This window comes from Mesorhizobium sp. M1078, assembly GCF_040318615.1.
Lineage (GTDB): Bacteria > Pseudomonadota > Alphaproteobacteria > Rhizobiales > Rhizobiaceae > Mesorhizobium.
The window spans coordinates 1-56228 of record NZ_JAMYMP010000036.1 but is presented as its reverse complement, the minus strand read 5'-3'; the positions used below and the strand labels follow the sequence as shown (position 1 = coordinate 56228).

The window sequence follows — 56228 nt, the reverse complement described above, 5'->3', positions numbered from 1 at the left end:
TGGGTGCGCCCGCGCACTTCGCGCCGGATCAGCCCGGCATGCTCCAGCGCCTTGATGTGCTTGGAGGCTGCGGCCAGCGACATGGCAAAGGGCTGCGCCAACTCGCTCACCGTACGCTCGCCGCCGGCGAGGTGGTTAAGCATGTTCCGGCGCGTGGCGTCGCCGAGGGCGTGAAAAACCTGGTCCATCTGGGGCGTCTCTAATTCAACCATGTAGTTGAATATAGAGGCGAGATTTTAGATAGTCAACTAGTTGGTTGAATGTTTTGGAAAGAGGCGCTGGCCCCCTACCTCCCCCTTGTGGGGAGGTCGGACCGCAGGTCCGGGTGGGGGTGCTTGGCGCAGGCGAGCGCGAGGAGCGCAATCTCCCCCCTCGTGGGGGAGATGTCCGGCAGGACAGAGGGGGGCGCGAAGGATCGCTACGTCTCAGCGAATCCAGATCTTCGGCAAAGCCGTTGCTACATGTAATCGACAGGCCAGCGGGACAGCGCCCCCCTCTGGCTTGCCGGCCATCTCCCCCACAAGGGGGGAGATCAGCAGCTTCAATCTCACCCCGCCATGGCCAGCGGCACTGCGCTCTTGTTGGGGATCTGGATGTCGATCTCCAGCGTCGACATGGTCTCGCCGCGGTCCATCGAAACTTGCAGATAGTCCTGGTCGATCTGCACGTGCTTGGCGATCACCGCCATGATCTCCTCGCGCAGGATGGAGACGAGATCGGGCTGGCTGCGGTTGCGGCGCTCATAGGCGAGAAGCACTTGCAGCCGTTCGCGCGCCACCGGCGCGCTGGTGCGCCGCTTGAAGATGTCGAGCAGGTTCATGCCGCCCTCCTTCCCAAAAGACGATCGAGGAAGCCCTTGCGTTCGAAGGGCACGATGACCGGCAGCTGTTCGCCCTCGAGCCGCTTGGCCGCGTCGATGTAAGCCTTGGCAGCGGCGTTCAGCGGCTCCGACAGCGTCACCGGCGAACCGAGGTTGGAGGCGCGCAGCACATCCTGGCTCTCGGGGATAATGCCGAGCAGCGGCACCGACAGGATCTCCAGCACATCGTCGATCGACAGCATTTCGCCCCGCGCGGCGCGTCCCGCGTCGTAGCGCGTGACCAGCACGTGCTTGGCGATCTGCTCGCCCTCCTCGGCCCGCAAGGTGCGGGAATCGAGCAGGCCGATGATGCGGTCGGAATCGCGCACCGACGACACTTCCGGATTGGTGACGATGACCGCCTCGTCGGCAAAGCGCATGGCGAGTTGCGCGCCGCGCTCGATGCCGGCCGGGCTGTCGCAGAAGACATAGTCGAACACCGAGCGCAGCTTGCCGATGACCTCGGCCACGCCCTCCTCGGTCAGCGCATCCTTGTCGCGCGTCTGCGAGGCCGGCAGCAGGAACAAAGTCTCGACCCGCTTGTCGCGGATCAGCGCCTGCGACAGCTTTGCCGAGCCCTGGATGACGTTGACGAGGTCGAACACCACGCGCCGCTCGGCGCCCATGATCAAATCGAGGTTGCGCAGGCCGACATCGAAATCCACCAGCGCCACCTTCTTGCCGGTCTTGGCGACCGCCGCCCCCAGAGCCGCGGTAGAGGTCGTCTTGCCGACGCCCCCCTTGCCCGAGGTGACCACCACTACCTTGCCCATCAATAAAGCCTCCGTTGTTGTTCGTTATGTCGTTGTCGGGCGAGACGCATTAGCTGAAAGGGGCGATGCGCAGCATGCCGTTGTCGAGAAATGCCTGCACAGGCTTGCCCCGGACTGACGGGTCCATCTCCTCGGCCGTGCAATACCAGCCATCGACCGAGAGAAGCTCGGCCTCGTTCCTGCGGCAGAAGACACGCGCGGCGGTATTGCCCTGCGCCCCTGCCGACGCGCGGCCGCGCAGCGTGCCATAGACGTGGATCGAGCCGGTGGCGACGATCTCGGAGCCGGACGCGACGGAGCCCAGCACGATGACATCGCCATGCGGGTGGAAGATCAGCTGCCCTGAACGGATCGGCGAGCGGATCATCAGCGTGCTGGCGTCGGGTGCGGCGATTTTGGCGTCTTTCGGCTGTGCCTTGGCATCGCTCGCCGGTTTCAAATCGCCCGCCTTGATGTCACCGGCCGCCTTTATGTCGCTTCCTGCAGTGGCGTCCTCCGCCCTGCCCGCCTTGCGGCTGGGCTGCAGCAGACCGTCGGTGGTCGCCTCCTTGGCGCCGACCAGCACCGGCGGCAGATGCGCGCCAAGCTCGGCGCCGCCGTCGAGCTCGATGGCATAGATGCGGATGCCGCGCTGGCCGAGCAAATCGACCAGCGCTTCGATGGCGACGACATCAGGCTTCAGCACGTTCAGATCGAGCACCACCGGGCGCCCGGCAAAATAGCCCGGCGAATTGCCGACCCAGCGATCGAGGCTCTCCAGCCAAACATCCAAAGGCGCCTCCGGCGTCAGCGTGAAAGCGACGAAGGAGCGGGCGCGAAAGCGAATGGATTTGGCCTCGAGGGGAGCGGCAAAGGTCACGGCGGGCGATTCCTTACTGAGAGGTAAACGCTAGGCCGGACATGGTTAATGAAAGGTTAACGGAGGGTGGGGTGGCGCTGCCGCGTCAGTGCCTTTGCGGTGGCAAACTGTAAAGTAGGAAAGGCAAGCTCAGCCCTGTGTGCCCTTCTGAACTTCCGCCTTGTAGGTCAAGAGGGGCTGCCCATTGCGATAATTGCGATCTGCAGCGCTCGCCCAGAGCCTCCACGCATCAAATACAATGCCGCTCTCAAGTCGAGCGGATTGCGTGAAGGCCTTCATGTCGCGCCATTCCCAATTGAAACGTCCGAACTGGTCGACGTAGGAACTCGCAAAATTCATGAACCAGCCGTTCTTAGTTAGAACTAGGAGTCCCGCACGCCGGTTCGTTTCGAAATGCGAAGGCGTGGCTACTTGGGAATCTATCGGCTCAAGCGCCCAATCCTGACCGTAATTCATGCAATTAATATCTCCGGTCACGCGCAACATGCGAGGAAGCTCAAAGAGGCTGGAGAGGACAGCCAGCAATCCGCCACGCTCTTCGTTGAATTCAAGAATCAACCCAAGCGCACGCGCATTTTCGTAAGAAAAGACGACGAGATCACCGACTTGCGCCGCGTCCATTCTGATAAGACAATCCGGACCTATTATCTGCCCCATGGCCGTGATTCCCACAACGACTCGCTATAGCGTCGTAGTAGAGCATAGCCATGTTTGGTGTTTGGAGCTGCCTTTGGCCAAAATCTTCTTCTCCTATTCGCATGCCGACGAGGCTCTTCGTGATCAGCTTGAGCGTCAGCTTTCGGTCCTACGGCGTCAGGGCGCGGTCGAGGTCTGGCATGATCGTAGGATTGGTGCAGGCCAGGAACTGAATTCCGAGATCGACCGCAATCTAGAGGATGCGGAAATCATCCTCCTACTGGTAAGTGCGGACTTCCTCGCCTCTGACTACTGCTACGAGCGCGAAATGATGCGTGCGCTGCAAAGGCATCGCGAGGGGAGTGCCATTGTGATTCCTGTCATCTTGCGCGCATGTCCGTGGCACGACGCACCATTCGGAAAACTCATGGCCACCCCGACCGACGGGCGACCTATAACGCAGTGGCCGGACAGGGATCAGGCGTTTCTGGAAGTGGCGAACGCCATTAGGGACGCAGCGAAGCGGATCAAACCCGCCGAGGCACCGACAACTGCCCGGATCCCGACATCGGAGTCTTCACCATCGGCAATCGACGTGGGCCCGAGAACGAGCAATCTGCGCCTTGCTAAGCAATTTTCCGATCGCGACAAGGACCGCTTCAAGCATGAGGTGTTCGACTTCATGGCAAAATTCTTCGAGAATTCGCTGACCGAACTTGAGGCGCGGAACTCCGGAATCGAAACGAACTTCCGCCGCATCGACGCCAACCGGTTCACCGCAGGGATTTACAAGAACGGAAAGGCCACGGCACGGTGCACGGTATTCATGGGAGGTGGGTCTTTCGTGGGTGGTATCTCTTATGTCGCGACTGAGACTACCGAGAGCAACACGTACAATGAAAATCTGAGAGTCGAAGCGGATGATCAGACGCTCTACCTTTGCTCGATGGGCATGGCACAATTCGGTGGCAACCGCGATGTAAAGCACTCAGCGGAAGGAGCTGCCGAACTCTATTGGTCACTTCTTATCTCGCATCTACGGTAGCGTCGCGCGATGGAAGGACCTTCCAAAATGGCCATCGCTCGATTCTCAGAAAATGGCTTTGGGGTGCAGCAACGACTGCACCCCTCTGACAACTTGTTGCGCGGTGGCGCGAGAGACATCACCGCCTGTATGCACTGCTGCATTCCTGACTTGGGACCAGTCGGAAATCTGCTGCAGAGCATTGTGGGGAATAACACTTGCGTTGGCAGCCAATTCAGCGAGTTGCCTCATCGACATGGGCCGGCGAACTCGTTCCCATCCGGGCTTCTCAAGTCGGGTTCGTAGCTCTGCTTCGAGCAAGCTCATGGCGGAAATTACGGCCGCGCGATATTCCTTCGCGTTGAACAGGCGTTGCGGCTCGTTCATACGCTCCATTTCACCCAGAGGGACTTGATTGACTAGTGACTCGACTAGCCTCGTTACGAATTGTTCGGTATCGCCATCCCATTGACCACGTTCAAGAGCGACATGAGTGCCCACCTCAGGCGGAAGTTGCTGGAACGAAGGTACAACCGAAATTACCACCAACGGCTTCCGGCGGCTACTTTCGTCCCGATGCGGTCGGCGGCTTAGCGCGAGCCGAAGTTCTGCCAAAGTCCAAGCCGATGTTGGTTCCACGATAACTGCTGCCGCTCGGTCAATTAACCCATCAATCTTGGCAGCGATGCTGTCGCCAGGCGAGATCACATCGTCGGCTGTCACTGGAACAAAACCAGCGGCCTCAACAGCAGGGAATACCCGCTCACGGTAAATTGGTAGCTGGTCTACGGGCACTGCAAAGAAGCAGAGGCGACTTAGGGCATCACGTGGGAGGCGTAGTTCGCGCAGTGGCCGCTCTTCCGTTACTGTGCTGACAGAAAAGACCTTGGAGAGATAATGCTCGCGCAATTCCGCAAACACTGCCGCGAGGATCGTCCCATAGTCACTTTTTGAACCTGGGATACTAATTACCGTCACGCCTCGCCTAGCAAACCGTGCTACATCCGCCACCTTAGAATCTATTGCGATAGCATAAGCATTTCGACGGTTACGTCCCAGACGCTGCGCTACGACGTGCCATATCTGCCTAAAATCTGGATCGTCGAGACTGTAACCTATCAAGACAGCAGTCTTTGTAATGAGTTGGTTCGCTAAATAGGTTGCAATGAGAGGGTATTTCGTCAGGAAAGCGTCATAGTCGGACTCAGTGACGACAAGTCTGTTAGGATGCCGCAGATCGCCATGCAGCTTTAGCAAGAGTGTGCCCGGAGTCGAGATATTCAGGGATAATTGATCTTCATCTACTACCGGGTATACGAAACGTGATGATACTTCGTATTGACGCTCAAGTAAGAAATCGAAATTTGTCGTGCATACGATATCGAATGGAATCGAACAAAACTCCTTGTGCGCCTCACCCGGGCTAGCATCATGAAGCATTAGGATTTCTGATAGGCGCTCTATAAGGCGGGGCCGTCCAAAAGCATGCTCATGAGCAGATATCGCATCCAGCGTACCTTGCGCTTCAAAGTCATCAAGATCGGTCTCTAACCTTCTAGCAAGGTCGGACCACAACGGCATCTTGCTACCTGCGGGCACGCGAGCATTCAGCGACATACCCGCGCCAACCACCGGCAGCCAGCGTCCATTTACAAGATCATCCAACAACGGCTTGGGGAACAATTTCAAATATTTCTTGGACATGAGGACTTGGCTCTTACTGGCTGGTTGCCGCGCAGCAAGAGGATACGGCCCTTTTTCAGCTGTCAATGCCAAACATTAGCTCAAATGGACCTTTTGGACAGCCGGTAGAAAAAGGCGCGCTATGTGTCTTGGCAGGCCCAAGCGGAAGAGCTTAGTCTGGATTCGCTCCGCATTCATCCTGCGCGACAGCCCTGCCGGCAACGCCACAACACCCTCAATGCCGCTTGAAATACTGCACCTCGCGCTCATGCTTCTCCGCCGCCTCGCGCTTCTCGAACGTGCCCAGGTTCCGCCGTTTCCCGGTCTTCTCATCCTTCTTGCGCGAATAAAGCCGGTATTTTCCGTCCTTCAGTTTGCGGATCATCTCACTCTCCCCAGTTAGCATCTGGCCCCGATCAGGATTTCCGCTTGGTCTTAAGGCTGCGGGCGGCTTGTCCGATGGCGGCGCGGTCGGTGCCCAGGCGGTAGACCAGAGCCCGCGCCTCGTCGCCGGATATGCCGGTGCGCAGGGCCAGTTCCTCGACGGTCAGCACAGCGGTGCTTGCCATCTCGCTGGTTTGCGGCAGGGCGTCGTCGGCCGCCAGCGGCAAGGCCGCTTCCCGGTCGATTTCCATCGCGGCCTGGTGCCAGTGGCGCTCGTGGTCACCATGGGCGCCTCCCTCACCTTGCCTGCCCGGCGAACGCGACCCACCATGCCGCAACATGCTTAACGCCGGAGCAGCTTGTCGTGTTACGATTGCCGGTCGGCAGCCCTCAAGCCAACGCGGCTGCAAGTGCCGGCTCGTGAACCAAACATGCGGGCGAGCTGACGGCAGAAGATTTTCCTGCCGCGGAGTTTTGCAAAGCGAGGAGACGTTGATGAGCGCAAGGGGCCGATTTTTCCGTAGTCTGGTGGCTGTCCTGTTTGCCGGTGCCTTCTGGGTGGATGCCGCCCATGCGCAGGATGCAGGGTGTACGTTCGAGCCGGTGGCCGGTACGTCCCGACAGATTCTGAGATGTCGGGAAGGCCTTGCCGTCATTGTGGAAGGTGGCGCTCGTTTTACGCTGGAGGATCGCGATCGAAACGGCAGTCCCGACGCGATCAGGTTGCGGAGCAAAGCGCTGCTGCTCGATGCTCCGGCCGGCGCGGTCCCGGTTGGCTTCGCGGTTATCACCCCGCAGGCGATCGCCGCAGTGCGAGGCACAGAATGGGCAGTCGACGCTGGCAACGGCAAGACGTCTGTTTTCGTCCTTAGAGGTCGCGTCGCCGTGCAAAGACCGGCATCCACCGCCGTCGTGATCCTCGCACCGGGGGATGGCGTGGACGTCGAGGCCGGGACAGGCAAACTCATCGTCAAGCGATGGCCCGCCAAGCGCGTGTCCGCCTTGCTGGCCCGTTTCGGCCAGTGAGCTTGCCCAGTGAGGTTGCCCAATGAGCTTGCAATGAGCCGACGAGGGCTTCCGACGCTGATCGCGCTCATTCTGGCGGGTCTTTGGGGCGCCGGCCTGGGCTTCGCGCACTGGCGCGGCAATTTGTGGTTTCTCGATCGCGTCGAGGCAACGATGACCGATCTTCGAACGCTTGTTCGAGGAACGGCAAAGCCGCCGGAGCTGATCACCATTGTCGTAATAGACGATGAAACGGTGCGGCGCGAGGGCAGCTATCCCCTCAACCGCGCCACGCTTGCCCGCATCATCGATACGATAGAGCCGCTTGGGCCGAAGGCCATTGCGCTGGACCTGCTGCTGGTCGACCCCGGGGCAAAAGACACTGACGAGGCGCTCGCGCGTTCGTTGAGCAGGAGTAGAAGCGTAATCGCCGCAGCGGCGATCTACCCCGGAAGCAAACAATGGACGCTGGGCGAAGGACCCCTCGCCCGCGTGCCGAATGCCGAGCGGTTTCTGTGGCCCCTGAAAGTGTTTTCGGACGCCGCCGCTGTCGGCGTCGTGAACGTGGTCACCGACAGGACGGGAACGCCCCGGTTCGTGCCGTTGCTGTTTCGGGCCGGAGATCAGTTGCAAGCGTCCTTCTCATTGCGTGTTGCCGCCATGGCGGCGGGAGAGGACCCTGGAATTGCGCCCGATGATCTATCGCTGGACGGACGGTCGATCCGTACCGACATTGGTCACATCCTGCCTCTGACATTTTATGGCCCGCGCGGCACGATCCGCACGATCAGCGCCGCGACGGTGCTGGAGGGCCGATTCGATCCCGGCACTATCCGGGGTCGAATTGTCTTGATAGGAGCGACCGCAACCGGCACCGGCGATGTCTTCCCGACACCGTTCGATCCCATACTGCCGGGCGTCGAGGTCATGTCGACGGCGATTGCCCATCTGACGACCGGCGACGGCATAGTGCGCGACCAGAACGTTCGCCTTGCGGACGCGGGTTTTGCAGTGGTGCTGCCCATGCTTATTGTCGGCCTGTTGGCGTGGCGCCGAAACGCCATCGGCCTGGCGGCGGTCGCCGGCGTGGTCCTGATCTGGTTCGTGGTCAACATGACCGCTTTCCTGCACCATATCTGGCTGAGCGCCGCGCTGCCGATGACCGCTGCCGTTCCGCCGGCAATCCTGTTTGGGGCCGCGCAGCTCTGGCTGGGCAGGAGCCGGGCGCAATATTTCGCCACGCAGAGCCAATTGCTTCAACGCGTTGAAGCCCCAGGACTGGGGGCATGGCTCGCCAAGCATGGCGACTTCCTCTCGGAACCCGTCCGGACGGACGCCGCCATCCTGTTCATCGACCTGTCCGGCTTCACCGGACTGAGTGAAACATTGGGACCGAGCGCCACACGCGAACTCCTGAACAATTTTCACGCGTTGGTGGACGAAGAAGTGACAAGCTGCGGTGGCGTTGTCACGAGTTTCATGGGTGACGGCGCCATGATCCTGTTCGGCCTGCCGGAACCGGCGGCAGACGACGCCTTCAATGCCGCCCGCTGTTGTGTCGGGCTCTCCAGCCGCACCAACGATTGGCTCGCCTCGTTGCCTGCGTCGACCGCATCCCGAATCGGCTTCAAGATTGGAGCGCATCATGGAACAATCGTGGCCTCTCGACTTGGCGGCGAAGGGCGTCAGCACATCGCGGCCATCGGCGACACCGTCAACGTGTCAAGTCGCTTGATGGAGATCGCTGCCGACCAGAAAGCCGAAGTGGCGGTGAGTGACGAAATGCTTGCTGTCGCCGGTCGCGACTGCGCGTTGTTCAAATCCGGTGCTTTGAGAGGACCTGTGGAGACACAGATCCGTGGACGATCCGGCTCGCTCGCAATCTGGTTTTGGCAGAGTGCCCGGGCGCCGCAGTAGATCCGGCCTTGTGATCGACAGCGCGCCATCCATGCCTTCGCCCGGCGCGCATGCCGAAATGGTGCACCAAAGCCTCGACGCTCGACACCGCTTTCGGCCTGCACATAGCTCGCAATCAGGACTTCCGCCTCCCCTCAATCCCCCTCGCCGCCTGCTCAACCGCCGCGCGGTCCGTGCCCAGTCTGTCGATCAGCTCCTGCGCTTCCTCGCCCGATATGCCGGTGCGCATGGCCAGTTCCTCGACCGCCAGGATGTCGGTGCTGGCGATCTCGCGCGGCAGGGCGTCGTCGGCGGTCAGCGGCAGCGCCGCCTCGCGGTCGATTTCGGCCTCGGCCCGGTGCCAGTGGTGTTCGGGGTCACCAGTGCCTTCGCGCTCCCAGATCTGGTAGGCGCGCTGCTGTATCTTGTGATGCCGGTCGTCTTCCATGGTGGTTCCTCCCCTGGGCTTTGAGGGCGATCCGAACGATCCCAGAAATCGCGCGGTCGCAATCGTTCGCGGCGCCCTTCGCGCTGGCTACTCGCATTGCCGTCTCGGCCCGCCGGAATATGGCTGGTAGCTGTTGTCTTCCGGACGGTAGGAGCGATAGCGGCTGAAGCAGGAGGCGACATGGTCCGGTTCGCCGCCGGCGGCCGCGTAGGCGCCCGCGCCCTCGACATAGCTTGCCTCTCGCGGCGCGGCGCGGTCGGCGCCGAGATAGGGCGATACGCAGGTGCGCTGCTGTCCGCTATAGGACATGTAGCTGTTGTCCTCGGGATCGTAAGAGCGGTAGCGGCTGGCGCACCAGGCGAGATGCGGCGGCGGCAGTTCGGTCCGCGCGATGGCGCCGGTGACGGTGGGATCGGGCTGCTGCCTGGCCGGGTCCTGGGCTGGCTCCCTGGCGGCGATGTCGGCAGGCGCGGACTGCTCGGGCGGCACACGTTCGAAGTCCTGCGCCGTCCTGTCCACCGGCCGCGCTTTCCGGGTCCACAGTTCCGCCACGCTGACGGTGGGCCTTGCCTCCCGCACAGGCTTGGCGGCAAGCAGCCAGGCTGCGAAAACCAGCCCGCTGCCGAACACCGCAAGGGTCAGCACGAAGCCGCCGACCAGTCCCAAAATCGCTTTCACTCGACACTCCTTGTGTCCCTGCCAATAAAATGCGGGACATCACGGCTTGTTCCAGAAAAGCAGGCGCGAGGGACCTAAGTCTGACCGACCCACAACCGGCAGCTCGCCGAGAACCGGGTGCGGCGCGATTTTTTTCGACGGTGAAAATCAAGGGAGCGGTCGAGCCATTGGGCCAGATCACGTCCCGGCTATTCCGCCGCCTCGGCATAATCCACGGGCACATAGTTGAGGATCGGCCCAAGCCAGCGCTCGGCATCGGCCAGCGGCATGGCTTTGCGGCGGGCATAGTCCTCGACCTGGTCGCGCTCGACTTTGGCGACGCCGAAATAATAGCTTTCGGGATGGGCGAGATAGATGCCGGACACAGACGAGCCCGGCCACATCGCATAGCTCTCGGTCAGGCCGACGCCGGCATTGCGCTCGCCGTCGAGCAGCCGGAACAAGGTCGCCTTCTCGGTATGATCGGGCTGCGCGGGATAGCCGGGCGCGGGGCGGATGCCGCGATAAGGCTCGCCGATCAGTTCGTCGGGCGCCAGCTTCTCGTCTGATGCATAGCCCCAGAATTCCTTGCGCACCTTCTCGTGCATGCGCTCGGCAAAAGCTTCGGCGAAACGATCGGCCAGCGCCTTGACCATGATCGAGGAATAATCGTCATTGGCGCGCTCGAAGCGCTCGGCGATCGCCACCTCCTCGATCCCCGCGGTGACGATGAAGCCGCCGATATAGTCCGGCTTGCCGCTGTCGGCCGGTGCGACGAAATCCGACAGCGCGACATTGGCCTTGCTGTCGCGCTTGATCAGCTGCTGGCGCAGCGTGAAGAAAGTGGCAAGCTCCTGCGAGCGCGCCTCATCCGTGAACAGCCTGATGTCGTCGCCGACGGCGTTCGCCGGCCAGAAGCCGATGACGCCGCGCGGCGCGAACCATTTTTCCGCGATGATTTTTGTCAGCATCGCCTGCGCATCCTCGAAAAGCTGGCGTGCCGCCGGTCCCTGCTTCTCGTCGTCGAGGATCTTGGGGTAACGCCCTTTCAACTCCCAGGTCTGGAAGAACGGCGTCCAGTCGATGTAGCGCGAGAGCTCAGTCAGGTCCCAGTTCTCGAACACTTTCACGCCGGTGAAGGACGGCTTCGGCGGTTCATAGGCGGACCAGTCCACCCTGTGCGCATTGGCCCTGGCCTTGGCCAGCGGCAGCCGCTGCTTGTCGGCCTCGGAGCGGGCATGCGCGTCAGCGACCTTTTTGTACTCGGCCCGCACTGTGTCGACGTAGCCGCCCTTGGTCTCCTTCGACAGCAAGGACGAGACGACGCCGACCGCCCGGCTGGCGTCATTGACATAGACCGTCTGTCCCCTGGAGTAGCGGGGATGGATCTTCACCGCCGTGTGCACGCGGCTGGTTGTCGCGCCGCCGATCAAAAGCGGAATGTCGAAGCCTTCGCGCTCCATCTCGGCGGCCATGTGCACCATCTCGTCCAGCGACGGGGTGATCAGGCCGGACAGGCCGATGATGTCGACATTTTGCTCGCGAGCCCTCTGCAGGATCTTCGCCGCCGGCACCATGACGCCGAGATCGATGATCTCGTAATTGTTGCACGCCAGAACGACGCCGACGATGTTCTTGCCGATGTCGTGGACATCGCCCTTCACCGTCGCCATCAGGATTTTGCCGGCCGTCTGGCGCTCGCCATTGTCGATGCCATTGGCGGCGTTGGCCAGTTTTTCGGCCTCCATGTGCGGCAGCAATCCGGCCACCGCTTGCTTCATCACGCGCGCCGACTTCACCACTTGCGGCAGAAACATCTTTCCAGCGCCGAACAGATCGCCGACGACATTCATGCCGGCCATCAGCGGGCCTTCGATGACATGCAGAGGCCGCTCGGCCGCAAGCCGCGCCTCTTCGGTGTCGGCGTCGATGAATTCGGTGATGCCGTTGACCAGCGCATGCGAAATCCGCCGCTCGACCGTCCAGTCGCGCCAGGCGAGATCGCGATCCCTGGCTTCCTTGCCGGCGGTGCCCTTGAAGCGCTCGGCGATCTCCAGCATGCGTTCGGTGGCGGTGCCGCCCGCCCTGGGAGCGCGGTTGAGCACGACATCCTCGCACGCTTCGCGCAGCTCCGGCTCGATCGTGTCGTAGACGGCGAGCTGACCGGCATTGACGATGCCCATATCCATGCCGCGCTGGATGGCGTGATAGAGAAACACGGCGTGCATCGCCTCGCGCACCGGCTCGTTGCCGCGGAAGGAGAAGGACAGGTTCGAGACGCCGCCCGAGATATGCACATGCGGCAGCGTGGCGGTGATCTCGCCTGTGGCCTCGATGAAGTCGACGCCGTAATTGTCGTGCTCCTCGATGCCGGTGGCGACCGCGAAGACGTTGGGGTCGAAGACGATGTCTTCGGGCGGGAAACCGGCCTGTTCGGTGAGCAGCTTGTAGGCGCGGGTGCAGATCTCGACCTTGCGCGCCTTGGTGTCGGCCTGGCCGGCCTCGTCGAAGGCCATGACGACCACCGCCGCGCCGTAGGCGCGCACCAGCTTCGCATGATGCAGAAAGGCTTCCTCGCCTTCCTTCATCGAGATGGAGTTGACCAGTGGCTTGCCCTGCACGCATTTCAGCCCGGCCTCGATGATCTCCCATTTCGAGGAGTCGACCATCACCGGAACACGGGCGATGTCGGGTTCGGCGGCGATCAAATTGAGGTACTCGACCATCGCCTTTTTCGAATCGATCAGGCCTTCATCCATGTTGATGTCGATGATCTGTGCGCCATTGGCGACCTGGTCGCGCGCCACGTCGAGCGCCGGGACATAGTCGCCCGCCGTGATCAGCTTTCGGAACTTGGCCGAGCCGGTGACGTTGGTGCGTTCGCCGACATTGACGAAGGGAATCTCATCAGTCAGCGTGAACGGCTCCAGCCCGGACAGGCGCATCTTGCGCTCGATCTCGGGGATGGCGCGTGGCGGATATTTCTTGACAGCCTCGGCGATGGCGCGGATGTGGTCCGGCGTCGAGCCACAGCAGCCGCCGACGACGTTGACGAGCCCTTCCCGCGCAAAATCCTCGATCTGCGCGGCCATGAAGTCCGGGCTCTCGTCATAGCGGCCGAATTCATTGGGCAGGCCGGCATTCGGATAGGCGCAGACGAAGGTGTCGGCGACGCCTGAAATTTCGGCCAGATGCGCGCGCATCGCATTGGCGCCGAGCGCGCAGTTGAGGCCGATGGTGAAGGGGTTGGCATGGCGCACCGAATGCCAGAAGGCGGTCGGCGTCTGGCCCGACAGCGTGCGGCCGGAGAGATCGGTGATGGTGCCCGAAATCATCACCGGCAGGCGCACGCCCTTTTCGAGGAAAATCTCGTTGCAGGCAAAGATCGCCGCCTTGGCGTTCAGCGTATCGAAGATGGTCTCGATGAGAATGATGTCGGCGCCGCCGTCGACCAGGCCGCGCAACTGCTCGCCATAAGCCAGGCGCAATTCATCGAAGGTCACCGCGCGGTAGCCGGGATTGTTGACGTCGGGCGACATCGAGGCGGTGCGGTTGGTCGGCCCGAGCGCGCCGGCGACGAAGCGCCGCTTGCCGTCCTCCTGCTGTGCCCTCGCCGCTGCCCGACGCACCAGCCGCGCGCCGTCGCGGTTCAGCGCGTAGACGGCATCCTCCATGCCGTAATCCGCCTGGGCGATCGAGGTCGAGGAGAAGGTGTTGGTCTCGAGGATATCGGCGCCAGCGATGGCGTATTGATAATGGATCTCCTCGATCGCCTTCGGCTGCGTCAGGATCAAGAGGTCGTTGTTGCCCTGCTGATGGCAGGCGCAGCCCGCGAAAGCCTCGCCGCGGAAATGCTCTTCGTCGAAGCCGAGACCCTGGATCTGCGTGCCCATGGCGCCGTCGAGGATGAGGATGCGCTCGCGTGCCGCTGCCGTCAGCGCCGCAAGCACTTCGGACCCATCGGGCCTGGCCGCGACGGGGCCGAACAATGCGTCCAGCGATGCAGAATTCTGCGACATTTTTATCCTTGAGGCGACAACCATCACATAAGGATATCTTTATGTCAACATACGGAATGCAAGCGAACGCGTCGTGGCGATAGTTCGGTGCGATCGGTCATCCCGATCGACAATGCGACGGCGGCGATCATTGGCGCCGCTGCGCCGTGCCTACACCACCACGTCCCGATATACCCTCACCTCGCCATCCTGGCCGCGGATGCGCCAATCCTGCCCTTCCCGCCCCTCGACATGGCATGGCCCGAGCGGCACCTTGCCGCCGCCTTCCGGCAGGTCCAGCACATAGATCGGATTGCAGATGCCCGACAGGCGGGCGCGCAGCGCGCCGGCCAGCGCCTGTCCCTGCGCAATCGTGGTGCGCCTGTGCGCCATGCCGCGCGCGAGGTCGCCATGGTGCAGGTAATAGGGTTTGACGCCGAGCCGGTACATCAGTTCGCGGCAGAGTTCCTCCAGCACCTCGACCGTGTCGTTGACGCCCTTGAGCAGGACGCTCTGGTTGAGCAGCACGAAGCCTGCTTGGCGCATGACGCGACAGGCCAATTCGGTGGCCGGCGTGATCTCCCGCGCATGGTTGAAATGGGTGACGACGGTGACCATCAGCCGGCCCCGCAAGGCGCCAACCAGCCCCGGCGTGATGCGCGCGGGCAGCACGACAGGCACGCGTGTGTGGATACGCAGCAGCCTCACATGCGCGATCGTCTCGATGCGGGCGCGGATTTCAGCCAGCGCCTTGTCGGGCAGCGAAAGCGGATCGCCGCCGGTCAGGATCACTTCGCGGATTTCGGTATGGACTTCGATATAGGCAAAAGCCTCTTCGAGCGCTTCTCGCGTATAGCCGCGGCCGATCGAGGTCAGGGATTCCTTGCGGAAGCAGAAACGGCAATAGACCGCACATTGGTAGGTCGCAAACAACAGCACCCGGTCGGCGTGGCGGTGCGTCAGTCGCGGCACCGGACTGAAGGCATGGTCGGCGATCGGATCGTCGAGCTCGCCTTCCGTTTCCGTCAGCTCATCCGGCGATGGAATGACCTGGGCGCGGATCGGGTCGGCGGGATCGTTCCAGTCGATCAGGTCGAGATAGGTTTTGGGGGCACGCACCTTGTGGCGTACGGCCGCCTCCTGCGCCGCCGCGTGCTCGGCGGGTGACAGCGGCAGCGAGGCGAGATCGCGGACGTGGCGCACGCCCGCGCGGATGTCGTTTTGCCAGGCGATGTCAGCATCGCGTCCTTCGTCGGCGATGGCCGCGTCATCGAAAGTGGAGTCTGGGGTCATTGGGGCCTCGGGGCAATTCTGGCGGTGCTATCGGCCGGATGGATGGTTCGGTCAACAGCAGTGGCTCGGCGCGGATTGTCGCTGCGCTGCGGTCCTTCGCATCCCCGGCTATCGCCGTAATCGACCAGCGCAGCAATTTCAGGCAATCTGACCGATAAGGCGCTCCAAGGGGAGATGGGCGCCGCTTAGGGAGGACCGCGATGAGCAAAATGCCGCGCTATGAGGATGCCGCTCAGCGCTTTCGCATCGAAGATGAGATCGCCCGGTTGTATGGCAACCCTGGAACCGGCATCAATGCCTATGTCGAATGCTGCGGCCGCTACACCGGAGAAGACCGGCTGGCGCTGCGCGCGATCTCGGCCGGCGGCGAGCTTCGCGAATTCAGCTTCGACGATCTCGCCGACATGTCCGGGCGCGCCGCCAATGTGCTCAAGGCCGCCGGCGTCGGTGCCGGCGATGTCGTCGCCGGCATGCTGCCGCGCGTCCCCGAACTGGTGGCGCTGATCCTCGGGACGTGGCGCATCGGCGCGGTCTACCAGCCGCTGTTCACCGCCTTCGGTCCGAAAGCCATCGAGCACCGCCTCGGCTATAGCGGCGCCAGGATCGTGGTGACCAACCCGGCCAATCGCGGCAAGCTCGACGAGGTCGAGACATCAGCGCAAATCGCCACCATTCTTGGCAATGGCGGTGAGCTACCTGCAGGCGACATCGATTTCCGCGCCGCGCTTGCCGCCGCCTCGCCCGAGTGCCAGCCGGTGATGCGCAAGGGCGACGACTTGTTCATGATGATGTCGACGTCGGGAACGACCGGCCTGCCCAAGGGCGTGCCGGTGCCGCTTCGCGCCCTGCTCGCCTTCGGCGCCTATATGCGCGACGCGATCGGCTTGCTGCCCGACGACATCTTCTGGAACATCGCGGACCCCGGCTGGGCCTACGGCCTCTATTACGCCATCACCGGCCCGTTGCAGCTCGGCATCGCCACGACCTTCTATGAAGGCGCCTTCAACGCCAAGAGCACTTACGACATCATCGAGCGGCTCGGCGTCACCAGCCTTGCCGGCTCGCCGACCGCCTATCGCCTGCTGATGGCGGAAGGCGCGGAAGCTGCGGCCCGTGTCAAAGGCAGACTGCGCGTGGTGAGCAGCGCCGGCGAGCCGCTCAACCCGGAAGTCATCCGCTGGTTCGACGCAAATCTCGCCGCGCCCATTCACGACCATTACGGCCAGACCGAGAACGGCATGATGGTCAACAACCATCATGGGCTCTCGCACGTCGTGCGCGTGGGCTCGGCCGGCTTGGCAATGCCCGGATATCGCATGGTGGTATTGGACAAGGCCGGCAACGAGCTCGGCCCCAACCAGCCCGGCATCCTCGCCGTCGACATCGCGAAGTCGCCGCTGCGCTGGTTCGACGGCTATCACCAAGCCGAGACGCCAGCGATCACGGGCGGCTACTACCGCACCGGCGACACGGTGGAGTACGAGCCGGACGGTTCGGTCTCCTTCATCGGCCGCGCCGACGATGTCATCACTTCGGCCGGCTATCGCATCGGCCCGTTCGACGTCGAAAGCGCGCTGATCGAGCATCCGGCGGTCAACGAGGCGGCTGTCGTCGGCGTGCCCGATCCGCAGCGCACCGAGATCGTCAAGGCCTTCGTCGTTCTGGCGCCGGCTTACAAGGGCAATTCGGAGCTCGCCGAAGAGCTGGCCCAGCACGTCAAGAAACGGCTGTCGGCGCACGCCTACCCGCGCGAGGTCGAGTTCATCACGGAACTGCCGAAGACCCCAAGCGGCAAGATCCAGCGCTTCCTGCTGAGGAAGGCGGAGGTGGAGAAGCGCAAGGCGTGATTAGGCGCCAATCTCCCCCCTCGAGGGGGGGATGTCGCCGAAGGCGACCGAGGGGGTGGTTGGGGGGGAAGCGCTAACGTCGTCTCGCGCTGCAAAAGGAGTCAGCGCTTCACGCGCGGCGACCCCCTCTGGCCTGCCGGCCATCTCCCCCTCATGTGGGGAGATCTGCAGCTCCAACGGCGTCTTTTTTCAGCCCAATGTTGTCATGTATCCTTGGAATCGAACGTAGAGCAGGGTTTATATCATGCGGTGGGTCTGGACGTTTCTGTTTGCACTGGTGAGCAGCGTGGCTTTCGCGGCCTCGCCGGAGGACGACTATGTGGCCGCGCGTGACAAGGCGATTGCTGATATCGCAGCGCTGAACAGTGCGAACGCGGCAATCGAGACCATCGACGCTGAGAACGAGAAGGCGCTGGCCGACCTCCAGCAGCGTCTTGCCGGCATCATCGGTCCGCTGGCGGTCAAGGACTTTCCGCCAACCGGCACAATCAATATCGAAAGCCTCAGCGACTCCGATATCGGCTATGGCATGCTCGATGGGCTGCGATACACCAAGGGCGACGACGGCCCCAGCCTAGTGGCAACGACGCGAGGGCTGCTGGAGCGCTGGCTCCAGTCCAGAACCGCCGAGACCGACGAAAGTTTCAAACTGCCCGCCGGCATCGATGAGGCGCTTAAGCTGGATGCCTTCTATACCCAGGCGATCAACAGCGACGCCGCCTTCGAGGGAACGCTCGACTTTCCATTGAAGAAACCCGAAGGCGCCGACATCGCCTTCGCACGGCTCGGCGGCTGGACGCAGGACGTCGGGCCGATCTATGAGCAGGAAGTCATCGTTACGCTCGTCAAAGGCAACAGCGTGAGAATTATCGCAGCGCCGGCAGCCCCTGCCGTTCCGAAGATCGCCGCCTGCGACGCCGTGTGGGCTGCTGCGGACGCCGCCGCGCAGAAATTCCAGGAGGCCTACCAGGCATCGGACCTGAAGGACGAAAAAGCGTTCGAGTCCTCCAACGCCGCCTGGGACAAGGGCGACAGCGACTACCGGGCCTGCATGGCGCAGCGCCTGCCGGCTGACCCGGCTTTCCCGGCGCTGCTCGCCCAGGCGCAGGCGCTGGCCGATCAAATGGCTGGGAAGTAAGCCTCCCGCAAGGGCCCGCGCGGCAAGATCAGCCGGCTTGTTGCAATCTGAGGCGAATATGACTTCGCCGCTGGGTTGCAGAACGCTGCAACCTGGCGTCCTACTTTCGGACACTCATTCAGATTTCGGCTGGACCCTGGCAGCCAAAAGCTTACCGTTTGTTCTCGGATTCGTCTCGAAGCTCAAACTTAAGCTTTAGCTACTATGGTCGACCGAAGGACTACTGTCCTGGAAAGGTCTTCGGATCGAGTTGGCAGGTGCAATGCTCAATTCCGGCCGGTTGAAACGGGCCGTTTTTTCTTCCGCCAACTTGCCGGCGGCGATTGCCTTTGTCGTGCTTCTCGTCTGCGCCCTGGTTGCCGACCAGAGGAACAGAGAGGTCTCCGATCAGCTGGCGCGCGCCGACGTCCTGGCCAAGGTCAACATCATACGCGCCAAGCTCGAAGGCAACATAGGCGGCAATCTCCAGCTGGTTCAGGGTCTCGTTTCGACAATCGTTACCGAGCCTTATATGGGCCAGCAAAGATTTGCGGCACTCGCCCGTAATCTGTTCGAGCAAAAATCGCAGTTGCGCGATATTGCCGGCGCCCCCGACCTCGTCATCGCGCTGATGTATCCGCTGGAAGGCAATGAAAAAGCCATCGGGCTGGACTACCGCAAGAGCGATACGCAACGCATGGCCGCGCTTCGCGCCCGTGACCAGCGCGCGCTGGTGCTCGCCGGGCCGGTCAAACTGGCGCAAGGCGGACGTGGCTTCATCGGCCGTATCCCGGTCTTCGTGCCGACGGCGGGTGGCGGCGACCGTTTCTGGGGTATCGTCTCGGCCGTGATCGATGTCGATCGGCTCTACGCTGCCAGCGGACTGACCGACCCTGATCTGGATATCGATGTGGCGCTTATCGGCAAGGATGCGCTCGGCGGCGGCGGGGAACTGTTCTTCGGCGGCGATAATGTCGTGTCCGGCAATCCGGTGATGGAAGAGGTGCAATTGCCTTCAGGCTCCTGGCAAATTTCAGCCATACCGAAGGGCGGCTGGCCGACCGCTCCGAAAAATGAGTGGCTGTTGCGTCTGCTCATGGCGCTTGCCGGCGCGCTGGTGGTGCTGCCGATCCTCGTGGCAGGACGTCTTTTCGGTGAGCGGCAGAAAAGTGACGCCGAGTTGAGGCGCCTGTCCCGGCGGCTGGAGCTGGCGTTGGAAGCCTCTGCTATAGGCGTGTGGGAGCACGATACCGTCAGCAACGAACTCGTATGGGACGACCGCATCAACGAAATCTATGGCAAACCCGGCGGCGGCAAGACCCGTAGCTATGACGACTGGGCGCTGGCGATCCATCCCCAAGACTTCGAACGGGCTAAAGCAGATTTCGATTCGGCTGTTGCAACACAAGGCCCCTACTCTTCGCAGTATCGGCTCCTGCGGCCGGACGGCACCATTCGCCATGTGCGCACCCGCGCCAGTTTCTTCCGGGACATCGACGGCACGCCAAAAATGATCGGCGCCGAATGGGATGTGACAGGCGACGTGCTGCTCAACGAGAATCTCGTGCGTGAACGTCGCCTTTCAGAATCGAAAAATGCCGAACTGAACCTGGCCAAAGCCCGCATCGAGCATGTCGCGATGCATGATTCGCTGACCGGTCTGCCCAACCGTCGGTATCTGGACGAGATGCTTGCCGAAAACCGCGAAGCCGACGGCCGTGCGGCGTTGCTGCATCTCGACCTTGACCGGTTCAAGCAGATCAACGACACGCTCGGCCATGCAGCGGGCGATGCATTGCTGGTGCATGCTTCGAAAGTCATCAAGGCCAGCGTCGGCAGTGCCGATTTCGTTGCGCGCATCGGCGGCGACGAGTTTGTCGTGCTGAGCCATGGACGCGACGACAAGGAACTCGCCGCGCTGGCCGACCACATTATCGATGCGATGCGCCAGCCGGTCGACTATCTGGGTCACCAGTGCCGGTTCGGCGTCAGCATCGGCATTGCGGCCAATAGCGGCGTCGATGCAAGGCAGTTGCTTGTCAATGCCGATCTGGCGCTGTACCGGGCGAAAGGCCGCGGCCGCAACCGCTACGAGTTTTTCAACGAAGAGCTGCAGAGCGAGATCGTGCGGACCAAGCAGACCGCCGACGAGATTCTGGGCGGGCTCGAGCGGAACGAATTCATCGTCTACTATCAGCCGCAGTTCGACGCCAAGACGCTGGAGATCGTCGGCGTCGAGGCGCTGTCGCGTTGGGATCACCCGCAACGCGGCATGCTGACCCCCGACGCCTACATCAAGGTGGCTGAAGAACTCAATGTCGTGGCGCTTATCGACCGCACCGTCCTGGAGCAGGCGCTCGATAATTTCGAGCGTTGGTCGCGCAGCCACCTCAACATCCCGCGCGTCTCGGTCAACGTTTCCGCACGGCGCCTGGAAGACAGGGACCTGATCAAGGGTTTGCGCAAGCTTCCCATCAAGGAAGGGACCGTGTCGTTCGAACTGGTGGAGTCGATTTTCCTCGACGAAAACGACGAGCTGGTCAGCTGGAACATCGAACACATCAAGGGGCTCGGCATCGACGTCGAGATCGACGATTTCGGCACCGGGCATGCCTCGATCGTCTCGCTGTTGAAGTTGCGGCCCCGTCGCCTCAAGATCGACCGCCAACTGGTTACCCCCATCACCAGCTCAACCGCACAGCGGCAGCTTGTGTCGTCCATCATCGACATCGGCAAGTCGCTCGGGATCGAAGTGATCGCCGAGGGCGTCGAGACGATGGAGCACGCGCGCATCCTGAAAGAGCTTGGCTGCGACATCCTGCAAGGCTTCCTGTTCGGCTACCCGATGGATGCCAAAGTCTTCAAGGCCTTCGCGCAGTCGCGCAAATGGCTGGCGGCGAGCTGACAAATCCTGGCTTTGCTGGACGCAAATGCGGACGCAGGACCTGCGTCAGATCCGCAGCCCCGGCGCCTCGTGCCCGGTCCTCTCCACATATTCGGTATAGCCGCCGCCATAGGTGTGGATGCCTTCTGGCGTCAGTTCCAGCACGCGGTTGGAGAGTGCGGCCAGGAAATGGCGGTCGTGCGAGACGAACAGCATGGTGCCTTCGTATTGCGACAGCGCCGTGATCAGCATCTCCTTTGTGGCGATGTCCAAATGGTTGGTCGGCTCGTCCAGCACCAGCAGGTTGGGCGGGTCGAACAGCATCAGCGCCATTATCAGGCGCGCCTTTTCGCCGCCCGACAGCACCCGGCATTTCTTCTCGATCTCGTCGCCGGAAAAGCCGAAGCAGCCGGCGAGTGCCCTGAGCGGCGCCTGGCCGGCTTGTGGAAACGCGTCCTCCAGCGTCTGGAACACGGTGCGTTCGCCCTCCAGCACCTCCATGGCGTGCTGGGCGAAATAGCCCATTTTCACACTCGGCCCCCGAGCAACTGTGCCGGCATCCGGGTCAGACGCGCCGGCCACCAGCTTCAGCAGCGTCGACTTGCCGGCGCCGTTGACGCCCATGATGCACCAGCGCTCGCGGCGGCGGACCTGGAAGTCCAGCCCCTCATAGATCGAGCGGCTGCCATAGCCCTTGTGGACGTTCTTCAGCGTCACGACATCTTCGCCGCAGCGCGGCGCCGGCTGAAAATCGAAATTCACGATCTGACGGCGCTTGGGCGGCTCGACACGATCGATCTTGTCGAGCTTCTTCACCCGGCTCTGCACCTGGGCGGCGTGTGACGCCCGCGCCTTGAAGCGCTCGATAAAAGCGATCTCCTTGGCCAGCATGGCCTGCTGGCGCTCGAACTGCGCCTGCTGCTGCTTGTCGGCGATCGCCCGCTGCTGCTGGTAGAATTCGTAATTGCCGGAATAGGCGGTGAGCGAACCGGCGTCGATCTCGACCACCTTGTTGACGATGCGGTTCATGAACTCGCGGTCGTGCGAGGTCATCAGCAGCGCGCCCTCATAACCTTTCAGGAACTGCTCCAGCCAGATCAGGCTTTCGAGATCGAGATGGTTGGACGGTTCGTCGAGCAGCATGACATCGGGCCGCATCAACAGGATGCGGGCCAGCGCCACGCGCATCTTCCAGCCGCCGGACAGTTTGCCGACATCGCCATCCATCATCTCCTGGGAAAAGCCGAGGCCGTCGAGCACTTCGCGGGCGCGGCCATCGAGCGCATAGCCGTCGAGCTCCTCGAAACGATGCTGCGCCTCGCCGTACTTCTCGATGATCTCATCCATCCGGTCGGCCTGCTCGGGATCGGCCATGGCCGCCTCGAGTTCGGCCATTTCGGCCGCCACGTCGCTGACCGGCCCGGCGCCGTTCATCACTTCGGCCACAGCACTGTGGCCGGCCATGTCGCCGACATCCTGGCTGAAATAGCCGATGGTGACGCCGCGATCGACCTGCACCTGGCCCTCGTCGGGCTGCTCCTGGCCGGTAATCATGCGAAACAAAGTCGTCTTGCCGGCGCCGTTCGGACCGACAAGGCCGATCTTCTCGCCCTTCTGTAGCGAGGCCGAGGCCTCGATGAAGACAAGCTGGCGGCCGTTCTGCTTGCTGATGCTTTCAAGACGGATCATGAGGCGGTCCGGGGGAGTTGGTGCAAAGTTGAGGGATTTGCCCGGGGCCATACGCGAATGAGCGCAAGGAGGAAAGAGGCAGAAGTGCCACAGATGGTGGCGAGGACCCGTCATTGCGCCCGAAACAAAAATCCAGCGATTGTCGAAAACCGCCCTCGCGGAACGACATTGGCACGGCGGCCTGCATGGCCCCCAAACAGCGAGACCAACAGGCAGGAATATGACGATGGCCAAGATGCTCGTGATCTACAAAACCCCGGCTGATCCGGAGGCGTTCGACCGGCACTATTTCGAGGTTCATGTGCCGCTGGCCAAGAAGCTTCCCGGCCTGCGGCGCTACGACATCAGCAGGCGGCCCATCATCAAGCGCTCGGCGGGCGAGATTCCGTATCTGGTCGGGACACTCTATTTCGACAGCCTCGCCGATATGCAGAGCGCATTTGCCACCGAAATCGGCATTGCCTGCGCCGCTGACCGGCGTATACTCGCCCCAGGAGACGATGACTTGACGATGCTGCTGTTCGACGTCGACGAAGTGTGAATCTTAGCCGATCTCGGAGTGGAACGAAGGAGCCGCACCGAAGCGGACGACGTTACTTCGCGTCGTGGAAGATGATCCCCACCGTATGCCGCCGTCCCGAGCGCAGGCGGCTGACGCCGTGCCGGAGATTGACGCGGTAGTGCCCTTTCGTACCTTGCACCGGGCGATTGTGGACAGCAAAGATCACTGCATCGCCCCGGGTCAGCGGCACCACTTCGGCACGGCTTTGCATGCGCGGGCGCTGCTCGGTCAGCACGAATTCGCCGCCGGCGAAATCCTCGCCTGGCTGCGACAACAGGATTGCGACCTGCAGCGGAAAAGCGAGGTCGCCATAGAGGTCCTGATGGAGGCAGTTAAAGTCGCCGGGGCCATACTGGAGGAGAAGCGGCGTCGGCCGCGTTTGGCCGCTTTCGTGGCAAAGCTGGAGGAAGGCGGCGTGGTCATCGGGATAGCGCTGTGCCACGCCCATGCGTTCGTTCCAGTCGTTGGCGACGCCGGCCAGCCTCGGATAGAGCGCGGTGCGCAGGCCACCGACCAGATCCGGCAGCGGATAGCGGAAATAGCGGTACTCGCCCTTGCCGAAGCCATGGCGGGCCATCACCACATGGCTGCGGAAATGGTCCTCATGCGGATAGAGACCGGCGATCTCGGTGCACTCCTCGGGTGAAAGCAGCGCCGGCATGACGGTGCTGCCGTGGCTGTTCAGTTCGCCGACCAGAGCACTCCAGTCCTGCGCTGCGATGCGCGCTTCGGCCGAATGGGCTGCGCGTTTGGTGCTTATCGAATGGATGGTCATGGATGCCTCCTTTGCTTGCGGTCAAAGTGGGGCGAACGAGGCGCCTGGGCCACCCGATTCCTGCGATGAACATTGTCATCTGCTGCCGGCAGCGATTAACTGTGTACATGCATCTTTCGATCGAACCGCTAAATGGCGTCAAAGGGCTTCCTCTCGGATCGTCTAAGGCGACTGTCAGATCCTTCTTTTCAGGAGAGCTCAAGGTCTTCCGGCGGAGCCCAACCAGCGTTCCGGCCGACTATTGGCCGGACCTTGGAGTATTCGCCTATTACAAGGCCGATGGCGCACTCGAAGCGCTGGAATTCACCTCGCCTGCGATCTTGGAACTGGGTGGCGCGTCGCTGTTTCCGATTTCCATGGAGGTTGCGCTGAGGTTCTTGAGACAAACCGACCCCAATGTGAAGGTCGAGATCGATAGCGCGATTTCGAATGCTCTCGGCATCAGCATCTGGACAGCCATAGGAAAAGAAGCGGACTCCCAGGTGGAAACACTTTTGCTGTTTGGAGCCGGCTACTACGGCTGATCCTTCCGGGCGATATCCACTGCAGATCGACTGCGTATCGATCGCATCAGACCGGATCGGCACCCTTGCGGCGATACGCCTCCAACTCAGGGTCCAGATCGACCCTCACCGCGTTTGTGAACAGGCAGGTCGCCACCATGATGCCGGCGAAGGCGACGAGGTTGACCAGCAGTGTGTCGTCGTAGCTAGCCTTGAGTGCCGCCCAGACATCGTCGGGAACGGCGTTGGTATCGGCAGCGACTGCCTTGCCGAATTCGATCAGCAAAGCTTCTTCAGCGCTGGGCTCGATCGCCTCGGGATCAAGACCGCTGTCGATCAGCGCGCGGCGGAAGAAGGTAAGCGGTATCTCGGCGCGGCATCTCTCGGAGATCGCCAGCGACAACAGCCAGACAGCGCGGTCGTCGAGTGCGGGCTTGAGCAGATCGCGCAGGGTGAACCATTCGGCATAGATGCGGTGGGCCGCCGGTGAATGCAGCAGGATGCGCTTCATGTTGGTCATGCGCCCGCGCAGGCCAAGCTCCCTGTCGTGCTCGGCGCGGATGTCTTGCGATGCCGAGGCGTAGTCGATCGGCGGGATCATGGCCATGGGACGGTCCTTGGTTGGGTGGTAGCGAGGCATTCTGCGACACCCTCACCCAAGCGTCGTATGCAATTGCGGCGCGGCGCGCAGCGTGTTGGACACCGTGCAGATCGCTTCGGCGTCCTCGACGATCCGCTGCTTGGTCGCAGCGTCGAGATCGCCTGAGATGTCGAGCCTGATGTTGAGCCTTTCGACGCGCGACGGCTCGTCCTTGGCCTTCTCGCCGCTGACCTCGGCGCGCACCTCGCCAAGCGCGGCGGCAACCCCGAGGCGGGAGGCGGCGATGCGCGCACTCAGCACCATGCAGGCGGCGAGCGAGGCGTAGAGCAGGTCGAGCGGATTGAAGCCCGGCGCGCTGACGCCGGTGACGACATCGACTGCACCGCCGGTCGGAGTGGTGATGGAAGGCAAGCCGCCGGGCTGCAGCGTCGCCGTCGCGCCGGTGACGCGGGTTCTGACCTTCAACTCAGCCATCGCAAATCCTTCTGGCCGGCAGTCCGGCAAAGGGGTAAGGATCGCCCGTGGCGTGTCCTGTCCCGCTATATGGTATGTCCTGGGCCGATACCGCAACCTCCGCAGAAGCGGCACCCTGTCAGCAGTCTTCACTGCGCCCGTTTCCTCTCCACCCTGCTCTTTGCTAGGCTCGCGCGATCCGCAACAGGATCGCGAGAGCCATGATCGTCCAGGCCTGCATCAATGGCGCGCGCGCCGCCGATTTTCACCCCACACTGCCGCTCGACTCCGACGCTATGTCGCGCGACGGGGCGGCTTCGATTGCCGCGGGCGCAGCTGAGCTGCATGTCCATGCCCGCAGCGCGGACCGCCGCGAGAGCCTTGCGCCGGCAGCGATGGATCCGACCATCGCAGGGCTGCGCCGTGCCTGCCCCGGTACGCTGATCGGCGTCTCCACCGGCGCCTGGATCGAGAATGACGATACAAGCACGCTGGTCGCCATCGCCGGCTGGCGCGAATTGCCGGACTATGCCTCGGTCAATCTCAGCGAGGCGGCCGCGCCTATCGTCATGGAGAGCCTGCGGCAGCGCGGCATCGGCATCGAGGCGGGTCTGGCGTCGGTCGCCGACGCCGAGCGGCTGGTCGGCCTCGACCATGGCGGGCGCGTGCTGCGCGTGCTGATCGAGATTTCCGAGCAGACGCTAGACGGGGCTTTTGCGGTCGCCGACGGCATCGAACAGGTCCTGGAGCGCGCCGGCATTCGCCGTGCCATCCTGCTGCATGGCGAGAACGCGACGGTGTGGCCGTTCGTGCGCCGTGCCGCGGATCGCGACTGGTCGACGCGCGTCGGGCTGGAGGATGGGAAGCATCTGCCGGATGGCACGGTTGCGGCCGGCAATGCCGCGCTGACGGCGGCAGCCGTGGCGATCTTCCAGGCCGGGCGATAGCGCATACAAGCAGCGCGCCAAGGCATCGCCGAGACGATGGCGATCGCAAGGCCCGGGCCGCGAAAGTCGGTGAAAGCTATTCAAATTTTATGTATTAATTAAACCGGCAGTTAATCGTCGCATCAACGATCTCATCGGTGTTAATATTCTCCGGCATCGGGGACATTTTTTAATGAACGTCATTCCGGATAATGATCACGCTGCGCCGCGTCGGATTCAACAATATACATCGATACAGACCCTGCGGGGGCTAGCAGCCCTAATGGTTGTTATCTATCATCTTCCGGCCGCACTAGGCGTGCTCGATTTGCCTATTCCCATTCTAAACAGCGGCGTCGACCTGTTTTTCGTCATCAGCGGTTTTGTCATGGTTCTCTCGACGGAGAACAGACATCGCGACCACCGTGCTTTTTTGATGCAGCGGTTCACGCGCGTCGTTCCGTTCTATTGGGTCATGACCTTCCTCATGGTCGCCGCACTTTGGCTGTTTGCCGGTCGTGGAGTGTCCTTTGAGCAGATTACCAATAGCCTGCTTTTCGTGCCCTATCTCGATACGGCCACAGGCTATGTCCAGCCAGTGCTTGGCGTGGGTTGGACGCTCAATCTGGAAATCCTGTTTTACATTCTGTTCGCGGCGACTATGGGTTTTGGTGCGCTGACGCAAATGGCCACGATTGGCGTTGTCTTTGCAATCGCCGTAGCCGCACGCATTATCTTCAAACCCGCCGCCGACACTGTGCTGTTTTTCTATACCACGCCAATCCTGTTTGAGTTCCTTGCCGGCATGGCTGTCGGCCATCTGGTCGGCAGACTGGTGCGTTTGCCGGCTTTCCTGGGCGCCTCGGCTGTCGGGTTCGCTATTGTGTCCACACTGGTGATGGTACTTGGCTTCAACTTGCCGCGAACCCTTGCTCAAGGTATCCCGGCGCTGATCCTTGTCGCGGGTTGCATCAGCCTGGAGAGCTACTTCCGACTTTTTGCTCCTCGCGTGCTGGCAAGGCTGGGAGATGCTTCCTACTCTCTCTATCTGACCCATCCTATCGTGCTGCTCGCGATCGCTCCTGTCGTTGCAACCGCCAATGTGTCACCATGGCTTGCAAGCATAGCTATTGTCACCGCCTGCATCGCCGTGTCCCTGGCGAGTTATAGTTTTATCGAAAGGCCGCTTTTGGCCATGTCGCGAATGAGCCTCTCCGCTTATCAGGTGAAGGCGTGAGTTGCGGCTACGCCGCAGCTCGGTCGGCCTGCCATTCGGGTGCGTTGCTCACTACGACCTACCGTCGCGTTCAAGCGACCACGGCCGCGGCAAGATCGTCTTCGAACTCCCTCACCTAGTGCTGTCGCGCACATCCTCGACTGCCCCAAAATGTGCAGCGGTTTTGGGACGACATGCATCCTGTCTTGCCTGAACGCACACGGGAACTGACACAGAGGGATGACATAGCTCTTGCTGCTGTTAAAAATTCCCCATAAGGTATTTTTCATATCCGAAAGAAAATCCGATCGTTTCTTTCCCATTATGAAAGCCTTGCCTTTGCGTGAGCATCTCGATCAAACCGATCGACGGCTGGTAAAGCTGTTGTCGCAGGATGCCCAGCCCGGCATCAACCGGCTCGCCGAGACGATGGCGATCTCGGTGCCGACGGTGCGCTCAAGGTTGCGCAATCTGCTCGACCGCAACCTCTTGAAGATCGTCGGGCTGCTCAATCTGACCGAACGCCCCGAGTTGATCTCGGCCATTGTCGGCATCAACGCTCAGGGACGTGGCCGCGCCCGGGAACTGGCGCAGCGCATTGCCGAACTGCCTTTCGTCAACTCGGCCTCGGTGGTTACCGGGCGCTTCGACATCATCGTCGACGTGACCGTCGCCGGCGATGTCGCCGACCTCTACCGCATCACCAGCGAGCTGATTCCGGGCGCCGGCATTCCCGGGGAAGTCGTGCGCAGCGAAACCTTCGTCGTCATGGCTTCATGCAACAAATGGGTCAGCCTTCCCGAAGGCTGCTGGTCGGAAGAAACACCGTCACGCAAGGAGCCGGCATGAGAATAGCTGTTCTCGGCGGCCTCGGCCTGCAGGGACGGGCGGCCATCGCCGATCTCGTCGCCAGCGCCGGTGTCGAGGAAGTCGTCTGCGTCGATACGTCGGCTGACGGCCCTGCCCGGCTTGCCGGGCTGACCGACCTTTCCCGCGTGCGTTTCGTCATGCCCGAGGGCGCGATCGGTCCGGCGCTTGCCACCGTGCTGGCGGATGTCGACGCCGCCATCGATCTGTTGCCGCAGCCATTGATGCGCGAGGCGGTGCAGGCCGCGATCGCAACGCGCACGCCGCTGGTCACTACCAATTACGGCAAGGCGATTGCCGATCTGGCGCCGGAGGCTGAACAGGCCGGCGTTTCGATCATGACCGAATGCGGGCTCGACCCCGGCATCGACCTCGTGCTCTACGCGCGCGCCGCAAAGCAGTTCTCTACGATTTCTTCGATCGATTCCTATTGCGGCGGCATCCCCGAACCGAAGGCGATGGCCAAGCCGCTGTGCTACAAGGTGAGCTGGAATTTCGACATGGTTCTGGTCAGCCAGAACCGCGACAGCGTGATGATCGAGGATGGCAAGCGCGTCGAAGTGCCGGCCGGGCGGCAACACGACAATCCCTTCATCCACGAAATCGAGGTCGCGGGCCTTGGCCGGCTGGAAGCTTTCCCCAATGGCGACGCGCTGCACTATGTCGAGATGCTGGCAGCCGCCAAGGGATTGCGACGCTCGGGCCGCTATACGCTGCGCTGGCCGGGATGGTCGGCGTTCTGGGCGCCGCTGAAGGAACTCGGCTTCCTCTCCGAAGACAAGGTGCCCGGCACCAGCGCCAGCCCGCGCGAATTTCTCGGCCGGCTGCTCGGCCCGCAACTGCAATATGGCGCCGACGAGAAAGACCTTTGCGTGATGCGCAATGTCTTTTCCGGTCTCGAAGGCGGCCGCGCCAAAACGGTGACGTCGGACCTGATCATCGAACGCGACTTGGCATCAGGCCTGTTCGGCATGAGCCTTGGCGTCGGCTATCCCGCCAGCATCGTGGCGCAGATGCTGGCGCGGCGCGAGATCGCCACACCAGGGCTTTTGAACCCGCTGCTGCATGTGCCGGACGGGCCGTTCTTCGACGAGCTGGCGAGGCGTGGCATCAAGGTTGCCGAGACGGTGGCCTGGGACTGACTATTTTCGAACGGTGGCTGCCGCCGGCAAACGGTGCCGCCGCTCAAAAAACACCCAAAAGGGTGGAATAACAAAGTGGAACAACAACGATAACAGGAGGAATGCCAAAATGAAGATTGCCAGACTTTTTATCGCCGGACTTGCGCTTGCGGGGCTCGCCACGGCGGCCAGTGCCGGAACGCTCGACGAGATCACCAAGCGCGGCGAACTGCGCGTCGCGGTACAGACGCAAGGACCTCCCTTCTCGCTGGTCGGCGCGGCCGGCGAGCGCACCGGCAGTTCGGTCGAACTCGCCGAACTGATGGCCAAGGAAATGGGCGTCAAGATCACCTTCCTCGACTATGATTGGGACGGGCTGATCCCGGCGCTGCTTTCGGGCAAGGCCGACCTGCTCGTCGCCGACATGACGCCGACGCTGGCGCGCGGCATGAAGGTCGCCTTCACCACACCTTACATGTATACGGGCAGCACCGTCTTCACCAAGGCCGACAGCAAGTTCAAGACAACCGAGGACTGCAAGGCCAAGGGCACCAAGATCGCCGTGCTGTTGGGCGCCACCGGCGAAAAGGAAGCCAAGAACGCCTTCCCGGATGCCGACATCAAGAGCTACAAGGGCGGCGGCCCGCTGCTGCTCGACGCAGTCAACAACGGCCAGGCCGATTGCGGCGTCAACGACGTCTCGGCGGTCAAGGGTCAGTCGACAGCCTATCCCGCCGGCACCTTCACCATCATGCCGGACCTGTTGTCGAAGGAGCCGCTTGCCTTCGCCACCCGCTACGACGAGCCGGACCTGTTGATCTGGATGAACCTGTTCCTCAACCAGGTCAGCATCGACGGCCGCCTGCAGAAGAACCTCGACTACTGGGTCAATTCCGACGCCTGGAAGAAGGATCACTAAGCAGAGGTAAGCAGGGAGTAGTGAGTAGGAAGTAGTGAATGGTGAATGGTGAATGGTGAATGGTGAATGGCCATTCCGGACGCTACTCACTACTCACTACTCACTACTCACTACTCACTACTCACTACTCACTACTCACTACTCACTACTCACTACTCACTACTGCCCATTCACCATTCACCATTCACCGCCATGCTCGAAAATTTCAGCTTCCGCACCATCATCGAATATCTGCCTTTGTTCGGGCAGGGTCTGATCACGACCGTGTGGCTGTCGGCGCTGTCCTTTGCGGGCGCGCTGGCCGTCGGCATCGTGCTCGCCGCCATGAACCTGCAGCGCGGCCAGCTGTTTCGCGTGCTGGCCAAGGGCTATATCGATGCCGTGCGCGCCACGCCGTTGCTGGCGCAGCTCTACTTCCTCTATTTCGGCCTGCCGCGTCTCGGCTTCGTCCTGCCCGAGCTGGTCGTCGGCATCATCGCTCTGTCGCTGAACAGCGGCGCCTATGTCGCGGAAATCATCCGCGCCGGCATCCTGTCGATCCCGCGCGGCCAGGTCGAGGCCGGCGTCGCCTCGGGGATGACCTATGTCCAGCGCATGCGCCTGGTCATCCTGCCGCAAGCCTTCAAGGTGACGATCCCGCCGCTGCTCGGCCAGGCGATCGTGCTGGTCAAGGATTCCGCGCTTTTGTCGCTGATCTCGGTTTCCGAACTGACGCGCGCCGGCCAGTTGCTGGCGTCCGACCGCTTCATGCCGGCGGAAGGTTTCATCACCATCGCCGCCTTCTATCTGCTGCTCTATTACGGCCTCAAAGGACTGGCGGGGCTGTCCAGTCGCTGGCTCGGTCTGCAGCCGGCAAGGAGCAGCACATGATCTGGCAACAGCTGCAAAGCCTGGCCGGCAGCTACCCCCTCGCCTTGCGCGGCCTTGGCATGACCGTGATGCTGTCGGCGATCAGCCTGGTGCTGGGCACGCTGCTTGGCTTCGGCCTCGGCATATTGCGCACCGGCGGCAACCGGCTGATCTCGAGCGTGATCGGGGCCTGGGTCGACCTGATCCGCGGCACGCCGTTCCTGGTGCAGATCTTTCTGATCTTCTTCATCCTGCCGGAATTCGGCATCGAGCTCGATGCCTTCACCGCCGGCATCATCGCGCTCACCAACCTCGCCGCGTGCTTCATCTGCGAGATCGTCGCCGCCGGCATCCGCTCGGTGCCGACCGGCCAGGTTGAGGCAGCTCTGGCGTCTGGCCTGTCGCGCTGGCAACGCATGCGCCAGGTGGTGCTGCCGCAGGCGATGCGCATCGTGCTGCCGCCGCTGGTCGGGCAATATGTACTCTTGATCAAGGATTCCTCCGTCGTCTCGGCGATCGGGCTGACCGACCTCACCCGCGTCGGCTGGCTTGTGGTGCAGCGTGTGCCCAACGGCCTGCTGGTCTTCTTCCTGGTCGGCGTCGGCTATTTCGTCGTCTGCTATCCGCTGATCATGCTCGCCCGCCGGCTGGAGCGCCGCATGGGCGCGGCGCATGGCGAGGTGCAGCTGTGACATCGAACCCAAAGGGCTGACCGCCATGACCAATCCAAGCCCGACCAAGACAAACCTGACCAAAACGGGCATGATCGACTTTCGCGGCGTCAACAAATGGTTCGGCTCGCTCAATGTGCTGAAGGACATCACGCTCAGCGTCGAGCCGCGCGAAGTGGTCGTCGTCTGCGGCCCAAGTGGTTCGGGCAAGTCGACGCTGATCCGCTGCATCAACGGCCTGGAAGCGATCAAGGATGGCGACCTCGTCGTCGACGGCCAGCGCCTCGGCGACCCCGCCACCAACATGACGCAGTTGCGCACCGAGATCGGCTTCGTCTTCCAGTCGTTCAACCTCTACCCGCACAAGACGGCGCTGGAAAACGTCACGCTGGCGCCGATCCATGTGCGCAAGATCCCCCGCGCCGAGGCCGAGCAGGCCGGGCGCGACTTGCTGGCCAAGGTCGGCCTCGCCGACAAGGTCAACGCCTACCCGTCACAGCTGTCCGGCGGCCAGCAGCAGCGTGTGGCCATCGCGCGCTGCCTCGGCATGCGCCCCAAGATCATGCTGTTTGACGAACCGACCTCGGCGCTCGATCCCGAGATGATTTCCGAAGTGCTCGACGTCATGGTCGCGGTGGCCGAGGAAGGCATGACCATGATGGTGGTAACGCACGAAATGGGCTTTGCCCGCAAGGTGGCGCAGCGCGTGGTGTTCATGGACGCCGGCGCCATCGTCGAAAGCGGCACGCCGGAGGCGTTTTTCTCCGACCCGAAGACCGACCGCAGCCGGGCTTTTCTAAGCAAGATTCTAAGGCATTAGAGTTTAGCCAAAGCCGGTCGTCCGAAAGGCCGCGGGGCAGGAACTGTCGACGCATAGCGCCAAACAACGAGCCGCCGGTAGAGTGGATCGGCTACGTTTAGGTCTCCGGCTACGCCTCTGGGAACTTCCACGTGCCGTCCATAACCTCAGCGCGTGGTCGATAGAGCCGTACCATCCAGTTCCAGCCGGGCCACCATCGGCTGTACGGTCAAGCCACCGGCGCCGCGCCGCGCCGCTCGAGCGCGGTCCTGCGGATGATTTCCGCGATTTCCGGGCTACTGCTGCACAGCATCTGGAAATCCGCCGCGTGCAGCGACAGGAGTGAGACAGAAGTCGCGGCAGTGACGGTCGCCATACGCGGTTCGCCGCTGATCAGCGCCATCTCGCCGAAGAAGGCGCCAGGGCCAAGCTCCACCGGGTTGGGCGTCGCGACGCTGACGCGGCCCTCCACGACGAAGAACATCCGATCACCGGTCTCGCCACTGCGGCAGATCACGGCGCCCGCCGGCACCGTGCGAGGCCTTAACGCGCGCACGATCTCGACCAGCGTGGCCGGGCCAAGCTTCTGAAACAACGGAACGCCGGCAATCAATTGCCAATTGCGGACGAAATCCTCGCGACGGACTTCTTGATAAAAGCCGGAGGCAAGAATGCCGGCCCAGAGCCCGAAGATGCCGATGCCACACATCATGACAGCCCCGGCAAGGACGCGGCCGGCGAAGCTTTGCGGAATGTCGTCGCCATAGCCGGTAGTGGACAGCGTGACCACCGCCCACCACATTGTCTCGGGGATGCTGCCGAACTTTTCCGGTTGGACGTCGCGCTCGATGACATAGGCCGCGAGTGCGACACCGAACAGAACCAGGCCGAAGACCGTGGTGACGCCGACCAGGTTGCGCGCTTCGTTGGCCAGAACCCTGCCAAGCAGCGGGAAGAAGGTCGAGTCGCGCAGCGGCTTCAGCAGCCAGACAGCACAGTAGAGGCTCCGGTCGGGCGTGCCGTCGAGCAGAAATGCGGCGACTGGAACCAAAACCGCGAGCACATCGATCGCGATTGCCGGCGTCCTGTCCCTGAGGTCTCCCGCCCAGCGCTTGAGCAGGGTCTCGGCCATCTGCAGAAGATAGGCGGCCCAAATGACAGCAAGCACGGCAGCCAGAGCCAGTCTGCTTCGTCCGGACATGTTCGGCATCGTGAGCGCAGCCACCGCCAGAAGCCCAGGCGCAGCGAGCACCGCATTTAGCGGTGCGTAGATTCTCAGAAAAGGCAGTACCGACATTCTATCCCACCAGCGGCCACTGTGCTCCAGAATAGAGGCCTTCCGGGCAAGCGCAAAGGGTGCTTTGCGATCGCAAGATCAGGTCACGCCAATGGCTTTCGGGCGCCGCTATCGGCGCTCCACGGTCGCACCGCAGGCGACGGATCAGCTCGGGAGCCGCCACATTCGCACGCGACCCGCACCGCGCAATTCCGTTTCCTCGAGTGGGTCGCAAGCAAATTTCGGTCCAAGCAGTTGGCAAGTTGCATCGGAAATACGGATTTCATCGGGCTCCGCGGACGTTTGAATACGTGAGGCGAGATTAACGGTCTCACCCCACAGGTCATAGGCGAACCGCCTCTTGCCTATGACGCCGGCGACGATCGGTCCTGAGTGAATTCCAATTCTCAGCCTTATCGGTTCTCCTGCGAAGCGTTCCCGCTTGACCGCTTTGCGCAGCTCAATCGCATAGCGCGTGAGGGCCTTTGCATGATCGGATCGCGCCGTGGGCAGGCCGGCGACCACCATCACACAATCGCCAATTGTTTTGATTTTTTCGCAGCCGTATCGCTCAGAGAGCCGATCCGCCGCCTTGAAGAAGTAGTTTAAAATAGCGAGCGTCGTCACCGCTCCGACGCTGCGCGCTCTTTCGGTAAAGCCGACGATGTCGGCAAAAAGCACACTCACCTCCGCATGGTTGTCGGCAATTTTCTTTTGCGCTTTCAACCGCTCCGCGATGGATGCCGGAAGAATGTTGAGGAGCAGGGTTTCGGCGCGCTGGTATTCACGCGCCAATCCCTCCTGGCTCTTTCTCAGTGCCTCGTTCGTCGATTGCAATTTTTCGTTGAGTTGACGCTCCCTCTCTTGCAGGAGCGTCATTTCATAGGCCTTCTGTTGAAGCCGCTGCCTGTTGTCTCGTTCGGCAGTGGCGTCCAGAAAAAGCAGCCACACGCACGCATTGTCAGCAAAAAAATGAAGGTCGGCGACACGCCCGCCGGGCAGTTCGATCATGTCCATGCGAAACGGAAGCTCCGGGCAAGGCAGCAAACCTTCCATGAATTCAAGCTGCCCCGCAACAGGCTTGCCGATGCGAAGCGATGACAGCCCGTAATGTTCAACATTACCGCCCTTGGCAGCTATGCAAAGCTCAGCGTCGATTTTCAGATAAGCGACAGCGTGCCCGTCGAAGAAGAAATTGAAAAACCAATTTCTGACTTCTTTTGGCAATTCATGCATGGTCTATTTGGTGACCATCAAGGCAAGTTGACGAAAGGCGTCATCGACCTGCTCGCCCGAAAGCGCACTTGTTAGATAGATTTGCCATCCACGTTGCCTCAACTCGTTGATCTCACCATCCGATATCGCCCACCGATCGGCCAGATCGGACTTGTTGAACAGCAATACGAACGGCATGGCGCCGAATTCGGCCTCGACCCGTTCGCGCAGCGTGAGTGCCACGGCAAGAGTAGCAGCGCGGGTTCCATCGACGACTAGCACGAGCCCGGTTGCACCTCGAACATAGCTGACGCGGAATGAGCCGATATCGTCCTCGCCGGCCAAATCCCACAAAATCAGATCCACGGTTTTGTCCGGGAGCGCGACGCTCTTCTTGTCGATTTTCACTCCAACGGTGGTCAAGTAGGTTTCTGAGAAGATGCTCTGCACAAACCTGCGGACCAGACTCGTCTTTCCGACAGCGAAACCGCCCAGCATGCAGATCTTTTTTTGCAACATGTTGGGCTCCGCTAGTCCAGGTTTACGGTAATCGAAACCCGGCGATTGGTGGAGCTACCGGTTAGACTGTTTTCAGGTACAGCCGGCTCAAAAGTGCCCGCGCCCCGAACCAGCAGCAATTCGGGAGCGACGCCCCGCTTGTTGAGAAGCGCACGAACTGTCTCGGCGCGGGCGGCGCTGATCGACGCGTTGGCCGTCTCACGGCCCGTGGTGTCCGAATGCCCGGTCAACATGAACCGCGCCGTTACGCCGGAATTGCGGGCACTCTGGGCGAATTCCTTTATTTGATCCGCCAACCTGTCGAGAACCGGCGTCTGCTCCGGTCCCGGCACAACCTTGCCGGAAGAGAAGAAAATATCGGTCGTCTGGATGGCCTGCCTCAAATGATTAAGTTCTGCGAGGTTCAGCTCACGCAGCTGCGAGACATCCAGAACCACTCCGTCCGCCGAAAGTTGTTCAGCGGCGGCCCGCGCGCGGTTGATCCAGCCGGCAGGAGCCTCACCCACGGCCACGATGCGACCCTGGATGATCGAGAGCTGAACGGTTTTCGGCGGGGACAGCGCCGCCGTCAGCCGCTTCACCACAAACTTCGGATCAAGGCTCTGATAGAATTGCCACTGTGCATGAACGCGGGCAGGATCAACGTCCGTTCCGGAGAGCAGGGCTTGCGGGTCGGCGGCAAGCGGGTCTCTCAAGCCGGAAATGTAGAAATGTCCGCCCCTCGCGCTTTGTTGGGCGACGATGATTCCCGATTGGGCCTCAAGTCGCGACACATAATACTGCCAGTGCTCCGCCGCGCGTGCTTCGGGGCTCACGTCACGAACCTTGGAGATGTCGAATTCGGGTCCGCCTGCCGAAAGCTGCCGGGCCGCCGCGCGCGCGCGATCGATCCAGGTGTCGGGAGCCTCACCCTCGGCAACGATGCGATCATCGACGATCGAAAGTCGTACTGTATCCGGCGGATACAGTGACGCCGTCAGCCGCTTCAGCACGAACTCCGGCTCAAGGCTCTGATAGAACTGCCACTGCGCATGAACCCGGGCGGGATCGACCTCTGTTCCCGACAACAGCGACTGCGGATCGGCGCCAAGCGGGTCTCGCAGGCCGGCAATATAGAATTGGCCGTCGCTTATCTTTTGGTCTGCAACGATGATGCCCGGCTGGGTCTCCAGTCGCGACACATAGGCGTGCCAGCGCTCCGCCTCGCGCACTTGGGGACTTACGTCACGAACCCCCGAGATATCGAAGACCGGCCCGCCTGCCGAAAGCTGCTGGGCCGCCGCGCGCGCCCGGCTGATCCAGGTGTCGGGAGCCTCACCCTCGGCGACGATGCGGCCATCGACAATCGAAAGTCGCACTGAATCCGGCGGAGCCAGCGACGCCGTCAGCCGCTTCAGCACGAACTCCGGCTCAAGGCTCTGATAAAATTGCCATTGCGAATGAACCCCGGCCGGATCGACTCCCGTGCCTGACAACAGCGACTGCGGGTCGACGGCAAGCGGGTCCCTCAGGCCGGCAATATAGAACTGGCCATCGCGTACCTGCTGTTCGGCAACGATGATGCCCGGCTGGGCCTCCACTCGCGACACGTAAGCCTGCCAGCGCGACACGTAAGCCTGCCAGCGCTGCGCTGATTGCCAGGAAAGAAAGTACCAACCGCCTGCCAGACTCAAGAGCAACAGGGCAACGGCCGCCACCAGCCACGGAAATCCGTCGTTTGATTCCTCTTGCTTGAGCTCGACGCAGGTCTGCAACTGCGCCTCTACGGAGGCCAGCTGCGAACCGTCGCCGTCAAACTGCTCTAAAGCCTCTGAGGATTGCTCATGGATGCGAAGCAACACATCGCGAACGATTTCATGCAATTCCTCCGGCGGATTTCCCCGGATCACCGAAACCAGTGTCGCAAACGGTCCAACTTCCGACCAGAGACGAAGCTCGCCGAAACGGATTGTGTCCAGGCCGCTCTGCTCTTTCTCGTTAAATGAGTCTTTTACAAAATCCTGAATCGCACTGAGCATCGAAGAAATGAGCTGAGGATCTTCGCTCGTCGCATTGTTGGCAGTTACATGCGCTATCAAAAGGCCGGAATTCCGATGAATGAGAAAGGCATGTTCCACACGGTAGACGAGGGAATGCTTCAGAACAACTGCCGAGAAGCTTGCCCCTGTTCTCCAGGCTTCAAGTCTCCACTTGAGCCCGTGCCAGGTGAATATGTGCCTTAGAGTTTCATTCAGCGACTGAAAGGTCTGGTCGATCTTTTCGCCGATCGACTTGCGAATTGCCGGCAGAAACACCGGGTACAATATGTCCGTCAGCGTGCGCGGGCTCTTCTGGATCGACCGTTGCACAGCCCGTTCGACAGCTGGCGCAAGCGCCTCGCCGAGTTGCGCGTAAGGCGCTCGTCCGGCAGCACTGGGAAGAACGTCGCCCACGGCCGCCGCAAGCTGCTCGGGTTCGTCGAGCAGATGCGTAACGCGTGAAAGCTCCGAGATTTCGCGGCTGACCAGCAACTGCCGCAGCGTTTCCATGCGCGGATCGGCGGTTGGAACCGCCTCGAACTGCGCACGGTAGTCCGGATCAACGTTCCGGGCAATTTCGATCAAAAGACGAGCCAGAGCCTCGCGATCAATCTCTGTATCGTTCGAGGCTGTTCTTTGCGGAAGGTTGAATGGGTCGACGGTGGACGTCAAGGTCCCATCAACTCACTTTCCAGCTGCGGTCCGAGTTGCTCTTGCTCCCGACGGGATCCTGATTGAGACATTTTGCAACCTCGACAAACAGGCCAGCCAAAAGATTTCGGTCGGTCTTGACGTTGCTGAGGTCGGCAAACATCTTCTCGATCAGCATCTGAACGCCTTCATTCTTCTGCTTGATTTCCTCACGCAGCAAATGATCGTTTCGATTTATCCGGTCCGAAACGTCGCGCTCGAGCGCGCTCAACTGATCCGACAACGTGCGCACCTGCTTTTCAAGAGCCTGGTTTTGCTCGCGAAGATTCCGGTCGATCTCCTTGTCGGCATCGGCTCGTGAATCTTTTTCGCTCCGCAATTGCCCTGCAAGCGAATCGATCTGCTTCTTTGCATTCGACTCGTACATTTCGAGATTGCGCTTGGCCTCGGACTCGACATCCTTGAAGCGCTGCAACACCCGTTCTTCAAGCTTGGAAAAACGGCGGTCATAGTCCTGCATCTGGTTGCCGAAGAGCAGGTCACGGATCTTGTCGACACCGACGGCGTCGCCGGCGGTTCCGTTTTCGCGGGCCTGAACTCCCATGAAGTTCAGCCCGTTTCCTTCTGTGTTACCTATCAGATTTACGTCCGCCTTCTTTTCTGAAGAAGCGGAATTCGAAGATTCCTTAGCCATCCATATACCCCCATTGAACACATGCCGTCAGGTAAGCATGTCAGCAATCGGGCCGCAAGCCGGATTCGTCTTGACTTATGCCTATTCATGGGGCAGCCGAGCGCGGTGGCTAACGGCTCGGCAATGGCAATCAGGGGGCGATGCCCTCTCAAAGGCGCGGAGCGTGCGGACGGTTCCGGGTATCCAAAAAGCGGCCTTCAGTCGAACGTCGCCAGCGGCTCGGCGTTGATCTCGACCCACTCACAGCGACGGCTTTCGTGGTAAAAAGACTGGAAGGGCGGCGGGAACGACGGGTCGGCGAAGGCGCCGACGGGAATGGCGATCACACCGGGCTGCGTGTCGATGCGATAGTGGACGGCGGCGCCGCACTCCGGACAGAAATTGTAGATGACGCGGCCGCCCTCGTCGCCGGCGCGCGTGAACTGCTTCGCCCGCCCCTCGATCGATACATCAGCTTGCGCAAACCGGACATTGTAGCTGAAGGCGCTGCCGGTGCGGCGCTTGCAGTCGAGGCAATGGCAGACCGAGATGCGCACCGGCTCGCCCGAACAGACGGCTGAAAGCTGGCCGCAGAGACATTGCGCGCGGCGCGTGACCATTGTTTCTTCCTCCCCTTCACATCACTGCGTATCGGCGCTGGCCCTCAGTTCCGTCCGCTTCTGTTCCGAAACCATGGCTAGATCCAGCACCTTCTGCAGTTCGGCGGCATGGTGGAATGAAGGCTCGGCCTGCACGCCGCTGCGAACCGCATCGACGAAGCGCTGGTAATTGGTCGGCACCGTGCCGGCGTCGAGCACCTGCCATTTGGCGTTCTCGATATCCTCGCCGACACACGCCTTCAGTTCCGAACCCTCGAGATTGTGCACGACTTCGATGCCGCCCTTGTCGCCATAGATGCGCAGGCGCAATTCGTTGATGTGGCCGGTCGCCCAGCGGCTGGCGTGAACGACGCCAAAGGCGCCGTTGGAGAAATCCAGCGTCATGGCGAAGCTGTCATTGGCGTCGAGGTCGTATTCGCCGATACGGTTGCCTGGCGCCTTGTCGAAGGTGCGCAGCCGGCAAAACACGTGGTCGACGTCGAGTGCGGCGCCATAGCTGGCGAAATCGAGGATGTGGATGCCGACATCGCCGAGCACGCCGTTGGAGCCGTGGTCGCGCGACAGCCGCCACAGCCATTTCGGGTCGGTGCGCCAGTCGCCCCAGAATTTCGAGACCAGCCAGCTCTGTAGATAGGAGGACTCGACGTGGCGGACGGTGCCGATCTCGCCGGCCAGCACCATCTGCCGCGCCTTCTGCAAGGCAGCGACATTGCGATAGGTGAGATTGACCATGTTGACGATGCCGGCGGCCTCAGCCGCTTTGGCCATCTCGCTTGCCTTGCCGAAGTCTTCGGCCAGCGGCTTTTCGCACAGCACCGGCTTGCCGGCCGCGATCAGCGCCATGGTGGTCGGGTGGTGAATGCGGTCGGGCGTGACGTTGGCGACCGCATCGAACTCGCCCCACGCCAGCGCGTCTTCCAGGGATGTGAATCGCTTCGGTATCTTGAACCCGTCGGCAAATTCGCCAACGCGCTTTTCATCGACGTCGACAGCACCGACGATCTCGACGCCGTCGATACCGCCGAAGCGGCGGGCATGCTCCTGCGCCATCCAGCCGGTACCCAGTATCAAAAGCCGCATTCTCTGCACTCCGAGCGAATTGGTTCGATTCAATCATATGGCGCAGATACGGTCTAGGAAACCCATGCGGAAAACCGCTACGCCTTTTTTCCTGGATTTTGCTTTAGCGGAAGCCGGCCTCGCCCGAAGCGTGCAGCTTGCCGCCGCGCTCGACGATCGGCTCCAGCGCCTTCTCGACCGGCACGTTCGGCGCCTCGAGGATCGCCGACTTGGTGCCCTGCGGATTGTGCGCCCACTTCACCGCATTGCGCAGCACCTTGTGCACATTGGCGTCGTGATAGGTCGGATAGGTCTCGTGGCCCGGGCGGAAGTAGAAGACATTGCCGGCGCCGCGGCGATAGGTCAGCCCAGAACGGAACACCTCGCCGCCCTGGAACCAGGATATGAAGACGGTCTCCAGCGGTTCGGGCACGGCGAACTGCTCGCCATACATTTCTTCATTCTCGAGCTCGAAATATTCGCCGACGCCTTCGGCGATCGGATGGCTGGGACTGGTCGCCCAGAGCCGCTCGCGCTCACCCGCCTCGCGCCATTTCAGCGTGCAGGGCGTGCCCATCAGCCGCTTGAAGATTTTCGAGAAATGGCCGGAATGGAGAACGATCAGCCCCATGCCTTCAAAGACCCGGCGGGCGACGCGCTCGACGATCTCGTCGGCAACGGCGCCATGGTCCTTGTGGCCCCACCAGACCAGCACGTCGGTCTCGGCCAAGCGCGCCTCGGGCAGGCCATGCTCGGGCTGTTCGAGCGTGGCGGTCGAGGCGGAGATCGCCTTGTCGGCATTCAGCGCCTTGGCGATGGTCGTGTGCATGCCCTCGGGATAGAGGGCTGCGACCACCTCATTGGTCCGCTCATGGATGTTCTCGCCCCAAACGACAGCGCGTATTGTCATGATGTCCTCGTGGTGAAGCCGACCCGCAGGGGTCACTCATAGTCTGCCTGGGGGTGAAAAGGGAATAGGCAGTGGGGAATAGGCAATAGGGGCAGAAAAACAATCAACAGGCGATGGACGCTCCTGGGCCCTACTGCCTACTGCCTACTGCCTACTGCCTATTGCCTATTGCCTACTGCCTACTGCCTACTGCCTACTGCCTTACGCTCCCCGGCCTTCCTGAGCGACCCGCGTCAGCGGCTTGGTCAGGCGCGGCACGACGACGAGGCGCTTGATCTTGCCCTTCTTATAGGCGGCAAGGAAGCGGGCATAGTCCTTGAAGACGACGCAGCCATTGGACTCCGCACGGCCTCCGCGCAGCATGTAGGTGTGGGCAAGCAGGCCGTCGCGGCCGTATTTGTTGCCGCCGCTGACGGGAGTGAGACGGAGCGCCTCGACGCCATGGAAGCGGGATTCGCGCAGCCGCAGATCATAGGTGTTGGGCGGCGTCGGGCCGACATTCTTCTTGTGCACGAAGCGCGGCTGGTCGACCATCGAACCCAGCCCCGAATGGGCCTCCAGCCGCGAGCCGTCCGGCATATAGACGGTCTTGGCCGAGATATCGTAGACGGCGACGCCGCCGCCCATTCCGGGCGTGGCGAACAGATCCTTGAAGGCGCGACCGACACCGCCCGCCGGGACGTCCGGCTTGGCATAGGCCAGCATCTCGCCGGCCTGTGTCTTCGACCGTTTGCCAGGCTTGATCCGGCTTGATTGGATGCTCTGGCTGTCTGGCACGCCAGGCAGTGCGGCGACCTCCGAAGTACTGCGGGGCGAGCGCGGCGACGAATTGCCCGGCGACTGGGGTGCGGGGCTCTCGGCCGTCCTGTCGGTCTGTGGCTTGGCTGCCCTGGGCTTGCTGGCTTGCCGAGCCTCGGCAGGCTGAGCGGTTTCGGCGCGTGGACGCCAACCGGGCAACGCAATGTTGTCGGGCAGATCGTCCTGCGGCGGCAGCGAAGCGACCTGAACCTCGGCCTGCTCAGGATCCTGCCCTCCGGCGATTGCTTCAACGGCCGGCGGCGGGGCCAGCATGTCAGCGTCTTCCGGCAAGCTGTTGGCCAGCGCCAGCGCCAGGCGCGACGAGCGTTCGATCTCAGCCACTTCCGGCCCAAAGCGTTCCGAGGCGGGGCCATGCTGATCGGGCAGCCGGACTTCGGCGAAACGGGCAGCGACCGGAAGGCTGGCAAGCATGAAGGGCGCATTCGAGGCCTTGGCGAAGGCGGCAGCCAGCTTTTGCGGCGACAGCTCTGCCTTGGCCACCACGCCGTCGAAGCGCATGCCGCGCGAAGTGGCGAGAGCGACGCTGGTGTTTGGCGCAATGTTTGAGGCGACACTGCTCGGGGCCACAGCGTGCGCGGCCGGCTTCAGCCGCGCCATCTTGCCGTCATGCGCGAAGTTCGCGGCGGCATGCGCGCAGCCGGCGTCGCATTGGCTGAGCAGCGAGGCCTGTGATTTTTGCGCCGAAAGCCGCGGCGCCCACGAATTGGCGAGGCTGCGGCGCGAATCGGCAAGTGCTGCGTTCGGCAGAAGCAGACTGTGCGGAAGGCTGTTGGAGGCTGCGGTGAGCGAGGTACCGAGCGAATAGAGGCCGGCCATGGTTGCCACCGACCACAGCGCCAAGGCCGCGCCGACAACCGGCACTACCACCCAGCGCTGGCCGGATCTCTTCGAAGTCAAACCCCGTTCAGGAGTGTCGCCCCGGTCTTTCAAACGCAAAAACGCCATACAACCACTCTCAATCGGCATGCAGGCTTGCGACCCTCGCATCCGTGACATCCACAGTTCGCTGGTGCCCCCTGCACCTTTCGCGTCTGTTGCCGATTGAATCAAAAGATGGACAAAGTTGGTTAACCAATCCCTCCATCAGCCACCGATTATGCGGCGCCTGATACGAAAAAAAGAGCACTCCATGGTCTGCGCCACGGTAGAATGCTCTCCCTCACCCCCGCCTTGCTGCCCGTTTTTGCGATCCAAGTCAAGGAAACGCTGCGTCAGCTTGCTGCAAGCCTGTGCTGATTGCCCGCTGATCGGCCTTCTCAATCAGTTGACCTTCCGGTGGCTGGAAGGTCTATCCGCTCAGAGACGGAGACTTCCGGCGACGGAAATTTACCGATGAGAACCGGCATCACGACCGAAGAATCCGACTGCAGGTCGAACCCCTGCTGCGGCTGGCTGATCACAGATGGATGGGGCAAGGACATGGCGCCGTGAGATGGACTGTGAAAGCGGCGCTGCTGTGGCTGGTCTGTGCCCTTACGATGGCCGCCTCCGTCGGCGGCGGACCGATGGTCGCGGCCCGCCAGGCGTCGATGAAGGAGATGGCGGCGGCTGCGAAAACCATTGCCGGCATGTTCGACCGCAGGCAACCCTATGACGCCGCAGCCTTCAAGGCGGCAGCGGACACGCTGCGCGCTCGCACCGGCCCTGCCCTGATTGCCGAATTTCCGAGCGGCTCGCTTGGACCGCCTTCGCAGGCCAGGCTGGAGATCGATCAGTCACGGGCGGAATTCGAGGCGCTGGCAAATCATATCGGGGCGCTGGCGCGCGCGCTGGCCGCCAAGGCCCAAAGCGCGCCGGCCGTCATCACTGATGACATGCGCATGGGCACCGGCCCGGCAATGGGCGGCGGCAGCCTGCTCGGCAAGCGGCCGAGCACCGTGGAAGTCGATCCTACCAAAGTGCCGGCGGAGCATCTCCTGCACCTGATCCTGCAGGATTGCTCGAGCTGTCATTCGAAGTTCCGGCGGAAGCTACAGTGAAATAGACTTACCCGCCGGAGCGATACCCTTTGCTGGCCTGCGCCCCAGCCGCTTGCATACAAGTAAATTCGCTCGTGCTAATATATCGAAGTCATGCATATCCATGCATGACGAGCATCGGGAGGATGCAATGAAAACCATGAATCGCAGGTCTGCAATTGCCCTCGGTCTGACGACCGCCGCGGTAGCGCCTTTGTTCACCTTGGCGGCATCGGCAAAAATCAAGAAATACGGCCCGAAAGAGGGCAAGGAGATTGCGCCCGGTGTCAGGGTGGTGGAGGTCGGCACCGGCAATGCAGACATTCCCGCCTACAAGAGCATCGCAATTATCGACGTTGTGTTTCAGCCCGGAGCACATGCTCCTCAAACCGTGATGGACAACGACATGGTGTGCACCATTACCTCAGGTGCATTCACGATCAAGAAAGCGGACAAGGAATTCAAGCTCAAGACGGGTGATATGTACACCTGCTCCAAGGGCAAGACCGATGAAGCGACGAATACAAGCAAGGAGGTCGGCGTGCATCGCATCGCCGTATTGATACCCGCATAGCAGATGGAACTCCGGCCGGACCACGCCGTCGCGAGTCCGGCCGGCCAGACGAGGCGATCTCGTTCCGTCGTCAGCGCGGCCATCTCACGCCAGCCACTCCCTGATCGCCGGGCGGGCGGGAACGGCGCGCATGTGGTCTTCGCGCTATGGCTTTGTTTGGGCATGATCTTTTGGGGAAGCTGGCTTGGTTTCAAAATCAACGGCTAGGTCGAATGGCTGATCAATCAGCGCATCCACGTGGCCAATACGGAGATCGAAACCGCACGAGTTTTGCCGGCCACCAGGCGGTGTTCGAGGCGATCGAGCGCCGCGACCCGGAAGCGGCCGGCCAAGCGATGCGGGCGCATCTGGAAAACGCCCGGAGCAAGTTCAATTCAGGTTCGGGCAGATTGGACTGGCCGGCAGACGCGGCAGCGCTCTGGCGCAAAGCAAAAAGCCCGCCGTTCAAAGCCGGCGGGCTCCCTTCAATCATACAGCGCGATCCGGTCGCCGATAACCAGGACGACCGAATTTCGGCCTTCAGCGGCTGGTTGCGCTCAGGGGGCGGGCTTCGACGGGTTTGAAGCGACCAGCGATCCGAGTTTGCCGGCTTTGGCCAGACTCGGCTTTTCGTAAGTTTTCTTCACAGAATCCCTCCTCTAATGGCATCAATTTCCTCTGCCAGGCCTGTTTTGTCAAATCTGGCAGCAGTCCGTCACAGGTCCCGGCGGCAATTCGTGCCGTTACGCCGGCTCGCGCTTCAGCGCCTGCGCCATGCAGTGAATGCCGCCGCCGGTCTTGGAAATCTCGCTCATGTCGACGGCAGCAACCTCGAAGCCGCGCGCTTTGAGTTGGCCGATCAGCGACTGGCTCGACGTCGGCGCGATCACCCTGTCCTTGCCGAGCGACATGAAGTTGCAGCCGAGCGCCATCGTGTCCTGGAAGGGCACGTCGATGATCTCGTGGCCCTTGCCCTTCAGCCAGTCGACGATGCCGGGCTCGGTGCAGGCGAGGCACACCGCGGTGAGCTTCTCGGCGACCGGCACCACCATCAGGTCGATATGGACGTAATATTCGTCGATGAAGGCGAGGCGCGTTTCCCAGCCTTCCTTTTCGAACCAGTCCTGCACCTGGCGGGCGCCCTCTTCCTGCGTGCGGGCGCCGCCGCAGCCGATCAGCACCACGCCCTCCTCGATGACGTTGAAGTCGCCGCCTTCGAAGGTGCCAGCCGTGACCATGTCGTAGATGGGTATGCCGAGCTTTTCATAGGTGCGGATGGCGGCATAGTTCTCGCCGCGCCGCCACCAATTGGCCATGGCGGTGATGAAGGCGCCGTAGGGCGTCATGACGCTGGAGTCTCTGGAATAGACCTGCATCGGCAGTTCCGGCGTCGGCTCGTGCCAGTGGATGTTGACGCCGAAATGCTCATAGGCGGCGACGAGGTCCTTGTGCTGCGCCTGGGCGATCTGAACGTTGCAGGGCGCTTCGCGCAAATGCTTGCGCGAGAGCGAGCTGGTCGAGAGGTGGCGCAGGAAGTTTGGCGAGCCGAGCAACACGTCTGTCAGCACGTCGGTCTCGTTGGCAAAGCCCCATGATGTCAGCGGCTTGGTGCCGCCGGCGGGATTGCGGCGCTGCAGCGAGAACGGTTCGGCGATGATGCGATCATGGACGGTCATAAGGTTCTCCTCGATTTGACTATGCAGCTTGATTGGATTGGCTGCTCGGAATCCACCAATCGCGTCCGCGCGCGGTGGTGACATATTCCGGCCAGCGGAAATTGATCGGCGGGTCATAGTCGCAAAGCGGCGCGATCCAGTTGGAGCCACCAATGCCGCCGCCGGTGCGGGTGACGAATTCGTCCATGGCCGCATCACGCGCGGACTTGTCCTCGAGCAGGCGGAGGGCTGCAAGCGCAACCGTCTTGGCGGCGCAAATGACCATCGGGTCAATGGTGGCCGAGATACCGCCCAGCGCGTTCATCGCCCAGGATGGATAGGCATGGCCATTCGCCGAGCGCAGCGCCGGGCGAGCGACATAGAAGCGTGCGGTCGGCGTGTGCCACGACATGTCGGTGTAGTCGTCGGAGGTCGAGTTGATCTGCGACGGAGGCAAATCGCGGCGCAGGATTGCCTCGGCCTCTTGCGGCGCAACCAGCCGCTCCATCTCGTCGATGAAAGGGTTGTCGGTCGCGGTGCCGCCGGCATTGACCTGGACCTCGCGACCGATCGCTTTCGCCGCCTCGTCCCAGCTCGGAGCGCCAACGGTGGACAGCGCCTCATAGGCAATCCCCGCCATGGCGTGATTGGCGAGGCCCGGCCTCGACTTCGACACCCAATGGCGCTCATAGCGACAACCGCTGATCGCCGCGGCCGCGGCCGCATTACGGTCGAGCACCGCGGTGACCTGCTCTGCCATGGCAATGGTCGGCACGCGGATCATGTACTGGATCTCGGCCAGCCCCGCCGGCAGATTGTCGGCGGTCGCCTGCCCGGCGGTGAGGATCGCCTCGCTGATCGACCAGCCGCCCTGGTGAGGCAGCATGGAATCGCGCAGCGCCTTGGAGGTCATGTACATCGTCATCAGTGCGTCGTTGGCGCCGGGCGCCCGCACCGCCGAATGCGCCTGCGGGATCGGCGCGCCATCGCTTGCGCGAACCCAGTTTTCGGGTTCGTCGCAGACAAAACGGTAGATCATCGCATAGGCGGCGCCGCAATGCGTGTCCCAGCGCGCCGTGTTGCAGAGCGGCAGCATATAGAAGGGGTGGAAGGAGATCATGCCGGCAAGGCCGTCATAGTAGCCCTTGGCCGCATGGATCGGCTTCGAGCCCCTGACCTTCTCGGCCGGCTCGCCGGTGAAGCGCAACGTCCCCTCGATGCCGTGGCGTTGCATTGCAGCCTTGGTGGCGAGAAGTCCGCCGAGGCCGGCAATGCCAAGCCCGGAATGCGGATCGGTGTGGCCGCCGGCCTCGCTGCCGAGGCCCGGCCGCGATCGCTTCACCGTTGCCGCGTCCTGGCAGTTGCCAGGCACGGCGTCGTATTCGCCGTACATGCCGATGGTCGGCCCCGGGCCATTCGTCCAGTGGGCGCAAAAGGCGGTCGGCATGCCGGCCGACCCTTCCTCGACTGAAAAGCCCTCATGCTTCAGCCGCGCGACATACCAGGCCGCCGACTGGTATTCGCGCCAGGCTGTTTCGCCGAAATCGAAAATGGTGCGCGTCCACGCCGACAGCGACGGCTGGATGCTATCGAGACAGGCAAGCGCGGTGGCTTGCGCCGAGGTCGTCACCGGTTTCTCCATGCGGCCCAAGAAAGCAGTGAAGCGGCATTGCAAAAAGTGATATGTTTTTCCGGTTCATGCAAATTCGGTTCACCTGAGGCCTCTTGCGAATACCTTCCACACAGGCGCTGCGCGCCCTCGACAGTTTTGCCCGTCACGGCAGTGTCTGGCGCGCAGCCGATGAACTGCATTTGACCCGCAGCGCCGTCAGCCATCAGTTGCGGCTGCTCGAACGCGACCTCGGCTTCGACCTGCTGGAGCGCATCGGCAAGGGCGTGGCGCTGACACCGCGCGGCCAGCGCTATGCCGCCGATGTGAGAAAGGCGCTGACGGTGCTCGGCGATGCGGTGACGCGCCAGGCCGGCACGGGCGTCGGCGGTTCGTTCGCCGTTTCCTGCACGCCGGGCTTCGCCTCTCTGTTCCTGTGCACGCACATCGGCGAGTTCCGGCAGATGTATCCGGACGTGGCGCTGTCGATCCTGACGCCCAGACGGCTGGACGATGTCAGCAATCCGGACGCCGATGCCTTCATTGCCTTCGGCGTCGGCAACTGGCCGAACCGCTCGGTGGAGTTGCTGTGCGAAATCTCGTTCACGCCACTTTGCAGCCCGACACTGCTCAACAAGGTCGGCGGCTTTTCAAAACCGGCCGACGTGCTGCGCGCCAATCTCCTGCATCTCGGCGACACCGAGGACTGGGCGCGCTGGCTGGCGCTGTCCAAGGTGGAAAACCCCGACACCGAAGGCGGCATCTTCTTCTCGGACATGAACCTCGTTTTTTCCGCGGCGATCGCCGGCCAGGGCATCGCCATGGGCGACGAGTTGACCAGCCGCCGGGCGCTGAGCGAAGGCCGTCTGGTGCGCCCCTTCGATATCGCGATCCCCTCGCCGCGCTCGTATTTCCTGGTGTCGGAACATGCCAAGGCCAGCCACCCGGTGCTGGAAGCATTCAATGGGTGGTTAAGGTCGAAGCTGTCGGAGAACCGGATCAGCCCGTACTAGCCTCCCATCCGTGAATCAAATTTGCCGATCAGGCGAAAACTATTCGGTTGCGGTGAGCCGGGGCCCTGCCCTACGCTCAAGCCACGACCAAGGAAGAGGCAGGATGCAGCAACCCGGCCGGGCCGCAGAGATCAAGGCAATCGGGATCGGCAAGAGCTTCGGCTCGTTCCGGGCGCTGGACGACCTGACGCTCAATATCGGCCGCGGCGAGTTTTTGACGCTGCTCGGTCCCTCCGGCTCGGGCAAGACCACATTCCTGATGATCCTCGCCGGCTTCGTGCAACCGACCGCCGGCAAGCTTTTCAGCGACGGCATCGACATCACCGAGCGGCCGGCCGAACAGCGTGCCGCCGGCATGGTCTTCCAGGGCTATGCGCTGTTCCCGCACATGTCGGTCGAGGCCAACATCGCCTTCCCGCTCAAGGTACGCAAGAAATCGGCTTCCGAGATCAAGCGCCGCGTTGCCGAGATGATCGAGCGCGTCGGCCTTAAGGGCCATGAGACGAAACTGCCGGCGCAGCTTTCCGGCGGCCAGCAGCAGCGCGTGGCGTTGGCCCGCGCTTTGGTGTTCGAACCCGGCGTGCTGCTCCTCGACGAGCCGTTCTCGGCGCTCGACAAGAGCCTGCGCGGCCAGATGCAGGCCGAGATGAAGCGGCTGCATCAGGAGACCGGCACCACCTTCGTCTTCGTCACCCACGACCAGAGCGAGGCGCTGGCGCTGTCGTCGCGCGTCGCCATCTTCAACCACGGAAAATTGCTGCAGGTCGGAGCGCCGGACGAGGTCTACGACCGGCCGGACAACCGCTTCGTCGCCGAGTTCCTTGGCGAGATCAACATGCTGCCGTTGAAGGGGGTCAAGCCCGCCGACAATGGCTCGACGGGCCTCTGCGAGGACCGCGCGGTCAACATGCTCTGCAAGGCCGAGAAAGTCCGTGGCGATGCCATATTGGCGATCCGGCCCGAACATATGTCGATCACGCGCGAAGCCGCCGCCGGCGAGAACGGCATTGCCGCCACCGCCATCGGCTCGACCTATCTGGGTGCGGCGACCAAACTCGATCTGACGACACGCCAGGGCGCCAAGGTGACCGTCTCGGTGCCGAACGAGGTCGCGGCGGCTGCACTCAGCAAAGGCAATTCCGTCTGGCTGACATGGCCGGCGGAAAAGGGTTTCCTCCTTCCGGACGGAGGATGACGACGAGAACGGCGAAGTCTTCCAGCAAAGAATCTGGAGCGCGCCATAACCACCGGAACCAAGACGAAAAAGGGGAACTAAAATGACAAACCAAAGCAAAAAACAAGCCATGGACGGGCTGACCGCCCGGGCTGTGCGCGGCGAGATTTCGCGCCGGCAATTCACCCAGCTTGCAGCCCTCGTGCTGGCCGGCACACCGATGCTGCTGCGCTCGACCGGTGCCTTTGCGCAGGCCAAGGAGCTGGTGCTGGTCAACTGGGGTGGCGATGCCCTTACCGCTTATGACGCCGCCTACGGCCAGGCCTTCACCAAGGAAACCGGCATCACCGTCAAGATGGACGGTTCGGGCCCGACCGAAGGCGCGATTGCCGCACAGTTCAAGAGCGGCGCGCCGACCTGGGACCTTGTCGACGTCGACCCGTTCTCGGCCATCACGCTCGGCGCGCAGGGTGCGCTCGAGCCGATCGACTACGCCATCGTCGACAAGAAGAAGATGCGCGAGGGGTTCGGCTGGGAATACGCGGCGTCGACCTATTTCTTCTCCTATGTCATCGCCTATGATTCCGAGAAATACGGCAAGGACGCGCCGACCGGCATGGCCGACTTCTTCGACGTGAAGAAGTTTCCGGGCAAGCGCTCGCTCTACAAATGGGGCGTGTCGAGTTGGGAAGCAGCGCTGCTTGCAGACGGCATCGCGCCGGCCTCGCTCTACCCGCTCGACCTGAAGCGAGCGCATGACAAGATCGCCGCTTTCAAGGAAAACGTCGTGGCTTACTGGGGCGGCGGCGCCGAGAGCCAGAGCGTGCTGCTCAACGGCGAAGCCTCGATGGCGATCGTGTGGTCGACCCGCGCCTCGCTGATCGAGCAGGACTCGGGCGGCAAGATCAAGTTCATCTGGGATCAGGGCCTGATTTCGCCCGGCGCGCTGGCCGTGCTCAAGGGCAACCCCGGCGGCAAGGACGCAGCGATGAAGTTCATTGCCAGCGCCCAGGATCCGCAAAAGCAGCTGGTGATGTTCGACAAGCTCGGACAGGGTCCGGCCAATCCGGCCGCCGATGCGCTGATCCCCGCCGACAAGAAGCGCATCAACCCGGTCGATCCCGAAAACATGAAGAAGCAGATCGCGCTCGACATGGACTGGTACGCCAAGAATTACGGGGCAGCACTCGACGAATACACCAAGATCATCTCGGCCTGACCAGGCCGGGCACGAGCTTCGATGAGAGGCACCCTCTCCGACAGGATGGGCGCGGCGGTGCTGATGGCGCCGCTGCTCCTGTTCCTTGTGCTGGCCTACGCCTGGCCGTTCCTCGGCGTCGTCAAGTGGAGCGTCACCTTGCCGACACCGGGGCTCGGCCAGTATGGCGCGCTCGCCACCGATGCCCTGGTGCAGTCTGTGTTCATCCGCACGCTGCGCATCGCGCTGATCGTCACCGTGGTTTCCGTGGCGGCGGCATACGCCATCACCATGGTGTGGGTGCGCGGCAGCCCGGCACAGCGCATAATCGCTGAATTCTGCATTCTCGTCCCCTTCTGGATCTCGGTGCTGACCCGCGCCTTCGGCTGGGTGGCGCTTTTATCAAACCGCGGCCTGATCAACACCTGGCTGCAATCGATCGGCTTCATCTCCGAGCCGCTGGCGCTGGTGCGCAACGAGTTCGGCGTCATCGTCGGCATGACGCATTTCCTCATTCCCTTCGCGGTGTTCCCGCTGGCCTCCGCCATGCGCAGCCTCGACGAGCGCGTGCTGCTCGCGGCGCGCGGGCTCGGCTCCAGCCGTATGCGCACCTTCTGGACCGTGTTCGTGCCGATGACGCGCTCCGGCATCATCGGTTCGGCGATGATCGTGTTCGTCTTCTCGCTCGGCTTCTTCGTCACGCCGGCGATCCTCGGCGGCGGCCGCAGCGTGATGATCGCCGAGCTGATCTATCTGCGCATCTTCCAGAGTCCCGATTGGGGACTGGGCGCGGCGATCAGCGTCGTGCTGGTGCTGTTCGTCGGCGCGCTCATGGCGCTGCTGTTCCGCTATGTCAGACCGAAGCAACTGATCTGATGCCGACCTATCGCCCCGGTCCCGTCTCGCTGATCCTCGCCGTGCTGGTGGCACTGTTCCTGCTGCTGCCGCTGCTGGCGGTCATCCCGGTGTCGCTGACGCCAAGCCGCATGCTGGCTATGCCGACGGGCGAACTGTCGCTGCGCCACTACCGCGCGCTGATCGAGGATCCGCGCTGGCTCGACGCCATCCTGCTGTCGATCCGCATCGGCATCGTCAGCAGCGTCATCTCCACCGTGCTGGCGCTGTGCTTCAGCCTTGGCGTCTGGATGTTCCAGCCGCGCTTCACGGCCACCCTTGTCGGCTTCGTGCTGTTGCCGATGGTGGTGCCGCCGGTGGTCTCGGCGATCACGCTCTACTTCCTGCTGACGTCGATCTCGGGCATGAGCTCGTTCTTTGGCTATGACACATGGCTCGGCGTCGCCATGGCGCATTCGGTGATGACGGTGCCTTTCGCCACGGTGCTGATCCTGGTCTCGCTCAGCCAGCTCGACCGCCGCATCGACCTTGCCGCGCGCGGCCTTGGCGCCGGCGTGTGGGAACGCGCGACGCGCATCATCATGCCCAACATCAAGTTCGGCATCGTCACCGCTGCACTTCTCTCCTTCGTGCTGTCTTGGGAAGAGATCGGCGTGACCCTGTTCATCACCTCGGTCAACGCCATCACGCTGCCGCGGCTGATGTGGATGGGCCTGCGCGACAACATCGACCCGGCGATCGCAGCCCTTTCGGTGATCCTGATCATCATCACCGTGCTGGTCCTGGCGGTGAGGACTGTGGTGGTGAAGATGCGCGGCGGGCACTGAGCCAAGGTGGCCAACAACAATCGGCGATAGCCAAGCCGCTGTGTGAAGGGCGTTACGGACGGTGAGCGCCGGGTGCATTACGCGGCGTCATGGGAAACCTGCCGCTGGTGACATTTGCCTTCGTGTCGGTGCTCGGAATGGCGGTTCCGGGACCGGACGTCGTGCTCGCCATCACCAACGGCTCCCGCTACGGTTTTCGACGCGCGTTTCTCGGCATGGCCGGCGTCGTACTGTCTGATTTCGTTCTTATCAGCATCGTCGCGCTGGGCTTCGGCGCTCTTCTGCTGGCTTCGGAATTCTATCTCTCGGCTCTCAGGATGTTCGGCGCGGGCTATCTGCTTTTCGTCGCCATCGGTACCCTGCGCACCGCGTCCCGACCTTCGTTCAACCCTAACGTTCCCGAAACACGCCATTCAGCCAAGGCACTCATTGGGCGCTGCTTCCTGGTGGCGGTCACAAATCCGGCGGCCTGGCTGCTTTTCCCCGCGATCCTGCCGCATTTTGTCCGCGTGGATGAGCCGATCGCGATCCAGTATGGCATCCTGGCCATTATCGCCGCGCTTGCCGATGTGTTTGTGCTGACGTTTTACGCAGCCCTTGGCGCGCGGGCTGCAAGGCTTCTGGCTGGGCCAAACGCCGTGTGGATCGACCGGTTGTACGGTATCGCCCTGCTTGGTCTTTCGAGCACTTTGATCCTGCAATCCCTCGGGCATCTGAGATAGTCGACACAGGACTACACAGGGCCGGATTTAGCAATCGGCCCGTAGTCAGCTTGCGAAGAATCTCGACAGCCTTGCAGCCGTGTCTTCGGGGTGCTCTTCCGGGAAGAAATGCCCACCCTTGACCGAGCCGCCTCCGACGTTATCAGCCCATTGCCGCCAGATCGCCAACGGGCCGCCCTCCTCCGCATACCAGTTCTCCAACCCGCCCTCGCCGCTCCAGAGCGCAAGCAGCGGGCATCTGATGCGACAGCCATCAGCCTGGTCCTGCGCGTCGTGCTCGCGGTCGATGCCTGCGGCGGCGCGATATTCCTCGCAGATGGCGTGGGCATGGGCGGGATCACGCAGCGCCTCGATATAGGCGGCCCTGACCTCAGCGGGAAAAGCATCTGGAGCCGAGCCCCAGCCGGCGATCGCATTGTCGACAACTGCGTCGGGTGCTGCGGACAACAGGCGCTCAGGCAGCGGTTCCGGCTGGGCGAGCAGGCTCCACGGCCAGAAGGCCAGCGCCAACCTGGCATCGGCCCGATCCCAGGCGGAGGCCGTGGGGACGATGTCGAGAACGGCGACTTTCGACACGGTTTCGGGATGGTCGAGCGCCAGCCGGTAGGCGACGCGACCGCCACGGTCGTGGCCGGCAACCATGAAACGGTCGAAACCGAGAACGTCCATAACCTGCACCATGTCGCGCGCCATCGCTCGTTTGGAATAGGCGGCATGATTGGCTCCGGAAGCCGGACAGCCGCTTTGTCCGTAGCCTCTCAGATCGGCGGCGACCACGCTGAAATGCGGCGCCAGGGCCACGGCGATGTCCCGCCACATCACATGCGTTTCGGGAAAGCCATGCAGGAGCAGCAACGGCGGCCCTGAGCCACCGGCCCTGACGAAGATCGATGTCTCCTCCATTTGAACGGTCCTGGCGTCAAAGCCCGCAAACATCAGCTGCCGCCAACCAGTCCGTGGCTGGAACGGATTCGCAGCACCTGGACACCCTTCGGCAATTCGATCAGGAACTCCTTGTCGCGGTCGAGATGGTGGATGCTTTGCGGATCGCCGCCGGTAAAGGCGGCCATCGCCTCGACGCTCTCCCAATAGGAGATGGTGATGAATTCCGAATGCGTCGGCGTGTCCTCGCGAAAAGTCTGCACGCCAAGCGCTTTCTCGATCAGCGGCTTGATACCAGCCTCGTAATTGTAGCGCTCATAGGCGTCGGCCCTGCCGGGCGAGGTCCTGCCGCGCCAGATGCGCGCAATGGTCGGGGTTTTCGGTGCCATCTGCGACAAACGCCTGAACGCGAGCCGCGTTCCGAACATCTCGACTGGTGGCAGCCGGATCGCGGTCCGAACCTGCGAGCAGAGGCCGGCCAAGTTGACTAGCTGTCGCGGTCAATGCACAAGGAGCCATGGTCTGAGGGCGGGACGGTGACGCATCGGTCTGCAAAACCGACGTAGTGGGTTCAATTCCCACTCAGGCCTCCACACTATCTCTTTGTGCCCTTCCCGAGAGATGGGTGACAGTTCATTCCGGAGACATGGGTTACACTTTCGGCCCTTTGCAAGGAGAGCAAGGTGCCTTGGAAGGAGTGTAACGTCA

Annotated in this window: 54 protein-coding genes and 1 tRNA gene (1 of these 55 running past the window's edge); 26 read left to right on the top strand and 29 right to left on the bottom strand. The window is 62.2% G+C overall.

Annotated features, from left to right (window positions below; genetic code table 11):
* The 5 genes from NKH38_RS28450 to NKH38_RS28430 all read right to left on the bottom strand — a co-directional run.
* A protein-coding gene (locus NKH38_RS28450) for an ArsR/SmtB family transcription factor (RefSeq protein ID WP_023749879.1) crosses the window boundary here: on the bottom strand, positions 1–212 show its start. Its footprint begins 220 nt before the window's first position; 212 of the gene's 432 nt are visible here — the first part of the coding sequence; the start codon lies at positions 210–212; the stop codon falls past the left edge of the window.
* Positions 213–547: 335 nt separating this feature from the next.
* The gene (minE, locus tag NKH38_RS28445) at positions 548–820 is read right to left on the bottom strand and encodes a cell division topological specificity factor MinE (protein WP_023684809.1); all 273 of its coding nucleotides are present in this window, start codon (positions 818–820) and stop codon (positions 548–550) included.
* Entirely contained in the window at positions 817–1632 is an 816-nt protein-coding gene (gene minD, locus NKH38_RS28440) for a septum site-determining protein MinD (RefSeq protein WP_023670342.1), read from the bottom strand. The genes minE and minD overlap by 4 nt, the downstream gene beginning before the upstream one ends.
* A gap of 49 nt (positions 1633–1681) precedes the next feature.
* Positions 1682–2491, bottom strand: a complete 810-nt coding sequence (minC, locus tag NKH38_RS28435; protein ID WP_352763011.1) for a septum site-determining protein MinC — start codon at positions 2489–2491, stop codon at positions 1682–1684.
* Positions 2492–2620: 129 nt separating this feature from the next.
* Positions 2621–3148, bottom strand: a complete 528-nt coding sequence (locus NKH38_RS28430) for a hypothetical protein (protein WP_352763012.1) — start codon at positions 3146–3148, stop codon at positions 2621–2623.
* 73 nt (positions 3149–3221) lie between these two features.
* On the opposite strand from NKH38_RS28430, the gene NKH38_RS28425 reads away from it, so the two are divergent.
* Positions 3222–4172 carry a toll/interleukin-1 receptor domain-containing protein gene (locus NKH38_RS28425; RefSeq protein WP_352763014.1) on the top strand — a complete coding sequence of 317 codons (951 nt, stop codon included), beginning with the start codon at positions 3222–3224 and terminating at the stop codon, positions 4170–4172.
* Between the two features lie 45 nt (positions 4173–4217).
* Here NKH38_RS28425 and NKH38_RS28420 read toward each other — a convergent pair whose 3' ends face one another.
* From NKH38_RS28420 to NKH38_RS28410, 3 genes are all read right to left on the bottom strand, one after another.
* Entirely contained in the window at positions 4218–5855 is a 1638-nt protein-coding gene (locus NKH38_RS28420; RefSeq protein WP_352763016.1) for an SIR2 family NAD-dependent protein deacylase, read from the bottom strand.
* Between the two features lie 214 nt (positions 5856–6069).
* Entirely contained in the window at positions 6070–6219 is a 150-nt protein-coding gene (locus NKH38_RS28415; protein ID WP_352763018.1) for a hypothetical protein, read from the bottom strand.
* A 31-nt stretch (positions 6220–6250) separates the two neighbouring features.
* The gene (locus tag NKH38_RS28410; RefSeq protein WP_352763019.1) at positions 6251–6559 is read right to left on the bottom strand and encodes a DUF2934 domain-containing protein; all 309 of its coding nucleotides are present in this window, start codon (positions 6557–6559) and stop codon (positions 6251–6253) included.
* Positions 6560–6713: 154 nt separating this feature from the next.
* Here NKH38_RS28410 and NKH38_RS28405 point away from each other — a divergent pair, with 154 nt between their 5' ends.
* Both NKH38_RS28405 and NKH38_RS28400 read left to right on the top strand, forming a co-directional pair.
* Positions 6714–7244 (top strand): FecR domain-containing protein, encoded by a 531-nt coding sequence (locus NKH38_RS28405; RefSeq protein ID WP_352763021.1) that lies wholly within the window; start codon positions 6714–6716, stop codon positions 7242–7244.
* A 33-nt stretch (positions 7245–7277) separates the two neighbouring features.
* Complete coding sequence (locus tag NKH38_RS28400) at positions 7278–9140, top strand: CHASE2 domain-containing protein (RefSeq protein WP_352763023.1); 1863 nt, start codon at positions 7278–7280, stop codon at positions 9138–9140.
* A 115-nt stretch (positions 9141–9255) separates the two neighbouring features.
* Here the strand turns inward: NKH38_RS28400 and NKH38_RS28395 are convergent, their stop codons facing one another.
* The 4 genes from NKH38_RS28395 to NKH38_RS28380 form a co-directional block, all read right to left on the bottom strand.
* Positions 9256–9567: a DUF2934 domain-containing protein gene (locus NKH38_RS28395; RefSeq protein WP_352638761.1), complete on the bottom strand. Its 312-nt coding sequence runs from the start codon at positions 9565–9567 to the stop codon at positions 9256–9258.
* Between the two features lie 87 nt (positions 9568–9654).
* Positions 9655–10245, bottom strand: coding sequence for a BA14K family protein (locus tag NKH38_RS28390; protein WP_352740437.1), 591 nt, complete (start codon positions 10243–10245; stop codon positions 9655–9657).
* Positions 10246–10433: 188 nt separating this feature from the next.
* Positions 10434–14243, bottom strand: a complete 3810-nt coding sequence (gene metH, locus NKH38_RS28385) for a methionine synthase (protein WP_352763025.1) — start codon at positions 14241–14243, stop codon at positions 10434–10436.
* Between the two features lie 150 nt (positions 14244–14393).
* A complete protein-coding gene (locus NKH38_RS28380; protein WP_352763027.1) occupies positions 14394–15515 on the bottom strand; it encodes a KamA family radical SAM protein in 1122 nt (373 codons plus the stop codon).
* 200 nt (positions 15516–15715) lie between these two features.
* On the opposite strand from NKH38_RS28380, the gene NKH38_RS28375 reads away from it, so the two are divergent.
* The 3 genes from NKH38_RS28375 to NKH38_RS28365 all read left to right on the top strand — a co-directional run bounded on the left by NKH38_RS28375 (position 15716) and on the right by NKH38_RS28365 (position 21384).
* Positions 15716–17362 (top strand): acyl-CoA synthetase, encoded by a 1647-nt coding sequence (locus NKH38_RS28375; RefSeq protein WP_352763029.1) that lies wholly within the window; start codon positions 15716–15718, stop codon positions 17360–17362.
* Positions 17363–17606: 244 nt separating this feature from the next.
* Positions 17607–18500: a hypothetical protein gene (locus tag NKH38_RS28370; protein WP_023693888.1), complete on the top strand. Its 894-nt coding sequence runs from the start codon at positions 17607–17609 to the stop codon at positions 18498–18500.
* Positions 18501–18762: 262 nt separating this feature from the next.
* Positions 18763–21384, top strand: a complete 2622-nt coding sequence (locus tag NKH38_RS28365; RefSeq protein ID WP_352763031.1) for a bifunctional diguanylate cyclase/phosphodiesterase — start codon at positions 18763–18765, stop codon at positions 21382–21384.
* 45 nt (positions 21385–21429) lie between these two features.
* Here NKH38_RS28365 and NKH38_RS28360 read toward each other — a convergent pair whose 3' ends face one another.
* A complete protein-coding gene (locus tag NKH38_RS28360) occupies positions 21430–23052 on the bottom strand; it encodes an ABC-F family ATP-binding cassette domain-containing protein (protein ID WP_023735472.1) in 1623 nt (540 codons plus the stop codon).
* Between the two features lie 226 nt (positions 23053–23278).
* Here NKH38_RS28360 and NKH38_RS28355 point away from each other — a divergent pair, with 226 nt between their 5' ends.
* Entirely contained in the window at positions 23279–23593 is a 315-nt protein-coding gene (locus tag NKH38_RS28355) for an EthD family reductase (RefSeq protein WP_023670330.1), read from the top strand.
* A gap of 52 nt (positions 23594–23645) precedes the next feature.
* Here NKH38_RS28355 and NKH38_RS28350 read toward each other — a convergent pair whose 3' ends face one another.
* Positions 23646–24389 carry a 2OG-Fe(II) oxygenase gene (locus tag NKH38_RS28350; RefSeq protein WP_023735473.1) on the bottom strand — a complete coding sequence of 248 codons (744 nt, stop codon included), beginning with the start codon at positions 24387–24389 and terminating at the stop codon, positions 23646–23648.
* A gap of 65 nt (positions 24390–24454) precedes the next feature.
* Here NKH38_RS28350 and NKH38_RS28345 point away from each other — a divergent pair, with 65 nt between their 5' ends.
* The gene (locus tag NKH38_RS28345) at positions 24455–24913 is read left to right on the top strand and encodes a hypothetical protein (protein ID WP_050586866.1); all 459 of its coding nucleotides are present in this window, start codon (positions 24455–24457) and stop codon (positions 24911–24913) included.
* 46 nt (positions 24914–24959) lie between these two features.
* On the opposite strand, the gene NKH38_RS28340 is transcribed toward NKH38_RS28345, so the two are convergent.
* Together NKH38_RS28340 and NKH38_RS28335 are read right to left on the bottom strand one after the other, a co-directional pair.
* Positions 24960–25499: a carboxymuconolactone decarboxylase family protein gene (locus tag NKH38_RS28340; RefSeq protein WP_023695530.1), complete on the bottom strand. Its 540-nt coding sequence runs from the start codon at positions 25497–25499 to the stop codon at positions 24960–24962.
* A 45-nt stretch (positions 25500–25544) separates the two neighbouring features.
* Positions 25545–25967, bottom strand: a complete 423-nt coding sequence (locus tag NKH38_RS28335; RefSeq protein ID WP_023670326.1) for an OsmC family protein — start codon at positions 25965–25967, stop codon at positions 25545–25547.
* Positions 25968–26167: 200 nt separating this feature from the next.
* Between NKH38_RS28335 and NKH38_RS28330 the strand changes: the two genes are divergently transcribed.
* The 8 genes from NKH38_RS28330 to NKH38_RS28295 all read left to right on the top strand — a co-directional run bounded on the left by NKH38_RS28330 (position 26168) and on the right by NKH38_RS28295 (position 33335).
* Positions 26168–26893: a 3-keto-5-aminohexanoate cleavage protein gene (locus NKH38_RS28330; protein ID WP_352763036.1), complete on the top strand. Its 726-nt coding sequence runs from the start codon at positions 26168–26170 to the stop codon at positions 26891–26893.
* A 172-nt stretch (positions 26894–27065) separates the two neighbouring features.
* Positions 27066–28109, top strand: coding sequence for an acyltransferase family protein (locus NKH38_RS28325; RefSeq protein ID WP_352654522.1), 1044 nt, complete (start codon positions 27066–27068; stop codon positions 28107–28109).
* 318 nt (positions 28110–28427) lie between these two features.
* Complete coding sequence (locus NKH38_RS28320; RefSeq protein ID WP_023670324.1) at positions 28428–28937, top strand: Lrp/AsnC family transcriptional regulator; 510 nt, start codon at positions 28428–28430, stop codon at positions 28935–28937.
* Positions 28934–30097 carry a saccharopine dehydrogenase family protein gene (locus NKH38_RS28315; RefSeq protein WP_352763038.1) on the top strand — a complete coding sequence of 388 codons (1164 nt, stop codon included), beginning with the start codon at positions 28934–28936 and terminating at the stop codon, positions 30095–30097. The genes NKH38_RS28320 and NKH38_RS28315 overlap by 4 nt, the downstream gene beginning before the upstream one ends.
* A 109-nt stretch (positions 30098–30206) precedes the next feature.
* Positions 30207–30995 (top strand): ABC transporter substrate-binding protein, encoded by a 789-nt coding sequence (locus NKH38_RS28310; protein WP_023670322.1) that lies wholly within the window; start codon positions 30207–30209, stop codon positions 30993–30995.
* A gap of 192 nt (positions 30996–31187) precedes the next feature.
* Complete coding sequence (locus NKH38_RS28305; protein ID WP_023693902.1) at positions 31188–31865, top strand: amino acid ABC transporter permease; 678 nt, start codon at positions 31188–31190, stop codon at positions 31863–31865.
* Positions 31862–32536 (top strand): amino acid ABC transporter permease, encoded by a 675-nt coding sequence (locus NKH38_RS28300; RefSeq protein ID WP_023684787.1) that lies wholly within the window; start codon positions 31862–31864, stop codon positions 32534–32536. Before NKH38_RS28305 ends, NKH38_RS28300 begins: the two co-directional genes overlap by 4 nt.
* 70 nt (positions 32537–32606) lie before the next feature.
* Positions 32607–33335 carry an amino acid ABC transporter ATP-binding protein gene (locus NKH38_RS28295; RefSeq protein WP_023670319.1) on the top strand — a complete coding sequence of 243 codons (729 nt, stop codon included), beginning with the start codon at positions 32607–32609 and terminating at the stop codon, positions 33333–33335.
* Positions 33336–33543: 208 nt separating this feature from the next.
* Here NKH38_RS28295 and NKH38_RS28290 read toward each other — a convergent pair whose 3' ends face one another.
* The 9 genes from NKH38_RS28290 to NKH38_RS28250 all read right to left on the bottom strand — a co-directional run bounded on the left by NKH38_RS28290 (position 33544) and on the right by NKH38_RS28250 (position 44019).
* Positions 33544–34611 carry a cyclic nucleotide-gated potassium channel gene (locus NKH38_RS28290; RefSeq protein ID WP_023684786.1) on the bottom strand — a complete coding sequence of 356 codons (1068 nt, stop codon included), beginning with the start codon at positions 34609–34611 and terminating at the stop codon, positions 33544–33546.
* 144 nt (positions 34612–34755) lie between these two features.
* Positions 34756–35826 (bottom strand): adenylate/guanylate cyclase domain-containing protein, encoded by a 1071-nt coding sequence (locus NKH38_RS28285; protein ID WP_023824100.1) that lies wholly within the window; start codon positions 35824–35826, stop codon positions 34756–34758.
* Between the two features lie 3 nt (positions 35827–35829).
* Positions 35830–36324: a Rab family GTPase gene (locus NKH38_RS28280; protein ID WP_023670316.1), complete on the bottom strand. Its 495-nt coding sequence runs from the start codon at positions 36322–36324 to the stop codon at positions 35830–35832.
* An 11-nt stretch (positions 36325–36335) separates the two neighbouring features.
* The gene (locus NKH38_RS28275; RefSeq protein ID WP_352763041.1) at positions 36336–39014 is read right to left on the bottom strand and encodes an OmpA family protein; all 2679 of its coding nucleotides are present in this window, start codon (positions 39012–39014) and stop codon (positions 36336–36338) included.
* Positions 39015–39021: 7 nt separating this feature from the next.
* Positions 39022–39687: a hypothetical protein gene (locus NKH38_RS28270; protein ID WP_023670314.1), complete on the bottom strand. Its 666-nt coding sequence runs from the start codon at positions 39685–39687 to the stop codon at positions 39022–39024.
* A gap of 197 nt (positions 39688–39884) precedes the next feature.
* Positions 39885–40286 (bottom strand): GFA family protein, encoded by a 402-nt coding sequence (locus NKH38_RS28265; protein WP_023715108.1) that lies wholly within the window; start codon positions 40284–40286, stop codon positions 39885–39887.
* A gap of 21 nt (positions 40287–40307) precedes the next feature.
* Entirely contained in the window at positions 40308–41366 is a 1059-nt protein-coding gene (locus NKH38_RS28260) for a Gfo/Idh/MocA family protein (RefSeq protein ID WP_023684783.1), read from the bottom strand.
* Between the two features lie 103 nt (positions 41367–41469).
* Positions 41470–42255 carry a ThuA domain-containing protein gene (locus NKH38_RS28255; RefSeq protein WP_027048848.1) on the bottom strand — a complete coding sequence of 262 codons (786 nt, stop codon included), beginning with the start codon at positions 42253–42255 and terminating at the stop codon, positions 41470–41472.
* A gap of 201 nt (positions 42256–42456) precedes the next feature.
* Entirely contained in the window at positions 42457–44019 is a 1563-nt protein-coding gene (locus NKH38_RS28250; RefSeq protein WP_502896629.1) for a DUF2778 domain-containing protein, read from the bottom strand.
* A 482-nt stretch (positions 44020–44501) separates the two neighbouring features.
* Here NKH38_RS28250 and NKH38_RS28245 point away from each other — a divergent pair, with 482 nt between their 5' ends.
* From NKH38_RS28245 to NKH38_RS28235, 3 genes are all read left to right on the top strand, one after another.
* A complete protein-coding gene (locus NKH38_RS28245; protein WP_031201257.1) occupies positions 44502–45053 on the top strand; it encodes a cytochrome c in 552 nt (183 codons plus the stop codon).
* Between the two features lie 130 nt (positions 45054–45183).
* Positions 45184–45606, top strand: a complete 423-nt coding sequence (locus tag NKH38_RS28240; RefSeq protein WP_023684778.1) for a hypothetical protein — start codon at positions 45184–45186, stop codon at positions 45604–45606.
* Positions 45607–45752: 146 nt separating this feature from the next.
* Positions 45753–46169, top strand: coding sequence for an FCD domain-containing protein (locus NKH38_RS28235; RefSeq protein ID WP_081731252.1), 417 nt, complete (start codon positions 45753–45755; stop codon positions 46167–46169).
* Between the two features lie 159 nt (positions 46170–46328).
* Here the strand turns inward: NKH38_RS28235 and NKH38_RS28230 are convergent, their stop codons facing one another.
* Both NKH38_RS28230 and NKH38_RS28225 read right to left on the bottom strand, forming a co-directional pair.
* The gene (locus tag NKH38_RS28230) at positions 46329–47261 is read right to left on the bottom strand and encodes a dimethylarginine dimethylaminohydrolase family protein (RefSeq protein ID WP_023695542.1); all 933 of its coding nucleotides are present in this window, start codon (positions 47259–47261) and stop codon (positions 46329–46331) included.
* Positions 47262–47280: 19 nt separating this feature from the next.
* Positions 47281–48882 (bottom strand): zinc-binding metallopeptidase family protein, encoded by a 1602-nt coding sequence (locus tag NKH38_RS28225; RefSeq protein WP_031193513.1) that lies wholly within the window; start codon positions 48880–48882, stop codon positions 47281–47283.
* An 83-nt stretch (positions 48883–48965) separates the two neighbouring features.
* On the opposite strand from NKH38_RS28225, the gene NKH38_RS28220 reads away from it, so the two are divergent.
* The 6 genes from NKH38_RS28220 (at position 48966) to NKH38_RS28195 (ending at position 54638) form a co-directional block, all read left to right on the top strand.
* Positions 48966–49862, top strand: coding sequence for a LysR substrate-binding domain-containing protein (locus NKH38_RS28220; protein ID WP_023684774.1), 897 nt, complete (start codon positions 48966–48968; stop codon positions 49860–49862).
* 103 nt (positions 49863–49965) lie between these two features.
* Positions 49966–51057, top strand: a complete 1092-nt coding sequence (locus tag NKH38_RS28215) for an ABC transporter ATP-binding protein (protein WP_023689051.1) — start codon at positions 49966–49968, stop codon at positions 51055–51057.
* Positions 51058–51139: 82 nt separating this feature from the next.
* On the top strand, positions 51140–52255 hold the full coding sequence (locus NKH38_RS28210) for an ABC transporter substrate-binding protein (protein WP_023689052.1): 1116 nt from the start codon (positions 51140–51142) through the stop codon (positions 52253–52255).
* Positions 52256–52276: 21 nt separating this feature from the next.
* Positions 52277–53110 (top strand): ABC transporter permease, encoded by an 834-nt coding sequence (locus tag NKH38_RS28205; RefSeq protein WP_023670301.1) that lies wholly within the window; start codon positions 52277–52279, stop codon positions 53108–53110.
* On the top strand, positions 53110–53916 hold the full coding sequence (locus tag NKH38_RS28200) for an ABC transporter permease (RefSeq protein ID WP_023689053.1): 807 nt from the start codon (positions 53110–53112) through the stop codon (positions 53914–53916). Before NKH38_RS28205 ends, NKH38_RS28200 begins: the two co-directional genes overlap by 1 nt.
* A gap of 89 nt (positions 53917–54005) precedes the next feature.
* Entirely contained in the window at positions 54006–54638 is a 633-nt protein-coding gene (locus NKH38_RS28195) for a LysE family translocator (protein ID WP_023684770.1), read from the top strand.
* Positions 54639–54683: 45 nt separating this feature from the next.
* Here NKH38_RS28195 and NKH38_RS28190 read toward each other — a convergent pair whose 3' ends face one another.
* Complete coding sequence (locus tag NKH38_RS28190) at positions 54684–55574, bottom strand: alpha/beta fold hydrolase (protein ID WP_023684769.1); 891 nt, start codon at positions 55572–55574, stop codon at positions 54684–54686.
* Positions 55574–55909 carry an antibiotic biosynthesis monooxygenase family protein gene (locus tag NKH38_RS28185; protein ID WP_023738659.1) on the bottom strand — a complete coding sequence of 112 codons (336 nt, stop codon included), beginning with the start codon at positions 55907–55909 and terminating at the stop codon, positions 55574–55576. The genes NKH38_RS28190 and NKH38_RS28185 overlap by 1 nt, the downstream gene beginning before the upstream one ends.
* A 130-nt stretch (positions 55910–56039) precedes the next feature.
* Between NKH38_RS28185 and NKH38_RS28180 the strand changes: the two genes are divergently transcribed.
* A tRNA-Cys gene (locus NKH38_RS28180) sits at positions 56040–56113 on the top strand.
* Positions 56114–56228 lie beyond the last annotated feature (115 nt).

Coding starts and splice junctions, on each gene's coding strand:
- NKH38_RS28405 (WP_352763021.1), top strand. CDS start 6,714: ATGAGCGCAAGGGGCCGATTTTTCCGTAGTCTGGTGGCTGTCCTGTTT.
- minD (WP_023670342.1), bottom strand. CDS start 1,632: ATGGGCAAGGTAGTGGTGGTCACCTCGGGCAAGGGGGGCGTCGGCAAG.
- NKH38_RS28415 (WP_352763018.1), bottom strand. CDS start 6,219: ATGATCCGCAAACTGAAGGACGGAAAATACCGGCTTTATTCGCGCAAG.
- NKH38_RS28195 (WP_023684770.1), top strand. CDS start 54,006: ATGGGAAACCTGCCGCTGGTGACATTTGCCTTCGTGTCGGTGCTCGGA.
- NKH38_RS28235 (WP_081731252.1), top strand. CDS start 45,753: ATGGCTTTGTTTGGGCATGATCTTTTGGGGAAGCTGGCTTGGTTTCAA.
- NKH38_RS28250 (WP_502896629.1), bottom strand. CDS start 44,019: ATGGCGTTTTTGCGTTTGAAAGACCGGGGCGACACTCCTGAACGGGGT.
- NKH38_RS28215 (WP_023689051.1), top strand. CDS start 49,966: ATGCAGCAACCCGGCCGGGCCGCAGAGATCAAGGCAATCGGGATCGGC.
- NKH38_RS28270 (WP_023670314.1), bottom strand. CDS start 39,687: ATGGCTAAGGAATCTTCGAATTCCGCTTCTTCAGAAAAGAAGGCGGAC.
- NKH38_RS28420 (WP_352763016.1), bottom strand. CDS start 5,855: ATGTCCAAGAAATATTTGAAATTGTTCCCCAAGCCGTTGTTGGATGAT.
- metH (WP_352763025.1), bottom strand. CDS start 14,243: ATGTCGCAGAATTCTGCATCGCTGGACGCATTGTTCGGCCCCGTCGCG.
- NKH38_RS28260 (WP_023684783.1), bottom strand. CDS start 41,366: ATGCGGCTTTTGATACTGGGTACCGGCTGGATGGCGCAGGAGCATGCC.
- NKH38_RS28265 (WP_023715108.1), bottom strand. CDS start 40,286: ATGGTCACGCGCCGCGCGCAATGTCTCTGCGGCCAGCTTTCAGCCGTC.
- NKH38_RS28315 (WP_352763038.1), top strand. CDS start 28,934: ATGAGAATAGCTGTTCTCGGCGGCCTCGGCCTGCAGGGACGGGCGGCC.
- NKH38_RS28310 (WP_023670322.1), top strand. CDS start 30,207: ATGAAGATTGCCAGACTTTTTATCGCCGGACTTGCGCTTGCGGGGCTC.
- NKH38_RS28280 (WP_023670316.1), bottom strand. CDS start 36,324: ATGTTGCAAAAAAAGATCTGCATGCTGGGCGGTTTCGCTGTCGGAAAG.
- minE (WP_023684809.1), bottom strand. CDS start 820: ATGAACCTGCTCGACATCTTCAAGCGGCGCACCAGCGCGCCGGTGGCG.
- NKH38_RS28375 (WP_352763029.1), top strand. CDS start 15,716: ATGAGCAAAATGCCGCGCTATGAGGATGCCGCTCAGCGCTTTCGCATC.
- NKH38_RS28355 (WP_023670330.1), top strand. CDS start 23,279: ATGGCCAAGATGCTCGTGATCTACAAAACCCCGGCTGATCCGGAGGCG.
- NKH38_RS28360 (WP_023735472.1), bottom strand. CDS start 23,052: ATGATCCGTCTTGAAAGCATCAGCAAGCAGAACGGCCGCCAGCTTGTC.
- NKH38_RS28240 (WP_023684778.1), top strand. CDS start 45,184: ATGAAAACCATGAATCGCAGGTCTGCAATTGCCCTCGGTCTGACGACC.
- NKH38_RS28350 (WP_023735473.1), bottom strand. CDS start 24,389: ATGACCATCCATTCGATAAGCACCAAACGCGCAGCCCATTCGGCCGAA.
- NKH38_RS28185 (WP_023738659.1), bottom strand. CDS start 55,909: ATGGCACCGAAAACCCCGACCATTGCGCGCATCTGGCGCGGCAGGACC.
- NKH38_RS28410 (WP_352763019.1), bottom strand. CDS start 6,559: ATGTTGCGGCATGGTGGGTCGCGTTCGCCGGGCAGGCAAGGTGAGGGA.
- NKH38_RS28380 (WP_352763027.1), bottom strand. CDS start 15,515: ATGACCCCAGACTCCACTTTCGATGACGCGGCCATCGCCGACGAAGGA.
- NKH38_RS28345 (WP_050586866.1), top strand. CDS start 24,455: ATGAACATTGTCATCTGCTGCCGGCAGCGATTAACTGTGTACATGCAT.
- NKH38_RS28330 (WP_352763036.1), top strand. CDS start 26,168: ATGATCGTCCAGGCCTGCATCAATGGCGCGCGCGCCGCCGATTTTCAC.
- NKH38_RS28285 (WP_023824100.1), bottom strand. CDS start 35,826: ATGCATGAATTGCCAAAAGAAGTCAGAAATTGGTTTTTCAATTTCTTC.
- NKH38_RS28190 (WP_023684769.1), bottom strand. CDS start 55,574: ATGTTTGCGGGCTTTGACGCCAGGACCGTTCAAATGGAGGAGACATCG.
- NKH38_RS28205 (WP_023670301.1), top strand. CDS start 52,277: ATGAGAGGCACCCTCTCCGACAGGATGGGCGCGGCGGTGCTGATGGCG.
- NKH38_RS28290 (WP_023684786.1), bottom strand. CDS start 34,611: ATGTCGGTACTGCCTTTTCTGAGAATCTACGCACCGCTAAATGCGGTG.
- NKH38_RS28430 (WP_352763012.1), bottom strand. CDS start 3,148: ATGGGGCAGATAATAGGTCCGGATTGTCTTATCAGAATGGACGCGGCG.
- NKH38_RS28255 (WP_027048848.1), bottom strand. CDS start 42,255: ATGACAATACGCGCTGTCGTTTGGGGCGAGAACATCCATGAGCGGACC.
- NKH38_RS28340 (WP_023695530.1), bottom strand. CDS start 25,499: ATGGCCATGATCCCGCCGATCGACTACGCCTCGGCATCGCAAGACATC.
- NKH38_RS28230 (WP_023695542.1), bottom strand. CDS start 47,261: ATGACCGTCCATGATCGCATCATCGCCGAACCGTTCTCGCTGCAGCGC.
- NKH38_RS28300 (WP_023684787.1), top strand. CDS start 31,862: ATGATCTGGCAACAGCTGCAAAGCCTGGCCGGCAGCTACCCCCTCGCC.
- NKH38_RS28365 (WP_352763031.1), top strand. CDS start 18,763: ATGCTCAATTCCGGCCGGTTGAAACGGGCCGTTTTTTCTTCCGCCAAC.
- NKH38_RS28305 (WP_023693902.1), top strand. CDS start 31,188: ATGCTCGAAAATTTCAGCTTCCGCACCATCATCGAATATCTGCCTTTG.
- NKH38_RS28370 (WP_023693888.1), top strand. CDS start 17,607: ATGCGGTGGGTCTGGACGTTTCTGTTTGCACTGGTGAGCAGCGTGGCT.
- NKH38_RS28400 (WP_352763023.1), top strand. CDS start 7,278: ATGAGCCGACGAGGGCTTCCGACGCTGATCGCGCTCATTCTGGCGGGT.
- NKH38_RS28210 (WP_023689052.1), top strand. CDS start 51,140: ATGACAAACCAAAGCAAAAAACAAGCCATGGACGGGCTGACCGCCCGG.
- NKH38_RS28325 (WP_352654522.1), top strand. CDS start 27,066: ATGAACGTCATTCCGGATAATGATCACGCTGCGCCGCGTCGGATTCAA.
- NKH38_RS28335 (WP_023670326.1), bottom strand. CDS start 25,967: ATGGCTGAGTTGAAGGTCAGAACCCGCGTCACCGGCGCGACGGCGACG.
- NKH38_RS28395 (WP_352638761.1), bottom strand. CDS start 9,567: ATGGAAGACGACCGGCATCACAAGATACAGCAGCGCGCCTACCAGATC.
- NKH38_RS28295 (WP_023670319.1), top strand. CDS start 32,607: ATGATCGACTTTCGCGGCGTCAACAAATGGTTCGGCTCGCTCAATGTG.
- NKH38_RS28200 (WP_023689053.1), top strand. CDS start 53,110: ATGCCGACCTATCGCCCCGGTCCCGTCTCGCTGATCCTCGCCGTGCTG.
- NKH38_RS28225 (WP_031193513.1), bottom strand. CDS start 48,882: ATGGAGAAACCGGTGACGACCTCGGCGCAAGCCACCGCGCTTGCCTGT.